A 57,671-nucleotide genomic window follows, 5' to 3' on the forward strand; every position below is an offset into this window, starting at 1 on the left:
AGAGACTACAGGCTCGAACCATACCCCAGGCAAGCATGCACGGTCAAAATCGTAAGATTTTAAATATAAAGAGGACTAACCCATAAAGGATTAGCCCTCTTTTTTTGAGATTGGGTATTTATGTCCCAGCCTCTTTTTTAATTCTTATAGATACAATCTCGTTATTCTTCTAAGAACCTTTTAACTTCTTCTTTGTTTTTCGCTTTATCAATCTCTAAAGCACTACCGTCCATTGGTGTTTGAATATCTTGATACGTACCTTTGACAGGTAATGTCACAGAATCCACGTTCTTATCACCACGGATACCAAAGTTTAATCCTGATTGTATCAATGCAGAATCTGGCATATTCGTATTTAAATAACCTCTTAAAATACCAGCCACTCTAGGTAATTTAGGTAATGTATCAATGCTTGCAAGCTCTTGTTTGAGCGCTTGCATCACTTGCTGCTGTCTCCGTACACGACCGAAATCGCCTTCTTCATCGTGTCTAAATCTTGCATAACCTAATAATTCTTTACCATTCAGCGTATGATGTCCTTTCTTCAACGATACACCAATATTTTTTGACATATCTTTCTCAACATCAATTGGCACACCATTTGGCTCTAACTCATCTATCATTTTTTCAAATCCAGTAAAATCTAAAATCGCATAATATTCAGGATCAATGCCAAGATTTTTCTTCAATGTTTGTCTTAGCAACTCTGGTCCACCGATAGAATAAGCAGAGTTTATTTTGTGCTGGCCATTACCAGGGATATCAGCATAAATATCTCGCATCACAGACATCATTTTCATCTTTTTATGAATATAATCGTATTGTGCAATCATAATAGAATCTGTTCTAGAAATGCCGCCTTGTTCTTTGTCAGCACCTAATACCATAACTGTAATTTTACCATCGTTCTTTACGGCGCCATTAAATTTATGGTGTTTCAGTGTTTTACCATGGTCTTTAGCATATTTTATACCAGAATTATAACCATGAACTGAATAGCCTATGATAATTGCTAAAATAATAATACAAATCAAAATAATAAACGGAAGCTTTCTGAATCGCTTCTTTTTCACCCTACGCATTGGTGCGGGATTGGTATTGCTTTGTGTACTTTCATTGCTTCTTAGTTTGTCTTCATTCATTAGTATCAACCTTATATCTTCAAAATTGCACTTCTATGTACTATAATTAACATATATTAAAGTTATATAAAAAGTGTATAAAAATCAAGTGATATCTTAATATATGGTACTAAGGTCTAATACGGAAAGGATGTTAAGCATGAATATAAACAAAGCCTACTTCGCAGGAGGTTGCTTCTGGTGTATGGTTAAACCATTTGATACATTTGAAGGTATTGAAAAAGTAACCTCTGGCTATATGGGAGGGCATGTAGACAATCCTTCATATGAACAAGTCAAAACAGGTAACACTGGACATTTGGAAACTGTTGAAATCGAATATGACGTAGCACTATTTTCATACAATAAATTATTAGAGATTTTCTTTTCAGTAATAGACCCATCCGACGAAGGCGGCCAATTTCAAGATAGAGGCACGCAATATAAGACTGCTATCTTCTATACAAATGAAGATCAAAAAATCGTTGCCGAAGATTATATTGAAAAACTCAAACAAACTATTGATAAAGATAAAGCAATTGCAACACAAATATTACCCGCTTCAACATTTTATGAAGCAGAGTCAGAACATCAAGATTTTTATAAAAAGAACCCCGAACGTTATGCCAAAGAACAACAAGACCGCCAAAATTATAAGCACACAATAGATTACTAAACATAAAGCCGGAAAACAGTTTTTTAAAACTGAATCCGGCTTTTATTTTTATAACTCACTATTTTTGCTTTTTCATTTCTAAAGGTATCTTATTTTTTGTTTTAACTTTTTTGCCATTATATAAATCCATAACAGTTTTAATACTTGCTTCACCCATTAAATCTGGTTGTTGCGCAACTGTTGCATATAATTTATTATTTTCAACAGACTTCATAGCATCTTCATTACCATCAAAACCAACAACTTTAATATCTTTGTTACCAACCGCTTCTACGGCTCCTAATGCCATTTCATCATTTTGAGCAAATATCGCTTTAATATCAGGGTGTGCTTGAATAATATTTTGTGTCACATTCAAACCTTCTGTCCTATTAAATTTAGCACTTTGTTTCGAAACAACATCTAAATCATCATCAGCAATATGGTGAAATCCTTTGCCCCGTTCACGAGTAGCACTCGCACCTGGTATACCTTCCAGTTCGGCTACTTTTGTACCTTTACCCAATTGATCAACAATAAGTTTACCACCCATTTCGCCACCTTTAATATTATCTGACGCAATAAACGAAGCCACCTTTCCTTTAGCAACTTCTCTATCTAAAGTGATAACAGGTATATTTTGATCGTTCGCAATTTGAACACTACCTGAAATAGCATCCGAGTCGGTTGGATTTACAATAAGATAATCTACATTTTGTTGTATTAAATCATCAATGTCATTTGCTTGTTTCGCTGCATCGTCCTGAGCGTCTGCAAATTTAACTTTAACTCCCTGTTTCTTAGCCTCAGCTTCTATACCATCTTTAATTTTTACAAAGAATGGATTATTCAACGTAGAAATACTGACACCAATAACAACATCTGACTTTTTCTTATCCGATTTGCCACTGTCTTTCTTTTCCAAAGGCGACTCTAAAGAACAGCCGGCCAAAAAGAGTACCATGACCATTACAATTATGACTAATCTTTTCATGACATATTCCTCCTGCTCTATTTATTCTTTCTATCAATAAGTACTGCAATAATAATTACGACACCTTTAACCACTTGTTGATAGAAGGAAGAAACGCCTAATAAATTTAATCCATTATTTAATACACCTATAATCAACACACCTATTAGTGTTCCAAGTATACGTCCCTTACCACCTGTTAGAGATGTACCACCCAAAACAACTGCAGCAATTGCATCCAACTCATATGACATTCCCGCAGTTGGTTGAGCTGAATTTAACCGAGACGTTAAAATCGCCCCAGCCATCGCAGACATTAAACCAGCTAAACTGTATATCATAATTTTCAATTTATTTACTTTAATACCAGAAATAAAGGCTGCCTTTTCGTTACCACCCATCGCATAAGTTTGTCTACCAAATATCGTTTTATGTAAAATAATATATAAAATAATAAATGTAATAAACATCGTCACTGCTGGAACTGGTATGCCTAAAAAGTAACCGCGTCCAAATAATTGAAAGGCATAACTACCATTTAAATTCGTAATTGGATTCCCATCTGTAATAACAAGCGTCAATCCTCTAAAAACCGTCATTGTAGCCAATGTCGCAATAAAGGGTGCCATCTTACCTAGCGTAATTAAAATGCCGTTAACAGCGCCTAAAATAGCTCCAAAAATACATCCAACTAACAACGCAATCATAGAATCCACACCTGAGACCATTAAGATAGCTATGAGTGCACTAGATAATGCCAGAGTAGATCCAACAGATAAATCAATACCACCTGTTAAAATTACGAATGTCATCCCAAATGCAATTAATCCATTTATAGATACTTGTCTCAATAGGTTAAACAGATTTGATGGTTCTAAAAATGCACTATTTAACACACTAATGATAATGACCAGTAATATTAAACCAATAAATGGAATAATTTTTTCTAAATATGAAAATGAGACATTAGATTGCTTCATCAATATTCCCTCCTGTAGCTAAAGTCATAATACGTTCTTCTGTTAAATCTTTATTGTTTAATACACCTACTATATTGCCTTCATGTACGACTGCAACCCTATCACTCATACCAATTACTTCTGGAAGTTCTGATGAAACCATAATGATAGACATGCCACGTTCTGTCAGTTCATTCATTAATTGGTAAATTTCTCGCTTTGCGCCTACATCGATACCTCGAGTTGGTTCATCTAAGATCAATACATGTGGTGCCGTAGCAATCCATTTAGCTAACACCACTTTTTGCTGGTTACCGCCAGATAAATCCATACAGATATCCTCTTTTTTACCTTTGATATTCAAACGTTGAATCATTTGTTCTGCATAGTCATTCATTGATTTATCAGTCAAAAAGCCATGTTTTGAAAAACTTTTTAATGCAGGTAAAGAAATATTTTCAATAATTGAATCTTGGAGCACTAAACCCTCTTCTTTTCTATTTTCAGTGATAAATGCCAGGCCTTGCTTTATAGATGCATGAGGGTTCCTTACATGAATTGACTTACCATTGAGTGTTACTTGTGTATCTCCCTTATCCAGACCAAATAAGACGCGCATAATTTCAGATCTACCGGCACCCATCAAACCGCTAAATCCTAAAATCTCTCCCTTATGTAATTCAAAATGAACATCTTTCAAATGGTGTACAGAAGAATTAAGCTTACTAACCGATAGCACTAATTCATCTTGTTGATAATTTCTCTCTGGATACTGATTATCTAAGTCTCTCCCAATCATAGCTTTTACAATTGCTGTATTCGTTGTATCTTGTGTTTTCGTTGTTAGTATGGATTGGCCATCCCTCATCACAGTAATACGATCGGCAATGTTAAAAATTTCTTCCATTCTGTGTGATATGTAGACAAAAGAGACACCTGCTGATTTCAACTTATTAATTTGTTCAAATAATACCTCAATCTCACTCGTGGTTAAAGCAGCTGTTGGTTCATCCATAATAATCACTTTAGAATCTTGCATTAATGCTTTACTTATTTCTAACATCTGCTGCATACCAACGGATAATGTACCTGCTATTTGGTTAAGGTCAATTTGCACATTGAGTGTTTTAAATATCTCTAATGCTTGCTTTTCCATCGTTTTATTATCAATAATTCCTAAAAATTTAGTTGGTTCTTTACCTAAAAACAAATTCTCTAAGACAGTTAAATTAGGCCAAATATTTAATTCTTGTTGAATAAATGACACACCATTCGTCTCGGCGTCTTTGGTATTATCAAATTGAAGCGGCTTACCATCTTCTGTAACATGCCCACTATTGGCATCGTAAACCCCAGTTAAAATTTTCATTAACGTACTTTTTCCAGCACCATTTTCCCCCATAAGTGCATGAACTTCTGCATCTGCAATTTCAAAATCTACACCTCTGAGTACATCATTTTGTCCAAATGATTTATATATTTGCTTCATTTCAATCATCAGTTATCCCCCCTTAAAATAAAACATCACTTGTTAATATGACATTTGCAAAAGGTTTGTCCTCACCAGTGCGAATTACAGCTTTTACATTGTTACTATGTGACTTTAACGCTTCATGTGACTCTGTACGAAGATTAATTTCTTCTCCTTTTAACATGCTATATAACGGTTCATTTTTAGTTATCATTTCATGCGCAATCGTCATCTGTTCGATTGCCATATGTGCTCTAATCAACTGAAATACTTCCCAAAATGACGGTTTTCCAAATTCCAATGCAAGGTCAATTTTTTTAACACCATTGGGTACCGGAAGCCCACAATCAGCAATCATAATTTCATCTGTATGACCTAAATCACTAAGTAATTTTGAGATATCGCTATTTAATATGCCTGTTTTATACATAAAATCACCCTCCTTATATGTAACCCGTTACACACTATCGTTTATTTACGTATGCTTCCTCTACGTTTGACAGTGAGCGTCAACTGATTATTATCTTTCTTTGTGACATAGTGGCTTAAACCTAATAATTGTGAAACAGCAACTTCGCCTAAATGATATGCGGATTGATCTATCGTCGCAATTTGAGGATAGGTCATTTTTGAAAACGGAATATTGTCATATCCCATAATTTGTATGTCTTCTGGGACTTTAAAATGATATCTCTGAACTAGTCCTAAAACTTGTATAGCTATTAAATCATTACTACAAATAATACTATCGATGTTATGTTCATCCATTGCTTTAATAAATTTTTCCGCATTATCTAATTGTTGTGCTGCTAACATTTTATAATTGATATTGTACTGATTTAATACATCCTTGACACCTTGAACACGCTTATTAAATGCATCAATGAATAAATTTTCATGAATAATCATTACATTTTTAGCCTTTCCTCCTCGTACAATCTCTGCCTGAAGTTGACCACCATTAAAATGGTCGGTGGATATACCACTATGTTCATTATTAATACGATCGACAAATATAAATGGAATATGCTGTGCATTTAAAGTTTTTTCAATATTGTTATCATTAAACGCCGTAGATATTATTCCAGTACAATTATGTGATACAAAAGTTGCCAAATAATCCTGTGCCTTTTGTATATTATTATCACTATTGCCAATAAGTACTTGATACCCATGTGCTAAAGCAACATCCTCGACACCACGTGCAATTAATGTGAAGAACGGATTGCTAATGTCTGGAAGTAATAAACCAATCATTTTGGACTTTCTTTTATATAATGTTCGCGCTGCTTCATTTGGTAGATAATTTAATTCTGAAATCGCTTCCTCAATTTGAAGTCTTGTCTTTGCTTTAACATAACCATTGTTATTAATTGCTCTTGACACGGTTGCTACTGAACAACCAACCAATGTAGCTACGTCTTTAATCGTTGCCAATGTATCCACCTCATTTGTGTAACCGCTTTCATATTACCATAACATGTTTCCATTTAATAGCCTATTTGCATAAATTTATGATTTAATCAAAACAAGATTTGTCAATCATTCTGTCATTCGTTATATTAAAACCATAAAGTATAAATACACTTATATTTCAAAAAGAATATATAGATATAATATGTAAAATATAAAGTGAATAATATGTAACCACACTGTTGAAAGCGTTTTCTATTAATGCTATATTATGATTATACCTTAAAAAAAGAGGTAATAAGCGATTCAAATATAGTTAGAGTCAAAATGATATTTAGAAAGTTATGCAGTTAGTTTATTATGTAATTAATAACTTCTCCAGTATATTAATTACAGAAACCATTAAGCACGATTAACTCCTAAAAACACCCCACATGCTGAGCACATGTGGGGTGTTTCATTATTGCTATTATTTATGTTTTCTAATTACGCGCATCACTTTGATCATACTAACCCATAATGAATGGCGTTTTCTATATACAAGGAATCTGGGTTCCCATTGTGGATTGAATTTCTCTTTATATTTTCTTAAACCTTGAAATCTATATAAGCCATTAAAGTGTTCAAAAATACGTCCAGCTATACGTTCTCCATAAAAAGAATAAGGTATTTGCCCCACATTGGATAAAGTCGCCATTCCCATATTAAAACGTTGATAATTTTGCTTTTGTGACCACAACAACATATTCAAATATAAACCATCCATTAATGGCAATGCGACATCTGTTCTCCAACGTATTAAATCAACAGAAATAGTACCTTTATAATATGTTGGCATCAAAGTACAAAATGCAATAATCGCTTCATTACTGTCTTTTATAATTGCAATTGGTGCTTTAGATAAATACGCTTCATTAAAACTACCTACAGAAAAATGCATTTCATTTTTATCTGCAAGCCATTCATCACTAATTTTCTTTAAATCAAAAATTAATTGTTGTGAAAACGGTGGTTCTTTAACTTCAAATTTATAATTTAAATCGTCAAATTTATTTAAAGTTGCACGCAAACCACGTTTTTTCTTACCTGAAGTCGTAAACGAAGTTAAATCAATAACCGCTTCCTCACCTAATTTGAAGAATTGATTTCCAAAACTATGATAAAGTGACATATTTTTATCCGTTACTTGATAGAAAATAATATCATAACCTAGGTACTCTGCTTCTTGATAAAACGACTCGAGAAGGTTATGGAAAGAGTGTGGATTACCAATAGGATCACCAAGTACAATATATGCACTACGTTGGTAACGATACATTAAAAAGGCATCTTCTTGTTCATCAACAAAAAATTGTTTATCACCACTATACATAAGGTGACTTAAATAATTCCCACCATATTGTTGAATGATAGCTTCACATAGTTCACTATTTTCTCGCGCATTTGAAATTCTATGACGATGTTCAAACCACCAAACGATAGTGCCAACAATAACTGCCACTAACAAAATCGTGAACCAGAAATAATACCTTAAAATAGATGTATCTAACTCAATATGATAAATATCCAATGTATAAAAAGCACTGGCAATAACAATATGATTAATGTATAGTACGATTGCCCCCATGATAAAGCTTAAGCATAATTTTGAATATCTAAACGGGCGCTTTATAACTCGCGCTCTTCTATAAAATATTAATAATAAAATGAGCATTACAATTAGCCAACTCAGTAAAATAAATGAAGCATAGGTATAAGCCGTTGCAATAAATATTAATACAATAGAAATAATAGAGAACAGAATTGCACGCTTAGATAACCGATATACACCTACTACATTTAAAAATAATAATAAACATGCACATGTATGTACCGATACAATAATGTAATAAATATAGTGATTTGGATCATATAAACCATCATAAATGATGGTTAAATTATTTAAGAAAAATAGCAGACTCGTAAACATTAATAATATAGCAATAGAAAACGATGGTGCTCGCGCAATAATATCCTTTTGATACGACGCTAATAAAGAACTCATATCTTTAACTGGAACTAAAATACGCGAATCTTCCCAATAACGTTTGGCAGTTCCTCGAAATTCAAATGTAGATAAAATCAAGGCAATTAACACAGGAAATAGATAATATGCGAAGCGATAAAGTAATAATGCTAATACAATAGATTCTTCAGCGATATTTAAGCTTTTAAGCCCTAATATTATTACTAAATCAAATGTACCAAATCCACCTGGAATAAAACTGATAAGCCCTGATAATGCAGCGATAATAAAAATCCCCATAAATGTAGAAAATGGTATATGGATCCCTACCATAGATAAAGCCATATATAATACGAGTGCTGCTACAATCCATTCAACACTTGATACAAGGGTACAGTATACACCTAGAAATTTTTGCGTTTTTTGTACTGGTTTGATTACCGTAAAAATTACAAAAATTGGTAAAAACAAGGCAACAATATACATTAACCATTTAATCCATGGGTATGGAGAAAAAAGATGCGATATATTAAACACGTGTAACACTACTAAAATAGATAATAAACTTAAGCCAGTTAACATAGAAATTAATACGATAGATATGGTATGCAACAATGCTTTTTTGTCATCTGTAGCATGTTTGTAAAATAAAAAACGTACACTCGCCCCAATAAATCCACCAAAACCTACAACAGCATTAAGTGCATTAACAATATATCCAACGCGAATGGTTTTCACTAAAGAAATCTTTAGATTTAAAGTCTTCGCCAGTATGACATCATACATAGAAAGTACAATAATAGACGCCCCACCGCTTATAAATAATAATACTAACCATACGCGATTAATTTTTCCGAAAGCGTGAATCGTTTCTTTAATATTGATATGCGATAATTCTTTATATAGTGTAAACACTACAATGATAAACAATGCTACCGCAAATACGATTTTCAATATAGAAAGTAATCTACTTCTCATTTTTTTAGACATGTTTTCACTTCTCTTTATAATAATCTAAGTTCAATAAAAAATATAGCACAATAATAATATATAATAAATAAAATGTTAAAAATAACTTCTAACATAATTGTTAGGTGTATGTTGAAAACAAAAAACACCTTATTGAAACGCATTGTTCCATAAGGTGTTTCTTCTCAATTACTAAATAGACACGGCAGTCTTATTATCTAAAAACTAGCGAATCTCTTCATCATTTGTAATTTCATATTCGCCTGCATCATCACCATAATATTTATTATATCTACGTTTATACATAGTATATACGTGGGCAACTAATACTTTTAGTATGGCATATGCTGGAATACCTAAAATAACTCCGACAATACCTAAAAGATTACCTGCGCTCAATAAGATGAAGATGATAGTTAGTGGATGTATTTTTAATGTTTTACCCATAATGTTAGGTGAAATAAAGTGGCCCTCAATAAATTGTACCGCAGTCCATACCACTATCAATTTTAAGAGCATAATCGGCGATGTGATTAAAGCAATAATAATAGCTGGTGAAATAGCTATTGTTGGCCCTAAATAGGGTACTACACTCGTAACAGCAGCAATAGATGCTAAAATCAAACTATAGTCTAAGCCTATAATACTATAACCAATAAATAGTAATACACCAATACAAAATGAAACAATAATTTGGCCTTGGATATAAGAGCCAACTTGTAAACTCATTTTATCTAATAAATCATGAAAATCTTTTCTAAATTTTGGTGGCATTATTTTAGTAGAAAATTCTTTAAAATGATGTCCATCTTTTAACATAAAGAATAATACAAATGGTGTTGTTGCAATAACGACACCAACATTAACAATAGCTTCAGCAACGTTTTTTACTTTTGAGCCGAATCCATTAAAATAATCAGAAACCATTGACGGTACCTTATTAGCCAATGCATCCAATTGTTCTTGTATTTGTCCATAGAAATTAGAAATCAAGGAATTTTTTGTAAGGTTATCAATAAATTGATTTACTTTATCTACATAATAAGGAAAGTTGTTCCCAAAACTTTTAAATTGAGTACCTATCACTGGAATTAATAAGTTAATTGCTAAAGCAATGACACCAATAATAACTAAGAATAATATAATAACACCCCAAAGGCGTGAGATATTATATCGTTCCATCAGGTTAACTAATGGATTGAATAAATAGTATAGAATGATTGAAACAATGATAGGCGCTGCAATCGTATTGAATACAATGATAAATGGTTTGAAGATATATGATACTTGATCAAATATAAATATTGCAATACCTAAAAGTATCAACATAAATAAGCCAAATAATAAGTCTTTGCCTCCCATAAACTTCATGAAGCGGGTCTCTGGAAAACTAAGTCTTAGTTTTTCTTTTTTATTTTTTGTTTCTTGTTTAACGTTGTCCTCGTTCGACATATATTACTCACCATACCTTAACTTAATACTTTGAATTCGTAATTACACTCTCTCTTGATAGAAATACTGTCCGAAATTCTATCATAAACTACTTTAATTGTCCTAATTACTAATTTCCATCATATCATATTCTTATTATTTCACATATCTATTTTATAACAAGAAGAAAAAAGCCAGCAATATTCTGAACATTGTAAACGCAATCTCATTTGATACAAAAAGCCTGAAGTGCTCAGAAAGAGACCTTCAGGCATAAATACTATGTTAAATAATTTGATATGAATACTAATTAGACGTATATTCGTTTTGAGTTATGTTTATCTTGTCTACATCTGTAGTTTTAGTTGCCTTTTTCCTTGGAATTGGGACAATATAATTGCCGTATGGTAGCTTTCCTATAAGATAAACAATCAATACAGATACGGCTACAGTTAATATAAAAACCCCCATAAATTTACTTTGAGGTACAATGTCTTCTATAATTGGCAACCGTTTCACAAATTGAATTGCGACATAATGTACTAAGTAAATCCCCATAGAATAATTCCCTATTAGAGTTAATATTTTTAAAATTGTTTTGTTTTTCTTAATGTGTTCATATAAATAGTTTAAAAAAATTAGGAAAAATGGGATATATACCATATTTGAAATAGTAATTGAACTTTGTAAATGATTCAAATCTATACTTAATAGAAAATCAATAAATAAAATACCGATAACAATTGATAATATCGCTTTATGTTTAAAAATCAATATTCTAATTTCATTATAAAATTTAGCATATACTATGCCTAACATAAAAAATGAAATCCAATTCATAATAAATAATTTATCATTCACAAAGCGTTCTATGCCGTCACTATCCATTGATATAGGGTCCATTCTAATCCAAATAATATTGGCGATAGTCGCTAATATATAAACACCAATAATTGGCCAACCTTTTCTGAATTTATGTAGAATAGGAAATAAAACGTAAAACTGGATGACTGTCAAAATAAAATACAGATGGAAATTCGCTTTTCCATACACAAAGTAATTTAACAGGTTACCGTCATCCTCAAGATTATGTAAATAATAAGCTCTATATAATAAATAAAATATAGTCCAAATGATATAAGGAATAAATATTTTGCTAAACCGTGATTTAACAAAATAGTCCAAATGAAAACCCTTGTTCACTACTGAGATGGTTAATAAAAATGCGCTTATTACAGCAAATATGGGTGTACCTAACCTGGCTATTTGATTTACATAACCTAACCCATCTGATGCAAATGTACCTCCTGACAAGGCTATACTATTAACAGTATGTATCGCCACAACTAACATAGCAGCTACAGATCTTATTATAGGCACCTCATCATAATACTTCATATTTTTATCCTCCTAAATTCAAATCAGACAGAACATTAAGTATAATGTTTTTCATTTTAATAGTAAATGAATTTTATCGTCAAAATATAAAGTTTAAGAATTCTATTACATACAATTTACAATTTTAATAATTATCATTTAGTTTTCGCGCAGCAATAATATGTTTTTTCATGATATGCTTTATTTAATCTACCAATAGACGTATACTATTAACATACATAATAGGCACAATATAAATACAGGAGCATTTCATTGAAAAAAATCATAATATTTTTATTTATTCTTGTAATCAGTGTAGCTGGTTGCAGTTACGCCAAAAATTCTAAAAAACAAATAACCGACCCTATGACGTTTGCAAAAGCTAGTCTAGGTAGTACATTTTATTCTAAAAAGGATGATATAACTTATAAATCAATTCAAAAATTTACAAATAAATATTCAACTACAAATGATATAACGCCTACGAATAATAAAACCTTCAAAACATCATTTAGCTACTTGCTCGTTGAAAATACGAAAACACATGAGCGCTATTTAGGGTACTTTGGTGATGTTATGAATGAAACACCAACCCCAATAACATTCACAGGCGATATAAAGATAACATTAGATGATTCCACTTTCATAAGCATGCCAAAATCGTCTACATTAGTGGATGAATTAGATTCAGGTACTAAAAAGCGTGGGTATGCAATAGCTAAATTAAATTCCAAAAAACAACCAAAACAAATAAAAATTGAATTAAACAAGCCGCTTGATACATATCAACAACAAGGTTATGGCAAAAAAATTGTTTTTTTACTCCATGCAAAAAATAATGCTTAAATGCATTAAAAGTGAATCTTGTTTCATTATGTAATGCAATTTATACTAAGTAAAAAACAAACCAGCCGCCCATAATGACGTCTGGTTTGTTTTCATATATTAAATCCATAAATTAAACTGTCATTTGTATAACAAATCTAGTTGCATTTCTCATAATGAATAATACGCCTAATAACCTCAACTACAAAATCACTTATGCACATGAATTGCTACATAAGTAATAATTCGAATGTTATATATCATACTCAATTTGGACCCTGACATAATAAGATCCATTGACAGTTAGCCACTAACATGAGCTATTAGTATGTGACAAAATGTCATAAGATGTTTCAATACATAGCCTCATTGCTAGCTTTTTAATTATCGTCTCGGGTTTAATGATTTTCCATAAAATGATAAACATGCAACGTTAAATATATAACCTCTGCTTCATATACTTTTACTTTTAATTCTTGTTGTAAAAGCTGCATGATTTTCAAAGCGATATTAAAACATTGTGGATATTGTTGCTTTAATAAAGCTTCAAATGCATTAGTTTTTTGTAATGACTCACCGTTTCGTAATCGTTTAATCAAAAACTGAATATGTCTTATAAAACGTTGATACTGAACAGATTCTTTGTCTATCGTATGTTTCAAATCATTTTCTAAAATGAAAATACTCTTATTAATAAGCTTATTAATTAAATCCATCTCTCGCATAGATAATGATTCAGTATTCGAAGCAATATGTAATGCAATAAATCCAATCTCATCTTCTGGGAAATGAACTGCCAATACATGATTTAAACGTTCAATTACTTTCTCTGCAATACGATATTCCTCGCTATATAATTGTTTTGTTTCTACAACAAAAGGATTGTTAATCAATTGATTCTGCTTTAAACGTTTATAAGCGAAAATAATGTGATCTGTTAATGAAATGACTAGTTTTTGATTATCTACTTTCATTACAGAATTGGTTATAATATTGACTGCATCAATCACTGCTTGAATTATGGTATCATTTGCTAACTCCATTAATGTTTTATAATGATCTTGCTGTGATTTTTGATCCAATATATAAACTTTTTCTATCGTTTGATTTTCTTGTAACACCATACCATGCTTCTTATTAAATCCAATACCTTTTGCAATCAGCACGTATTCCTCTTGTGCCTTTGTACAAATAATAACATTATTATTTAAAACCTTCTTTATTAGGTATGCATTCACATCAATCATCCTTATCTTTAGTCAATCAATATTATATAGTGATTAATTATAAAATGAAAGAATTAATCTATTCTGTTTTATAATTATTTTTCACGCGTTAATTTCCCCAAAATAAAAAAGCGTCTGTCGAGAGGCCCACATTCAAGTGGACTCATAACAAACGCTTTAAGCATTAAAATTTAATTTCGTTATTTTTTCATGCCCCAACTTTCAATACCAAATAAATTAATTTCTAATTCTTCTGGTTTGAACACAGGTTTTTTACCAGCTCTACGCTGACGTTGATAGTCGTTCATAACAGCAAATGCAATATTAGATAGACCTATAATTGCTACTAGGTTGACAATAGCCATTAATCCCATAAAGACATCTGCAGTACTCCAAACAGTTTCTGTTTTAATAACTGCTCCTACAAATACAAGTACGACAACTAAACATCTAAAAATAAATAAAATGGATTTATTTTTAGATAAGAATTCTATATTTGATTGTCCATAATAATAATTACCAACCACAGAAGAAAATGCAAATAATGTGATAGCTATTGTTAAGAATACACCACCTGCACTACCTAAATGTTCATTTAAAGCTGATTGTGTAACTGCAACACCTTGTGCTGCATTCTCACCAAATTCTAAACCAGTATATAGTAAAATCATAATCGCTGTAGCTGTACAAACTAACATTGTATCAAAGAATACACCTAATGATTGGATTAAACCTTGCTTAACTGGGTGCGGCGCTGCAGCTGTAGCAGCTGCGTTTGGTGCAGAACCCATACCAGCCTCATTAGAGAACAATCCACGTTTTACACCTTGAAGAATAGCTGCACCAACCGCGCCACCAGTTGCTTGCTCAAATCCAAATGCACTTTTTATGATTGTAGAAATCATTGGAATAATTTGATCATAGTTTATGACAAGAATCACTACCACTAGTCCAATATATATAATTGCCATGATCGGTACGATGATTGAAGATAATTTAGCAATACTGCGTACACCACCAAATATAATTAAAGCAGTAAGTACTGCTAAAATAATACCTGTTATCATAGGGTCTACATTATATTGTGTTTTCAAAGACTCAGCAATCGTATTGGATTGAACAGTATTAAATACAAAAGCAAATGTAATTGTAATTAATACCGCAAAGACGATACCAAGCCATTTTTGATTTAAACCTTTTGTTATGTAATAAGCTGGTCCACCACGGTAACCACCATCTTCATCCGGCACTTTATATACCTGTGCTAAAGTTGCTTCTATAAAGGCACTCGCTGCACCAATAAATGCAATAACCCACATCCAAAAAACTGCTCCTGGTCCACCAAGTACAATAGCCGTAGCAACACCTGCAATATTTCCAGTTCCTACTCTTGACCCAGCACTGATTGCAAATGCTTGGAAAGGCGAAATTCCTTTTTTACCATTATCCAACGTTTCAGGTTTTTCACCAATTGCACGAAACATCTCTGGTATCCATCTTAATTGAACAAATTTAGAGCCGATTGTAAAGAATATACCCGCCGTAATTAAAAGTCCAATTAGATACTGTGACCAGATTAAATCATTCCCGACTTGAACAAAAGCTTTGAACCAATCTGGAATTAAACTATCAAAATCTTTCAATTTAATCCCTCTCATCTATGTAATTTTAATTTCAAATTAGAGTAAGAGATTTATAGACAGTGTTATAAGTATAGGTAACGCATGATTACATACTACTTATAAAATTAAGAAAAATGTACACTAGGCCATATGCCTAGCACAATGCTTTTCCATTTCTGCTACAAACCTCTTTTTAATAATTTATTGCACCTAACTGGTATTTTATCACTATATAGTTGTATTTACTAATAATTTTTTAAAAATCACCCTATTTAACTTCTAAATCAATTACTTCTCCAAATTCACTTGTATCTACAATAAAGCTGCCATTTGTATACTGTTCCGATAAATGGATATCTTTAATCACACCAGTTTCATACTGTTTATCTGAATAAATGGTATAAGATGTTTGCTCAGGTTGAATGACCTTAGCCGCTACGATACGATGTGGTGACTTTTTCAATTCTTTCAATAAAGTAATGCCACGTTGTGCACGTTTAGCTGTTTGAAGAATTTTATAACCGATACGTTTAAGGGATCCACGTTGTGTTGCCATTAAAATCGTATTATTTGTATTAATAACCTGAGTTAACACAACAAAGTCATCATCTTTTAGATTAATCGATTTAACTCCTGCTGCTCTTAAGCCAGTATCAGAAAGTTCATCACTACTATAGGTTAATGACATACCTTTATTTGTGATAACCGTTAGTAATTGAGCAGAATCTATTCTCATTACATTAATAATCTCATCGTCATCCTTCACTTTCATTGCGACAAGCGGCTTATTGTAACGTGTTGTTTTAAACATAGAAACATTACTACGTTTAATCATTCCGTTTCGCGTAGCTAAAATGTAAAATGATTCTGGTTTAAAGTCACTTTCACAATATGCATCAATGATAAATTCACCTTCATCAAGCGGCACAATCTGAGAAACATGTTGCCCTAATTCTTTCCATTTCAGTTCAGTTAATTTATGTACCGGAATAAATAAATAACGCCCTTTATTGGTGAAAATTAACGCAGTATCAAGTGTATTCACTTCTTGGTGTTTCATAAGCGCATCACCATCTTTCACGCCTATTTCATTTACACCACTCGCATTATAACTACGCAACGATGTACGCTTAATATAACCGTGTTTTGTAACACTCATAATTACTGTTTCACTAGGTATCATAACTTCTTTATCAATTTTGATTTCAGCAATCTCAGCTTCTATTGAAGATAAACGCTTCTGTTTAAATCGATTACGGATTTCTGTTAATTCTTCTTTTATAACATTTAAAAGTGCAGAATGATCATCTAAAATATTTCTTAAGTTTTCTATTATTGTTTGTAATTCATCATGTTCTTCTTGTAATTGCACGATGTCCGTATTTGTTAAACGATATAATTGCAAAGTCACAATTGCTTCTGCTTGAGCCTCTGTAAAATCAAATTCTGCAACTAAATTATCTTTAGCATCCTTTTTATTCTTAGATGCTCTTATTAATTTAATTACTTCATCTAAAATAGATAAGGCTTTCATAAGACCTTCAACAATATGCATTCTACTTTCAGCATGATTTAATTCATAACGTGTCCGTTTAGTCACAACTTCAATTTGATGATTTAAATAGCTATCGATAAACTGACGAATGCCCATTAGCACTGGTCTTCCCTCACTGATAGCAACCATATTGAAATTATATGAAACTTGTAAATCTGTATTTTTATAGAGAAAATTTAGTACAGCTTCACTATTTACATCTTTTTTCAATTCAATTGCAATACGTAAGCCTGTACGATCAGTCTCATCACGCACTTCTACAATACCATCTACTTTTTTATCTGCACGTAACTCATCCATCTTTTTAACGAGTGAACTTTTATTTACTTCATACGGTACTTCAGTGACTATTAATTGCTTTCTACCGTTTCTTAATTCTTCTACTTCAACTTTGGATCTAACAATCACTTTACCTTTTCCTGATTCATACGCTTTTTTAATGCCGTCTATCCCTTGGATAATGCCCCCAGTTGGGAAGTCGGGACCTTTAATATATTTCATTAATTGCGCTACTGTGATATCAGGATTATCGATAAATTTAAGTGTCGCTTGTATGACTTCACCGAGATTATGCGGCGGTATATCTGTTGCATACCCCGCAGAAATACCCGTACTTCCGTTAATTAATAAATTAGGTAACCTTGCTGGTAAGACCATAGGTTCCATTGTCGTATCATCATAGTTTGGCATGAATGGTACGGTTTCTTTATTTATATCTCTTAAAAGTTCTTCAGAAATACGACTTAATTTAGCTTCTGTATAACGCATTGCTGCTGCAGGATCATTATCAATACTACCATTGTTCCCTTGCATTTCTATTAGTACATGTCGTAGTTTCCATCCTTGACTGAGTCGAACCATAGCGTCATATACAGATGAATCACCGTGTGGGTGATACTGTCCAATAACGTCGCCGACTGTTTTAGCACTTTTACGGAAATTTTTATCATATGTGTTACCACTAGAATACATAGCATACAAAATACGTCTTTGAACAGGTTTGAGACCATCACGAACGTCTGGCAATGCACGCTCTTGAATGATGTATTTACTATATCTACCAAAACGATCGCCAATAACATCTTCTAGCGATAAATCTTGTATTATTTCACTCAATTTATTTCCTCCTCATTAGGATGTTCCTGTTCTAAAATTTGGATTTCGCTATTATCTAATATACTTTGTTCTTCTTGTAATCCAAATTCAACATGTTTTTCTATCCATTCACGTCTAGGTGCTACTTTGTCACCCATTAATGTTGTTACACGTTTAGAAGAACGTAATTCATCTTCAACTTGTACTCTTATGAGCGTTCTTGTATCTGGATTCATCGTTGTTTCCCATAACTGATCAGCATTCATTTCACCTAGACCCTTATAACGTTGTAATGAGAAACCTTTGCCTAATTTTTTTTGTAATTTTTCTAATTCTTCATCAGTCCAAGCATATTCGATTTTTTTCGATGCGCCTTTACCTTTTTCTAATTTATAGAGAGGTGGTAATGCGATAAACACTCTACCGGCTTCTACAAGTGGCTTCATGTATTTATAAAAGAACGTTAATAAAAGTACTTGAATATGTGCGCCATCTGTATCAGCATCAGTCATGATAATTATCCTATTATAATTACTATCTTCAATTTTGAATTCATTACCGACACCAGCACCAATGGTATGAATAATTGTATTGATTTCTTCATTTTTAAAGATATCATCCAAACGTGCTTTTTCAGTATTTATCACTTTTCCTCTTAAAGGCAAGATAGCTTGGTATTTACGATCTCTACCTAATTTGGCTGAACCACCTGCTGAGTCTCCCTCAACAAGGTATAATTCTTTCTTCTCCGTATTTTTACTTTGAGCAGGTGTTAACTTACCAGATAATAGAGTATCTTTTCGTTTATTCTTTTTACCTGAACGTGCGTCTTCACGTGCTTTTCGTGCAGCTTCTCTTGCTTGTTGCGCCTTTAGTGCTTTTTTAACAAGCGCTTTTGATAGTTGCCCTTTTTCTTCCAAATAGTATGGGAGTTTATCGGCTACTACAGAATCAACTGCACTTCTAGCTTCAGGTGTCCCTAATTTAGACTTCGTTTGTCCCTCAAATTGGAGTAATTCTTCTGGGATACGAATAGAAATAATTGCTGTTAATCCTTCTCTTATGTCATTTCCATCTAAATTTTTATCTTTTTCTTTTAATTCATTAATACGGCGTGCGTAATCATTAAATACACGCGTCATCGCTGTTTTAAAGCCCACTTCATGAGTACCGCCGTCTTTTGTACGCACATTATTAACAAAACTCAAAATGCCTTCAGAATATTGATCGTTATATTGAAAAGCAACTTCTACTTCAATATTATTAGCTTCACCAGAAAAGTCGGCTACATCATGTAACACTTCTTTACCTTCATTAACATAAGCCACGAATTCTTTGATACCATCTTCGTAATGAAAGACATCTTCTCGTTCTTTGCCAACGCGTAAGTCTTTTAAAGTGATTTTAAGACTTTTCAGTAAAAATGCCGACTCTTGAAGACGTTCACTTAAGACATCATAATTAAAAGAAGTGGCAGATTTAAATATTTCTGAATCTGGTTTAAATGTTACCTTAGTTCCATTTTTTTTAGTTTTTCCATGTTTAACTAAACCAGTTATTGGTTTGCCGCCTTGTGCAAAGCTTTGTGTGTAAATATTTCCATCTCTGTATATTTCAACTTCTAACCACTCACTTAATGCATTAACAACTGATGCACCAACGCCATGTAAGCCACCAGACGTTTTATAGCCACCTTGTCCGAATTTCCCACCCGCATGAAGTATGGTGAAAATGACTTGTACGGTAGTTTTTCCTGATGTATGAATACCTGTTGGCATTCCTCGACCATTATCTTCTATAGTAATACTTTCATCTTTATTAATTGTAACTAGGATTTCACTACCAAAGCCATTTAATACCTCATCGACGGAATTATCGACAACTTCATATACTAGATGATGTAATCCACGTTTATCGGTAGAACCAATATACATCCCAGGTCTTTTTCTTACGGCCTCTAATCCCTCAAGTACCTGAATGGAATCATCCGAATAATTACTTTTCTTATTCATTGCCAATCGTTTCGCCCTCCTACAAACGTACGTTCGTTTTTAAAACTATACATTAGTTATTCTTATATAAATCTTCATAAATTGCAAGTATCAAATCAATTTTCAGTTGAGAAATAATACCCATTTTAAATTTTCATTCGTATTATACTACGCTTATATGGTAAAATAATTTTAATGTCATTAAAGGATGTGGATTATATATGATGATTGTAATCATGTTGATACTGAGTTACCTTATCGGTGCTTTCCCAAGTGGCTATGTAATAGGTAAATTATTTTTTAAAAAAGATATCCGACAATTCGGAAGTGGAAACACTGGGGCAACAAATAGCTTTAGAGTATTAGGGAAGCCAGCTGGTTTTATAGTAACTTTCCTCGATATATTCAAAGGGTTTATTGTCGTGTTCTTTCCACTTTGGTTGCCTGTCCATGCTGAAGGGCCTATAAGTACATTTTTCACAAATGGACTTATTGTAGGCGCTTTCGCAATTTTAGGTCATGTATACCCAGTTTATCTTGGATTCAAAGGTGGAAAAGCCGTTGCTACAAGTGCTGGTGTTATACTTGGTGTTAATCCTGTCTTATTATTAATATTAGCAGCAATTTTCTTTGGAATATTATATTTAACAAAGTATGTATCCCTATCAAGTATTATTGCATCTATTTGCTGTGTTATCGGCGCTCTATTAATTCGAGACTATATCTTATTTATCGTAAGTATATGTGTTGGCGTCTTGCTTATTATTAGACATCGAACTAATATTATAAGAATATTCAAGGGCGAAGAGCCTAAAATAAAATGGATGTAACTATTACTATAGTCGCTCTACAAAAATAAAATTACTTAAATAAAATTAGAGCTGGGGCATAAATGCCGCCAGCTTTTTTATACAATACATGAATAGATAAACATATCAGTACAATATATAAATTGATTCTATAGCTACAATTTCTATTATACTACTTATTCGTACCTTTATCATGCGTTTTCTTAATTTCACCAGATTGTTGATTTATATAACATAACGAATTGAAAAATTATGTTATACTACTTTTAATATTACTGAAAATGGGTAATATATATAAATACTAATTTATTTTAGTTGCCAACAGTCATAAGTTAAGCACTTGTGAACCGAAAGGAGTCTTTTATTATGGAAATAGAACTTTCAAATAAAGCTGTGTCTTGGTTTAAAGAAGAACTTGAGTTACCTGAAGATGACAAAGTCTTACAATTCTTTGTACGTTATGGTGGAGAATTCCAATTAAAGCAGGGATTTAGTCCTGCATTTAGTGTAGACAAAAAGGACGATGTCGAAATTGGTTATGAAAATCACTATGATGGTCTAGATGTTGTAATTGCTGAAAAAGATTTATGGTATTTTGAAGATCATAATTTATTTATTGACGTAAATGATGGCGTAGATGAAATTTCATATGCTACAAAATAATCAAAGATAATATAAAAATAGACAAACCTTAGGTGATTATTTGCCTAAGGTTTATTTATGTATGCATATTGTTTAAAATTTAAAAGATAATTATGCTTTTTATTAGCTATATTGCTGTTTTTTTAAGACTTATGCCAACTTATCCAGGAAAAAGCAACTGCCCTAGCATACTAGATTAAACAGTATTCAAGCAAAACGTACACAAAAACTGCCAATAAAGTCGGAACTTTATCGGCAAATTTAAATAGTTATTCGCATAAACTTAACTTTACTGCTGTTCAATAACAAGTCTCCCATTTAGCTCTTTTTCATTAATTAAAAATTTATAGACCATTCACTACTTCTAGATTTTCTCCTGCTTTATTTCTCTTATCAACCTCACTATAAACTGCATGCCATTCTGGGAAGTACTTATCTAGTCTAATTGGTTTAAAGTCTTCTTTTTTAATACAAGTCAATGCAGTCGCTCCTGTAGTTGCAAGCTCACCAGCTTCATTATAAATTTCATATTTATATATAGAACGTAAACGGGAATATTTTTCAACCCATGTTTTGATTGTTACTTTTTCTGGATAAAATATGGATTTAATATACTTGATGTCTAAATCTATAACAGGCGAAATAATCCCTGTCTCTTCCATATCTTTATAACTAAAGCCAAGTTTAGAAATATAATCCGTTCTTGCGACTTCAAACCAAGTAGGATAATTGCCATGATAAATTACGCCCATTTGATCAGTTTCTGAATAACGTGCTTCAATCTGTGTCATACTGTAAATCATTTTGCATCCTCTTTTCAATATTTCTACTGATACATTTTCACACTATAAATATTAACATAAAAAAGATGGACTAGCATATTGCCAGTCCATCAGTTATAAATTGTATACGCTTAGTATCTATTGTTGTCCAGCTAATTTATTTCTCAATACGAGCTGTAGAATTCCACCATGACGGTAGTAATCCATTTCAACATTTGAATCGAAACGAGCAATCGCATTAAATTCGATCACTTCACCATTATCTTTCTTAGCTTGAACTTTAACTAAATCATGTGGCTTAACATTTTCATCAATGTCTACAGAGATAATTTCAGTACCATCGATACCTAATTTATCAGCTGATTCGCCTTCTTGGAATTGTAATGGTAAGACACCCATCATAACTAGGTTCGAACGGTGAATACGTTCATAACTTTGAGCTATAACTGTTTTAACACCTAATAAGTTTGTACCTTTAGCAGCCCAGTCACGTGAAGAACCCATACCGTAGTCATTACCTGCTAATACAACTAGTCCAGTACCATCTTCTTTATATTTCATCGCTGCATCAAATATAGACATTTGTTCGCCTGTTGGCCAATAAGTAGTAAAGCCACCTTCTGTACCAGGCGCTAATTGGTTTTTAATACGAATATTTGCAAATGTACCACGTACCATTACTTCATGGTTACCACGACGAGAACCATATGAGTTAAATTGGCGAATTGGTACACCGTGTTCGATTAAATATTTACCTGCTGGTGTATCTTTTCCAATTGCACCTGCTGGAGAAATATGGTCTGTTGTTACGGAATCACCAAATTTACCCATCACACGTAAATTATTCAATGAATCAATTGTTCCAGGCTCTTTTGATAAACCTTGGAAGAATGACGGATTTTGAATATAAGTTGATTCTGGATCAAAATCATATAATGGTTGATCCGTAACATCTATTTCATTCCACATTTCATTGTTGTTGTATACTGTTTCATATTCTTCTTTAAATAAATCAGGTGTAACAACTGTGTCAACTGTATCTGAAACTTCCTTGATTGATGGCCAAATGTCTTTTAAATACACATCTTCGCCATCTTTACCTTTGCCGAGTGGTTCATTTTGTAAGTCAATATCAACTGTACCAGCTAAAGCATAAGCAACTACCAATTGTGGTGATGCTAAATAGTTCGCTTTAACTAAAGGATGAATTCGACCTTCAAAGTTACGGTTACCTGATAATACAGAAGTTACAAGCAAATCTTCTTCAGCTATTGCTTTTTCGATTTCTTCTAATAAAGGACCAGAGTTACCAATACAAGTAGTACAACCATAACCTACAAGGTTGAAACCTAAATCATCTAGATACTCATTTAGACCAGAATCTCTTAGATAACCAGTAACGACTTTTGAACCTGGTGCTAATGATGTTTTCACATATTCAGGTACTTTAAGTCCTTTTTCAACTGCTTTTTTAGCAACAAGGCCGGCACCTAACATAACATACGGATTTGATGTATTCGTACATGATGTAATCGCAGCAATTGCTAAATCACCAGTCTTCATAGTAGTTGATGTTCCATCTTTAAATTCGATAGTCGCTTTTTTATCAAATTCACTTTCATCAAAACCATGACCTTGATTGCCTGCTGGTGCAGTAACTGATTTTTCAAATTCTGTCTTCATGTCACTTAAGAAAATTAAGTCTTGCGGACGTTTTGGACCTGATAATGATGCTTCAACCGTAGCTAAATCTAATTCTACAACATCCGTGTATTCAGGGTCCTCTTTTTCTACAGTGAAGAACATGCTATTTTCTTCTAAATATGTTTTAACTAAGTCAATTTGTTCTTCAGAACGACCAGTTAAACGCATATATTTCAATGCTTCTTCGTCTACTGGGAAGAAACCACAAGTCGCACCATATTCAGGAGCCATATTTGCTATCGTTGCACGGTCAGCTAATGGTAAATGTTGTACCCCTGGACCGAAGAACTCAACGAATTTACCTACAACGCCTTTTTTACGTAATTCTTGAGTTACGCGTAACGCTAAGTCTGTTGCAGTAGCACCTTGTGGTAAAGCATTAGATAATCTAACACCAATTACTTCTGGAATTGGGAAGTATGAAGGTTGACCTAACATACCGGCTTCTGCTTCTATACCACCAACACCCCAGCCTAATACTCCAAGACCATTAATCATAGTAGTATGTGAATCTGTACCAACTAATGTATCTGGAAATGCTACTGTTTCACCGTCAACTTCACGAGCATGAACGACATTAGCCAAATACTCTAAGTTTACTTGGTGAACAATACCAGTTGCTGGCGGAACGGCGCTATAATTATTAAATGCTTTAGTTGCCCAGTTTAAGAATTGGTAACGTTCATAGTTTCTTTCAAATTCTAATTTCATATTTCGTTCTAGTGCTTCTGGATTAGCATAGCTATCTACTTGTACCGAGTGGTCAATAACTAAATCTACAGGCACTTCTGGATTGATCTTGTCTAAATCTCCGCCTACATCATTCATTGCTTTACGTAACGAAGCCAAATCTACGACAGCAGGTACACCTGTGAAATCTTGTAAAATAACACGTGATGGTTTGAAAGGCACTTCACCATCAGCACCTTTAGTAAATTCCGATAATGCTTTGATATGTTCATCTTTAATTACAAAACCATCTTCTTGTCTTAAAACAGATTCTAATAATACTCTAATTGAATATGGCAATTTAGATACTTTAGTTAAACCCTGTTCTTCTAAAGTGTTTAAATCATAATACGTGTATGATTTCCCGTTTAAGTCAAACGATTTTTTCGCTTGCTGTTTAATATTAGAAGCCATATAAATCCCCCTTGAATTTTTTAATATATGCCGTTAATTAAATTGTATAATTATATGTACTTTAAAACAACTAGATAACGTCAGAAACATTACTAAGTTAGATTTGATTTTTCAATCAGTATACATAAGCAAAACTTATCATTAGCTCTATGTGTAATAAGTTATTATTATCAATTGAGAATCATTATCAGCTATCTCTCTATTTTTGTATTAATAAAAAAACTGAGAATCCAAATTGGATTCTCAGTTATGGCTAGCAATCAATATTATTTTTCAGTTTTTTCTGCATTTCTTAATGGTGTACGTTTTTCAATAATATCGTCTTCATAATCTTCTTGTTGATGTTGCACATAATCTTGCAATCTATGTTTATTTGGTGTCAATGTCAAACCTAAGAATTTACGTTCTTGGTTAGCATCTTTGTAGAATGAAATCATCATCATAATAACTACAAAGGAGAACGGCAAGGCACTAATAATAGCGGCACTCTGAATCGCATTCAATGCTTCAGCACCATTTCCTCCACCAGCAAATAATAATACGAAAGCAATTAATGATTGTGCAATACCCCATGTCACTTTAATCATATTAGCTGGTTCTAATGAACCATTTGTTGTTTGCATACCTAATACAAATGTTGCTGAGTCAGCAGAGGTAATAAAGAATGATGCTATCAATATTAAGGCTATGATTGATAATATCATACCTAATGGAATTTCATTAAACACACCAAAGAGTTGCGTTTCTGGAGTCATATTAAATAACTCTGGATTTTTCTTACCAGTTTCAATACCTAATACACCAAATACGCTGAACCATACGAAACTGACAAGTGCAGGTACTAAAAGTACCCCACCTATAAATTCACGTATAGAGCGTCCTTTTGATACACGAGCAATGAAAATACCTACGAACGGACTCCAGCTTAACCACCAACCCCAATAGTAAAGTGTCCAACTTGACATCCATTCACGTTTTTGAGGGTTTTGTGCTGCAGTATCAAATGTATTTAACATGAAAGAGTTCAATAAACTACCTGTTGAACTAGTCATCATATTTAAAATTAATACTGTTGGTCCAATGATTAGAACGGCAATCATTAATACAGCACCTAAACTAATGTTTAAGTTACTTAAGTATTGGATACCTTTACTTAATCCTGACCAAGCACTCATGATAAATAAGATTGTTACTATAACAATAATGATGGCTTGAATCCAAACATTATTTGGTATACCGAATAAATAATGAAGCCCACCATTGATTTGTAATGCGCCCATACCTAGTGATACGGCAACACCTACAACTGTAGCAAATACAGCGAGTACATCAATGATTGTCCCAATTGGGCCTTCAACTTTATTTCCTAAGATAGGACGTAACGTTCTAGAAATTAATCCAGGTTCGCCTTTTCTAAATTGAGCATAAGCTAGTGCTAACGCAACTACGCCATAAATTGCCCATGCATGGAATCCCCAATGGAAAAATGTCGAACGTAACGCTTCAGTATAAGCTGCTGATGTTTTTGGATCTGCATTTGGAGGCGCTGCAAAGTCAGCCATTGGTTCTGCTGCACCATAGAATACAAGTCCAATACCCATACCAGCACTGAACAACATAGCGAACCATGAAATTGTATTAAACTCAGGTTTGTCGTTCGGTTTACCTAACTTCAATTTACCAATCGGACTAAAAATTAGGAAAATACAGAAGAATACTATAAACGTTGTAAGAATTAAGTAATACCATCCAAGTTTATCAGTTATCCAAAGCTTAATTGTATTCGTAACGGTATCAAATTGTTCTGGTAAAATTGCACCGATAAGAACAACAATCGCTACGATAATCGCACTATAGATAAAAACCGGAGATATCTTCTTACCATTAGGTTGGTTACTAGAAGAATTCATAATTAATTACTCCCTTTCTTATCATATTAAATTTTTAACTCTAAAATATAATGCTTAGCATTGCTAAACACTATTATTTTATGTAATAGCCATGTATTACAATAACAAAACAATCTACTAATATCAAATTTCGTTAAATAAACTATTTTCTTAAATTTAAAATTAATGTATAATAATCTTTAAATTTAAATAAAAGGAGTTAATTATATGTTAAAGGAATTCAAAGAATTTGCCCTTAAAGGCAATGTTTTAGATTTAGCAGTCGCTGTAGTTATGGGTGCAGCATTTAATAAAATCGTAACTGCTTTAGTTTCATACATTATCATGCCTTTAATCGGTTTGATCTTCGGCACTGTTGACTTTGCTAAAAGCTGGTCATTTATGGGGATCAAATATGGTATGTTTGTTCAATCAATCATCGACTTTATCATAATCGCCTTTGCATTATTCATTTTTGTTAAAATTGCAAATACATTAATGAAGAACGAAGAAGAAGAAGAAATCGAAGAAAATACTGTACTATTAACAGAAATCCGTGATTTATTACGTGAAAAAAATTAAACTTATTTCATTACCAAAAAAGAGGCTGGGACAGAAATGTTCTAGAAAGTAAAAATACAGTGGAAATTCATTTGTAAAATTGAATTTCCACTGTATTTTTGTTTAAAGTCTTTTTGGTAACTCTAAGATTTACCATTCCCCCTATATTTGTTGCAATTAAGGCAACTCAACTTCGCGTTTTACTTTAGATTTTTTCAGTTTCAGGATTTGGAAAAATATCATAAGATAAAACAAACTGTGAATTTGTAGCGATTTGTAAATTAGAACCTGGTTTTAATTTTCCATTCATCATATGATCGTCTTTCATTCTCATGAAGATGTATCACAATCTGTTTAGGAATAGCTATTTTTTCCATCTAATATTTCTAATTGCTTTTTATACTTAACCTGTCTGTCTATATTTCACTCAAGGATTTCTTAGTCTTATTTATCTCGCTTCTTTTAGTACTTAATGGTTTTCGTTATATTACATCTTCTGAGTTACATATCTCATCATTTAAATCTTCGCTTTTTTGTTCTAATCTACCTCTAAATTCTTCAATGTACTGACGGTAAATTCATCATTTATTTCTGGAATCACTTCATTAAAAATAGCATTCAGATATTTTTTAATTGTTCAATGACTTTACTATTATATCTTTCAGTGTTTTTCTCTGTATAAATGTATACTTGTTAGTGCTTGCTTCAATCTTAGTACCATCTATTTATATACTTTCCTCATCAATAAGGTTAATTTCCTCTAATCGTGTTCTAAAATTAATAAACAGCGATTGGATATTAATTCCAAAGCGGTTTATTATTCGATAAGATGGTGTATGATTCTGCGACAACCACATCATACGTCTACTATCTTTAAGAAGGCTTTCAATCATACTTTCAAAAAAAACAGATTACGTCTACGAATAAAGTATAACCTCCAACATTAATTTAGGGTGATAAGTGGAAGCTCCACGTGAGTGTTTAAATACGTAGAATTTTTCGTTAAGTATAGACTCTATAATTTGATTTACATAAAGCGCGATATCATTTTTTGGAATTAATACTTCAATATCTAATGGTAGAGTTATTGAGACATGTTATAATTTTTATACATAAGCCACCTCGTTAATTTGGTTTTGTGATGAGTAATTAAATTATACGGGAGTACTTTATTTTTCTATAAAATGAAAATTTATAACGATTTTGTAAAGTGCTGAGGCCTTAGAGAATGGTATGAGTGAGAGACTACAAGCTCGAATCATCCCCTAGGCAAGCATGCACGAACAAAATTGTAGATAAAAAAAACATCTCAATTTTACTGAATGAATCAGTAGAATGAGATGTTATTTTTTTAAGTTAGGAATTATGTCCAAGACCCTCTCTTTGTTTTGTCTCAAAAAATTAAATTTAACGTACTTGAATTGCTGATATAATCATTATTAACATCGTTTAGGACGAATGAAATAGATGAAGAATGTTTGACAAATAGTATAAATGACACTATAGTTGATTACACAACTAATCAACCAGTCATGTTATAGGATAAGGAGAATGGAAATGAAACCTACTTTAAATGAAGATGCACCTATATTTTTGCAAATTGCAGATATGATTAAAGATGATTTAGTTGAAGGGCTTTTGTCAGAAGGCGAACAAATACCTTCCACAACGGAACTTTCAAACTTTTACAATATTAATAGAGCGACGGCTCAAAAAGGTATTGCACTGTTGATGGATGAAGGGATTGTAGCTAAGAAAAGAGGTATTGGTGTATTTATAGCTGAAGATGCGCGCGACAAGCTCGTAAATACAAGAATGCAAGACTTCTCAAACTCTTATATCCAAAAAATGGTTAAAGAAGCTAAGAGACTTAATATAAGTAAGGAAGAATTAATAAGAAGGGTGGAACAGGACTATGACAATAATTGATATTCAGAATATGTCGTTTAAGTACAAAGATGATTATGTACTTCGTGATTTAACACTTCAAAATGATGAACCCATGATTATTGGGTTATGGGGACGAAATGGGTCTGGTAAGACGACATTAATGAAACTCATATCAGGTCAAGAAAAGCAAAATTCAGGTGACATAGCGATATTAGACTATAAACCTTATAATAATGCAGAAGCTTCAAAACAAATTACGTATTTAAGAGAGAATCACTTCTTCGGAAAGACATGGAATGTAAATGACGCGATGAGATTTGCGGCGATGTTCAATGACAATTGGAATCAAGAAGAAGCAGATTATTTAATAGATTTATTTGAACTACCAAGAAAGAAGAAGATTCGAAACTTTTCTAAAGGTATGAAATCAATGGTTCAAAGTGTGATTGGGCTTGCAAGTCATGCACCAGTGACGATGTTAGACGAACCGACAAATGGTTTAGATGCTTATATGAGAAAGCTGTTTACTCAAGCGTTGAGAGAATCGTTCGAAGCAGATCCAAGATATATCATGATTGCTTCTCATCATATTAAAGAAATTGAGAAGATATGTGAAAAACTCATCATTATATCTAATCATCGTGTGAAGTTACATGAGCCTATTGAATACTTTCAATCTAGAGGAGCGATATTGGTTGGTAAATTAGAAGATATACATCAAATTATTTCGAAGGATGATATCATTGATCAATCAACAATTATGAGTCAGCATAAAGTTATGGCAGATATTCCTTATAATGCAGCGTTACAAGAACAGTGTAAAGCGTTGAATGTAAAAGTTGATAAAGCGAGTATTCAAGATTATTTAGTAAATATGACGATGATAAAGGAGGCTAATCATGGGTGACTTAAAAGGGTCTTTTTCGATTATCTTTAAAGAGCTAAAAGTACAACTATATACGTTTAGTACCGTACTTGTCGTTTTAGCAGCGATATACTTTGTGATTGGCTTTTATATTGAACCATCAGATTCATATAATCCTTTATTATCTGGACCAGTTTACGGTATCTTAGGTTTCTTACCATTCTTCATGTTTGGTGATGCGTTTAAATCATCAATTGAACTTGGTGCGACAAGAAGACAGTATATACTAAGCTTATGGTTAAGTTATATCATATTTATAGTTATCATGCTTATCATTCAAGAAGTTATTAGCTTTATATTAGAGCGTGTTGCAAGTGCTAGAAGTAGTGAAGTCACACTCATGCGAGTAGCTGATATATTGCCTAATGCAAGTGGATTCGATAATATGTGGGTGGATTTCCTAGCTATTATGTTTATCGCAGGTATTTGTTTCTTACTAAGTGCGATTATGTATCGCGCAGGTGTTATTCCAACGCTAATTGGTCTACTCTTTGTAGGAGTGATTATATTTATATGGTTTGTACTAGGTGATTTCACGCCATTCTTCAAATGGGTATATCACCATATTTATGAAATGTTTCATATATTAGGTGCAATTGGATTAATATCATCATTAAGTATATATCCAATTATGATTAAAGCAAGGTTGAAGGTATAGGAGTTAAAGGTTGGGACATAAGATAATATTCTAACCTCATTATTCATATTGGCAGTAGATGACTAGGCTTGAAAATGCACTTATATCAAACTTTTTTCAAGTCTAGTCATCGTTGCCGGAGCGGGGCTATGAAATCTTTTTGTACAAATTAGATTTCTGTCTCGCTCCTTTTTTAATAATTCTTAATTCAAGTCATTGGTTTTTGAAATGTGTTGTACTTTGATATTGTTCTGTAGTTACTTCCAATATTAATGGAATCCTTTGTTTGAGCTCGCTTACGTGAGAAATAATACCAACCATTCTGCCAGTTGATTTTAGACTTAACAAGGTATCTAACGCAGTTTCTAAAGTTTCCTGATCTAACGTACCAAATCCCTCATCAACGAACATAGACTCTAATGCAATCCCCCCCGATTCTTGTTGAACAATTTCACTTAATCCTAATGCCAAAGCCAAAGATGCCTGGAATGTTTCTCCTCCAGATAAAGACGTAATATGTCGTGTTTGATTAGAATGGGTATCAAATACATCTATTTCTAGGCCACTATATCCTTGAGAAATTTGAGCGCGTCTGGTTAACTGAAATCTCTGACCAGTCATAACCGCTAAGCGTTGATTAGCTTGAGTAAGTATACGCTCTAAATAGTATATAAGCACATAGTTTTCTAGCGTTAGTTTTTGGTCATTTTTACCTGCTAGTATTTCTGCCAATTGAAAAACTTCTTGTTGCGCTTGCAATTCACTATTTAAAATATCTATAATCTTATTAATTTCAGCTATTTTTTTATTATTAAATTCTATTTTATAGTCATGTTGACTTAATTCGGTTGAAACAGCTTCATATAATTGTTGTAATTCTTCAAATATTAATATTAATTGTTGTGTGTCTTCTAATTCTTTATTATTTATTTCAGTTTTGAGTTGAGAAATATACAACTCATATGATTGTTTTGACTTATTAAATGCCTCTATATCTCGTTCTAAGTCTTCCTTTTCTGATACCTGAGCTGCCACTTGATTAACCTGGTCTAGAGATGTAAAACCAATACGCTGCATTTCTTCGTTAATTTTTGTCTCAGTTATTTTAATTTCTTCTTCAATTTCAGTAAGATGCTTTTCTAAATAACTTGCACTATTTTTTTCAACAGCTAAATTGCTATTATAACTTTGTATTTTCTGTTCAATTTCATTTAAAACTTGTTCAAAATGACGTATTTTATCACGTGAATTTTCAAAATCTGTAATAAATACTTCAACCTGCTTATATCCTGTTGTATGTTCAAAATCATTAACCAGCGTTTCATTCTCTTTTAAACTATGCTCTTTTTTTTGAATATTCATTTGCAAGTCATGATAATTTTTTTCAGATTGTTGCAACTGTTCTTTCAAATTTACAATTTTATTATTTTCTTCTTCTAAATTTCTCTTTTCTTCATATTTTTTATCAAGATCGAGTTCCAGTGATTTATAATTTGTATCTTTTAATGCATCTAATGAATAATGTGATTGCTGTTCATTAATATAAGCTAATTCGCTTTCACATTTAATTTGATTTTCTTTTAATGTAGCACTTTTTTGTTCAATTTGTGTGAGTTGTTCATGTCTATCTATTATTTCATCAAAATTTATATGGTTGCTCAATGTATGAATTTCATTACCGCAAATTGGACATGTATCACCTGTGTGTAAAGCAGCTTGCACGGTTGCTATGATATCTTTTTTGTTATTTAAATCTAAATTAGACTTATCTATCCTTTTAGATTTCTCTTCTAATTGTTTACGTTCAATATTTAATTCTTTGAGATAAATTTGCTTTTGATTTTTTCTATTTTCTAAAGCTTCAAATGCGAACTTGTCTTTTTCATTTTGTTTCAATTGTTTTATTTTAGTATTAAAATCAAATATTTCATTCGTAATTTGTTCAATCCTTTGATAATCAGGATGACGATCGTTTAATTCAACTTTAATATGGTTTATTTGCTCATTTTTATTAGCTAATTCCTTTTCTAAATGAGTATAAGCGTCATTTAATGATTGACAATTGGTATAAGCAATTTTATATTTACTAGCTTTTTCAAAAAATAATTGCGTTTGTTCTACAAAATGTCTTAATTCACCTATGTCATTTTCTATTTCTTTATGTTTAGCTAATTCGTGATGACATTGCTTTAATTGTTCTTCTATCTCATTAATGTGCTCATTTTTATCTTTAATTTTGTGAGTTAATTCATCTTGTTTAAAATTTATATTATCTTTGGCATCCAATAAATTTGTAATGGGTCTCACTTCGTTAATTTCTTTTACTCGCTTAATTTTTTTATTAATTTCATATTCATTAACTAATAGTTCATTATACTTTTGCTGATTATCCTGTAATTTATTTAAAGATTCTTCCAGTTTAATATTTTCATTTAAGTTTGTTTCAGAAGTGTTTAGTTTTGTTTTTAGTGTGTCTTTTTGACTCTTTAAGTTATCTCGTATAGTTTGACCTTTCGCCTTAAATTCTGGTAATGCCTTGATGATATGATTTGTTTGTCTTGCGTTAGTTAATTTATGTTCATTTAATATCCCATCATCAAATGTTTCTAGTTCTTTCCAATGATTTTCTAATTGATTATATCTTGTTTCTATTTGTTCTCTCACTTCTTTTACATCATCAGATAATTTCTTTTGTATTTCTTCAAACCTTTGACTGTTAAATAATGTTCTTAAAATATCTTGCTTTTCTATACTTTTAGATAATAAAAATCGTTTGAATTCGCCTTGTGGCAATATGAACAGCTGTCGGAATTGTTCTGCATTCACTCCAAGAAGTTCTTTAATAAATAAATTACCGCTATTGATTTTACTTTCCCTAAGCGCAAAATCATCACCCTCATACTGATAAACTGCAAGTTGGCCAAGCGTTTTATTTTTATTTCCTTCTTTTATAAATGCGCCTTGTCGTTGTATTTTAAAGTATTGATCTCTTAATTTAAATTCAAATTCAACAACCATTGGTTTTTTACTTTCAGCAAAATGACTTCTCAAATCACTTTCTTTTCTATCTTTAGTGGAAGCTTCTCCAAATAATGCATAAACAACAGCATCAAATATCATGGTCTTACCAGAACCAGTTTTACCACTGATTAAAAACAATTGGTTATCTTTCACTTCAGTAAAATCAACTGTTTCATTCAAAAAGGGGCCAAAGTTGGTTAAATGCAATTTAATTGGTCTCATTTATTTAGAACTCCCTTCAAGTAATGCTGTCATAATTTTTTCTATTTTTTTACTTTGATTCGTAGTTAAATGTTCATCTGTTATACTATTATAAAAATTATCAATAATTGTTTCGTCATCTAATTTTTGAATTTCAATATTTTCATGATGCATCGGCATATTAAAATCAAAAGTTTGATTTGTTAATGCAAGTGTATTGGGATAAATCTGTTTTAAATGCATCATCGGATCGCTAACATGTGACATATGCTTTAACTTAAAGTGTAGATAATTCTCTTTGCTCTTTACTTCTAATTGTTCTTGAACCGCATCTTCATAATTTCCTTCAATAACTTCCAATTGTCTTAAAGGTGCAATTGGTACAAATTTGTCTTTAATTTCTCGATCTTCGATTTGAACAATTTTATAACCTTTAGGTTGCTTTGTTTCTGAAAATGAATATTGTAGCAGCGAACCACTGTAATTTATATAATTAGAATCAATACTAAAAGGATGATGAAGGTGTCCAAGCATGACTCTATCAAACTGGTTAAACGCACTTGCTTCAACTGCTTCCACTGTGCCTATAGTTAAGGGCCTTTCGGATTCAGAACGAATCCCCCCTTGTACAGTTAAATGTCCAATAAAAATATTTATTTTATTTTTATCTAATACTTCATTCATATATGTTAAAACCTTACTTAAAGCCTGCTGGTGCGTTTCTATCGTATTATCTTCAAAAAAGTATTGCATCTCATTTATGGTTGCAAAAGGCATCGTATAGAAGTCTACTTTGCCAAAGGATATTGGCTTATTCATATCCTCGAGGCTAGTCCGAATATACATTTGTGATTTCTCAAACCATTTTGCTCCGTAATTCAATCGTTCTTTACTATCATGATTACCATTAATCATAATTAAAGGAATATTCATTTCTAAATTTAATGTATCAATTGTCCGTTCTAATAATTGAATTGCATCTTTATTCGGATAACTTGTATCATATAAATCTCCTGCAATTACGATGATGTCAGGTCTTTCAAGCTTCATCGTTTCTATAAATTTATTTAATATGTATACTTGGTCTTCTAATAATGATTTGCCATTTAATATTCGGCCTAAATGCCAATCAGCAGTATGTATTATCTTCATCAAATCGCCCTTTCGGAGAACATTTGTTCGTATTTAATTTTATTATATTTTTCATCGTACTGCAAGTATATTAAAAACGCCGCCTACCTTTACAGATAAACGGCAATAATCTATTGAATTAAAGTACTTTTAACTTTTTTAAATTTATACAACATGGCAAGTCTCCAAGGAACAATCATACAAAATGCTAACAAGAAAAACATGCCAGCAATTTCACCAGGATCAATTTGATTACTTATAAATATTTTGATTACTGTACGTATCAGCAATAATGAAATCAGTATGATCGGAAACGCTTTTGAACGTTTCATATAAATTTCACTACCATGTGTTTCAAATCTAGAAGTCCAAATTAATATACTAGAAAATATTATCCCCATAACAATGCATTCTAAAATTTCAGTTCCTGTTAATCTAAAATACGGAACAACATACATCAATGCACCGGTTGCCATAAAAAATGGAGGTAATATAATTTTCTTTTCATTTACAGGAAATTGTTGTGCTTTCATTCTAATAATTATGACACCAATACCCATTAAAAATGCAAAAACAATAGAAAATACTAAATACAACACGCTTACACCTTCTTTGCGTTTCTACAAGATGATATTTACCATGGATAGTATATCATTTAACAAATGATTAATCAGTAATAAAATCCCAATAATCAATTACTTTTTAAACTTTTACGGAATATTTTTAATCCTTTCACCTTTTAAAACAAAAAATAAAACGTTTAAAGTAATAAAACACTACACTTAAAATAAAATCAGCCTAGTTTTAGGCTGATTTTACTGTACGTATAATTATATAGCATGTGTATGCGTACATGCGGATAATGCATCGTTTAAAGTATATCTAAGATAATTCATATCATGTATTTGCATTGCGTTATGATATTTCTTAAATGCCTCTTCGGTCGGAAAGTTTATATGCATATTCGCTAGTCGATCAAGTACTTCTTTGTCTTCCATGGCATAAGCATCCTTCACTTATTACTACCTCCCTTATATTCATATTATAACAAATTACATTCTATATTCAATTATTTTCTGAATATTCTAAAATAATATAATAACATACGCCCATTTGAACTACTGTTAAATCAATTATTTTTTTAATTCAATATTCATCAAAAAGTTTGTATTACTTTAATATTTAAAAAATTCAAAGCTATTGATCTTGAAAATTATTAGTTTTAATCACCAACTTGCTAATGATATTAGACATGTTTCATTAAATATGATTTGGAAGTTAATCTGTATTAACTTTCCTTATGAATATAAATAATAAGAAAATATGATTTTTAAGTGGCTAAGTCATCAAGAATTGTAAACAACAGCGAACATTTATGGCCACTTATACCCGAACAGCGAAAAGGAAGTTGCCGACTTATTAGAAACGACATACGAAAACAGTTTAAACACAAAATAAAATTCCCTTCCATAGACAAAAACAAGGGCTGACAACTACTTGTTAAAAGTAGCTATCAACCCTTTAATGACGCATTATTTAGACTTTTTCAATTGATCTTGTTGATTTTTGTTCATCATCGTCATCATTTGATTTATTTTCTTTTGAGAAGGTTTTTGACCCATTTGCATCATCATCATTCGTAGCATTTCTTCATTGATTGGTGGGTTCTTTTTAAGATAATCCATCATATATTTTCTTGCAAGGAAAAATCCACCTACTAAACCTAAAATTAATGCTAACACGATTAATAAAATTGCTAACCAAGTTGCCATTGTTTCACCCACTTTCCTATCCTAATGAATTTTACTAAAATTAATGCTCATTTTCAAGAGCAACTCTATTTATATAAACGATTGACCTATGTATTATATCAATTTCAAAATCCATTTGTAAATATAAGTTCTTTTTAATTATAAATAAAAATTGGTATAAGAGCATACGCTCTCATACCAATAAAATCAATATTACTTACATGAATTAAAATGTTTGAATTTGATTTAATATATTTTCTTTAGTGAAACCATATTTTTCAACTACTAAGTCGCCAGGAGCACTAGCACCAAATCCGTCGATACCAATGACTTTACCTTCAGTACCTACATATTTGTGCCAACCAAGTGGTGATGCCATTTCAATAGCAACACGTTTAGTAATTGATGATGGTAATACTGACGCTTTATATTCATCCGTTTGCTTATCAAACGCATTCCAGTTTGGCATTGAAACTACACGAACACCTTTGCCTTGGGCTTCTAAATCTTTTGCAGCTTCAACAGCTAAGTTAACTTCAGAACCAGTCGCTAATAATAAGAATTCTGGTTCTTTATCTGATTCGAATACTACATATGCACCTTTACGTACACCTTCTTCTACAGTTTCTTTTGGTAAATCCATAGTAGTAAGGTTTTGACGTGTCAATACTAATGAAGTAGGTGTACCCTCTGATTCTAATGCAACTTCCCATGCAACGCGAGTTTCGTTACCATCTGCTGGACGAATCACATTCATATTAGGGATTGCACGTAGACCTGCTAATTGCTCAATTGGCTCGTGAGTTGGACCATCTTCACCAACTGCAATAGAGTCATGTGTAAAGATAAATGTTGAATTTAGACCCATGATTGATGATAAGCGCAATGCTGGTTTTAAGTAATCACTAAATACAAAGAATGTTGCGCCATAAGGATGTAATCCACCATGTGCCGCCATACCATTTACGGCAGCGCCCATTGCGAATTCACGTACACCGAACCAAATATTTTTACCTTCTGGTGTTGTTTTGTCGAAATCTGGTGCCTCTTTAACATTTGATTTATTTGAACCAGCTAAGTCTGCTGAACCGCCAAAGAATGATGGTACTGTTTTACTTAATGCTTGTATAACTTCCCCTGAGTCAGCACGGGATGCACCGCTATGACCAGCTTCAAACTGAGGCAATGCTTCACTATAATCCACTGGTAATTTACCACTGATAGCTTGTTTAAATTCTTCTGCAAGCTCAGGATATTCTTTACTATATGTTTCAACAAGCTTGTTCCAAGATGCTTCTTTTTCATTTGCACGTTTTAACATACTTTGTTGGAAGATTTCGTAAACTTCATCTGGCACGTTAAAACGTTTTTCTGGATCTAGACCATAGTTTTCTAATGCTAGTTTTCTTTCGTCTTCTCCTAGTGGCGCACCATGCACACCATGAGAACCTTCTTTGTTTGGAGCTCCAAAACCAATAATTGTTTTCACTTCAATAATTGTTGGTACATCTTGAGATTTAGCTTCTTCAATCGCTTTATCAATTGCATCTAAATCGTTACCATCTTTTACTAAAATGTGTTTCCAACCATAGGCTTCAAAACGACCTTTAACATCTTCAGAGAAAGCTTTATCCAAATCTCCGTCTAATGAAATATCATTTGAATCGTATAATACAATTAATTTATCCAATTGATTATGACCAGCTAAAGAAGCTGCTTCATGTGAGATACCTTCCATTAAGTCACCGTCAGAAGCAAGTACATATGTGTAATGATCAACAACATTGGCGTTTTCTTTATTAAATTTACCCGCTAAGTGTTTTTCAGCCATCGCCATACCAACAGACATCGCAAAACCTTGTCCAAGTGGACCAGTAGTGACTTCTATACCATCAGTATGCTTGAATTCAGGGTGTCCAGGTGTTTTAGAACCCCATTGTCTAAATTGTTTTAACTCTTCTAATTCTAAACTACCAGATACATGTAATAAGCTATATAATAAAGCAGAACCATGACCGGCAGATAATACAAAACGATCTCTATCAAAGAAATTTTTTGATTGGGGGTTAAAATTTAAATGGCGAGTCCATAATGTATATGCCATTGGAGCAGCACCCATTGGTAATCCAGGGTGTCCTGAATTGGCTTGTTCAACAGCATCGATACTCAATGCTCTTATCGTATCAACGGCTAATTGATCTTTTTCTTTATTCATCTAAATGACTTCCTTTCTTCTAACAAGATTCTATTCCATTATACCTTATTTCTTATCTATTTAACAAAATATTGAATTTCTATTTATCTTCTTTATTTTTTGCATCTAAAATATTTTTTACTTTATCTGGAGTTACATCATTACCTTCAGGATCGATTACTCTTGTGTTCTCGATTTGTTGTTTAAAGTTCTTTCTGAACGATTCTAAATATGCTTTTCTAAGCTTTGATTGTTCCTTTGCTTCTTTTTCAGTTAGACCTTGTTCTTTTTTCTTCTTTGCTAATTCGTTTATTCTTTCTATATCTACACCATCTTTTTGAGACATGTTGAACCTCCGTAATTATTAATATAAAAAATATAACAAAAAAATGAACGAAACTAAATTGTTTCGCTCACCTTATCCCAGTCCCTATTAACATGTTTACTAATTTTTCTATTTAGCATTTTAAATTCTTAATGCACTGATGCTATAACAGGTTGAGCATCTTGTTCGCTTGTTCTATCCAGTTTAGTACTATTTTGTTTACTATCTGAAACGTGTTGCGTCATTTGGTGATCAGTCATTTCGTACGTTTGTTCTGAATTCGCATTATTATATGCACTTAAAATAAACAGTGCACACAGAATCATTGTCGCAATCAATACGACTGTATAAGCTTTTATTTGAGATTTATATATTTTCATCATTATTGTCACTCCTAGAACGTTTGTTTGTATCTACACTTTATCAGAACACTTGTTCTAAGTCAAGGCCGAAACGAACAAACGTTTGTAAAACGAATAAACACATGCTATAATTAGATTAAATTAAATTAGGGAGTGCCTATTATGAGAGAGTTAACAAAACGACAAAATGAAATTTTTGAATATATAAAACAGACAGTCCATTCAAAAGGATATCCTCCAAGTGTAAGGGAAATCGGCGAAGCTGTTGGTCTTGCATCTAGTTCAACAGTTCATGGCCACTTATCTAGATTAGAAGAAAAAGGTTATATAAGAAGAGATCCTACTAAACCACGTGCAATCGAAATCGTAACCGAACAGTTAGGCGAACCTGTTAATATGGAAGAAACAATTCATGTTCCAGTCATTGGTAAAGTTACAGCTGGTATACCCATTACTGCTGTTGAAAATGTTGAAGAATATTTTCCTTTACCAGAACATTTCACGTCTACGCATAACAGTGATATTTTTATTCTGAATGTAGTTGGGGATAGTATGATTGAAGCCGGTATTTTAGATGGAGACAAAGTGATAGTCAGAAGCCAAACAATTGCTGAAAATGGCGATATCATTGTTGCTATGACAGAAGAAAATGAAGCTACTGTCAAACGGTTCTTTAAAGAAAAAACTCAATACCGTTTACAACCAGAAAATAGTACAATGGATCCTATTTACTTAGATCAAGTTACGGTATTAGGTAAAGTTGTTGGATTATTTAGAGAAATGTAACTTATTATGTAATACCATTAATGACACTCTCAAAGAAATAAGCGGGTGCGCTATTGCGCATCCGCTTATTTCTTACTCTTTTTCTCTAATACTTCTTTTACTTTTTCAAGTATATCTTCTGTATGTTCTTTTTTATTTGTTGTCATAACTTAGTCATCCTCACAAATTAAGCATACCCGTAAACAACAATTATCAAACATTATCCTGTATAGTTTTCAGTCCAATAAGGTTGCCTATTGTCATTAAAATCGACACCTACACCAAGTGTACTAAATGCTTCTTTAAGTATATTCTTTCTATGACCCAAAGAATTCATCAAACCTTGATGCGCGTATATACTACTAGGTTGACCATATGCCAAGTTCTCACCAGCTGCATTAAAATCATGGCCATCTGCCTCTAACCTGTCAAAAGGAGATTCTCCAGATAAATTGTTATGATCAAAATAGTTATGATCTGCCATATCTTTGCTGTGCTTTCTAGCAGTATCTGAAATACTAGATGAATACGTCAATGGACTCAAATCGTGTTGAACTCTTTCAGCATTAACTAAATCATAGTTTTGTAATTCAAAGCTTTGTGCTAAACCTTCAGATGGCGCTCCATACTGTTGTTGTAGTTGGCTTTCCATTTTATCGCTAACTTGTAAAAGAGCAGTTAAATTATTGTTCTCATGTTTATCATAAAATGCTGTTGTATAAATACGGTCTTTATGAAAATTATCATATTCATCATCTTGCACATCAAATTTCACATTACCTTTTTGCTTTTCTTTAATAGGTTCACCTAATCTATCTCGTACAATTTGCTTAGGCGTACCATATTTTATTTTAGATTTTGCAGAAATTACATTTTGATTACTATATAACGCATTTACTTTATCATCAATGTAACTTACCATTACAAATGCTCTATAATTATCAGAATGGTACGTATACCATTGCGTTCCATATTCGTTTGATGTGACACGTTTGGCTTTACCAAGTTTATGTTCAACGTCTTGCTTTGCCATATTCATTTGAATATTATTTACAGCAAAGTCCTGTTTGTTAGGTACTTTCAACGCATCATTAGTTGCTGTTTTATTTGAAGACCAACCATCTACACTTGATTGTAATTGTTTTTGTAATGAAGTCATAGGTGCAGTTTCTTTGATTGGAACTACTAATACAATAATCAGGAAAATAACTATATATAATAAAAATCTTCTGATACTTAACACCCACTATAACTTTTAGTCTCTGTCACCATTGAAAATTGAATTTCTAACAATTACATAATCTACTTTTCTTAATGATTTTAAATCATTACCACCGGCATAAGAAATCGAACTTTGTAAATCTTGTTGCATTTCAATTAGTGTGTCAAATAGTGATCCTTTATGTTCTACAAACATTTTTTTACCTTCAACATTTTTGTGTTCACCTTTTTGGAATTCAGATGCGCTACCAAAATATTCTTTATACATTTTGCCATCTAATTCAACCGTTTCTCCTGGTGATTCTTCATGAGCTGCAAATAATGATCCGACCATTACCATAGAAGCTCCAAAACGAATTGATTTCGCTATATCACCATGCGTTCTAATACCACCATCAGCAATAATAGGTTTACGAGCTGCTTTACTGCAATGGTTTAAAGCAGATAGTTGCCATCCACCCGTACCAAATCCTGTTTTTATTTTAGTGATACATACTCTTCCTGGTCCAATACCAACTTTGGTTGCATCCGCGCCAGCATTTTCTAATTCACGCACCCCTTCAGGCGTACCTACATTACCTGCGATAACAAATACTTCTGGAATGTGTTTTTTAATATGTTTAATCATATTAATTACTGAATCAGAATGGCCATGAGCTATATCAATTGTAATATAATCTGGGATTACACTTTCAGCAGCCAACTTTTCAACAAAACCAAATTCACGTTCCTTAACACCAACTGAAATTGAAGCAAACAGACCTTTTTCTTGCATCTTTTTAGTAAAAGGAATACGACCTTCTTCATCAAATCTATGCATAATATAGAAATAATCATTTTCTGCGAACCATTCTGCTAATTCTTCATTCATTACTGTTTGCATATTAGCTGGCACGACTGGTAGTTTAAAACTTCTCGGTCCAAACTGAACTGTTGTATCACACTCTGAGCGGCTATTAACAATACATTTATTCGGTATAAGTTGTATATCTTCGTAATCAAAAATTTTCATAGTTTAACAAACTCCTAACATTTTTAATAAAACATTTATATAATGGTAAGATTTTCATGATGTTTATAATCATTATTAATAGAAATAATAGATAGTTTTATCAATTTTCCGAACAATAACTTTTTACATATCTTTACCAATAGATAATATACATTGTTTTATATCAAATGTAAACTGACTTTAGTCGTAAATTACCAACTTGATTTTTTCACGCCAGGAATTTGACCTTTATGCGCATATTCTCTAAATGCAATACGTGACATTTCAAATTTACGATAAACACCTCTTGGTCTACCTGTCACTTTACATCTACGTGTTAATCTTGTAGGAGAAGCATCTCTAGGTAATTTTCTTAACGCTTCATAATCTCCTTTTGCTTTTAATTCTTTTCTTAATTCATAATAATGTGCAACAAGCTGCTCTCTTTTTTGCTCTTTTGCTATTTTAGATTTTTTTGCCATTTATATTTTAGCTCCTTTTCATAAATCGTAATGTTTACGTTTTATATAATAACATAATTTTCTAGCGATTCAATGCTTAAAAGTATTACTTTTATAAATAAAGTTTCAAATTTCTTTTCAAACAACCTATTTAAGTTTGCTCTTCAGCAAAACAAAATATAATTGAAAAATCATTATTTATATGCTAAAATTTTAAAACGTAATCATTACTATTAAGAAAGAGGTGTTAACTTTGCGCATAAATATTACATTAGCATGTACGGAATGTGGCGATCGTAACTATATTTCTACGAAAAATAAGCGTAATCATCCTGAACGAATTGAACTTAAAAAGTTTTGTCCAAGATTAAATAAATATACTTTACATCGAGAAACAAAATAATTAAATTCAATGCTTACCTTTTAAATACGACATTTAAAATTTATAATGCCATTATTTGTAACATGTATATCATGATAGTTTTAAAGGTATTGCTCACACTGCCAACAAAGTCACGAACTCTGCTGGCAGTGTTTTTTATTCATGTTTTACATAAGTATCACCTTATATAGTAATTATGCTTCATGCTTTCCCCTTGAGCATTATCAGACATTCCCCCCTATTTTATAACAATAAAAATATTGGCCTATGATTTATAAACATATAAATCATGCAAATATCTATGTAAAAAAGGTCCATGTTAAACATATTGACAATGCATCTAACTAAATAGATATTTTACCACTATGCCTTTCACAAATATTTTTAATCAGCTTATTCTCATAATTTATTTAACGTTAAAATCATCTAACAATATATAACATTTTTGTTCGTTGTTTTAATAATTTAAATCTATTTATAATATAAGTAATTAATAAAGGAGAGGAAATTATTTGAAAAAATTTATAATTACATTAATCTGTTTCTGTCTTACTGTCATTTTGGGTTTGATTGCATTATCCATATATACTACAAAAAGTTCACATAGTGACAATGAAGCACTTCAATTAATGGACCAACTAAATCCATTAACTAAAGAAAAAGATGCTTATATTATTACAAAACGAAAACCTGACCAATTATTAGAGCATAATAGAGTCGAATATACACAAGATGCCGTTGATGAAAATGGAAATGTTATCAAGTTAACTATCACCGCAGTAGAAAAACTACAACCAAACCGTTACTTAAGAGTCCCCCACAAAGGAAAGCATGTTGAAACCTTTGAAGAAGTTAGCGAAAAACAAGTGCCCTCTGAAACATTAAAAAAATTACATACTCTGGATTAATGTTGAAATATTAAAAAGGCTAGGACATCATTGATTCATCCTAACCTCCTTAAAGTCCCACTAACTCAATAAATTGAGAAGTGGGACTTATGCATGAGCCAAAGCTCAAGTAATCGTTTTTAATTTTTTAGCACTATTCATCTTTACAGGGGCGGACGACGAAATCATTTTAATAAAATCAGATTTCTGTCCCCCTCCTTTAACAATTAGCTTCATTAAAATAATAATAATACGCTCTATCTTGAATCACGATTGATTAATCTTTCACTTCGAGATCCACATCATTAATATCAATACCTAATGCTTTAGCTACGCCTTTTCCGTATTCACTATCAGCTTTATAACAATGACGAATATGACGATGTTGTACTTCTAATGTTGTGCCTTGCATTTCATTAGCAGTATTTTCAAAAATACGTTCTTGTTGTTCTTTAGATTGCAATCTAAATAATCGACCTGGTTGTTCAAAGTAATTATCGTCGTCTTCTCTGAAGTCATATTCATATGCTTCGCCTTCAACTTTTAACCCTGGTTTTTTGAATTCAGGTTGATCTTCAAATGCACCAGTACTATTTGGATAATAATGTGTACTACCACCTTGGTTGTTATCTAAAATTCTCATTTGACCATCTCTACTAAACGGACAAATATTTTCTATACCTACACCTTTAGGTTGGTTTACTGGAATTTGCCAATGATTGACGCCTAATCTATAGCGTTGTGCATCACCATACGAGAATAAACGACCTTGTAACATTCTATCCGGTGAAAAATCAATACCAGGTACAATATTTGTTGGCGCGAAAGCAGCTTGTTCTACATCTTGGAAATAATTATCAGGGTTACGATTAAGTTCCCATTCCCCAACTTCTATTAATGGATAATCACCTTTATACCAAACTTTTGTTAAGTCAAAAGGATTATCTTTATGATTTCTAGCTTGTTCTTCAGTCATAACTTGAATATATAGCTTCCATTTTGGATAATCTTTGTTTTCTATTGCTTCAAATAAATCACGTTGTGAGGATTCTCTATCATTTGCAATAATATTAGCCGCTTCATCCGGTTGTAAATTCTCAATACCTTGTTGTGTTCTGTGATGGAATTTTACCCATACACGTTCACCTTTATCATTGTACATTGAATACGTATGCGAACCGAATCCGTGCATATTTCTAAAACCTTTTGGAATACCACGATCTGACATTAATATTGTAACTTGGTGTAAAGCTTCTGGTAACGATGTCCAAAAGTCCCAGTTGTTTTGTGCACTACGCATATTTGTTCTTGGATCACGTTTAACTGCATGGTTTAAACTTGCAAAAAGTTTTGGATCTCTAAAGAAGAATACTGGCGTATTATTACCAACTAGATCCCAATTACCTTCATCTGTATAGAATTTCAACGCAAAACCACGGATATCACGTTCTGCATCTGCTGCACCACGTTCACCAGCTACTGTTGAGAAACGTGCAAACATTTCAGTTTGTTTACCTACTTCTGAAAAAATACTTGCTGACGTATACTGTGTAATATCATTCGTTACCGTAAAAGTACCAAATGCGCCTGAACCTTTAGCGTGCATACGGCGTTCTGGAATCACTTCTCTATCGAAGTGAGCCATTTGTTCTAAAAAGTACCAATCTTGCATTACTAATGGGCCTCTAGGACCTGCTGTCATACTATTTTCTCTATCGGAGACTGGCGCACCAAATAGGCTTGTCAATTTTTTATTATTGCTCATTATTTTTCCCCCTTACATCATCTAGATAATAATTATTATTATCTAGTATTTATTTTAATGTATCCTGCAAGCAAAAGCAAATGTTGGAATACTATTTTATAGACAATTTTCGAAATATTTAAACATTTTGTGACTATTAGCAATAAAAAGCATTGCTTGTACTACATAAAAGCATTAAAATGGAATATATAAATTTTAATCGAATATAGGAGACTTTTTATGGCACAAAACAATATGAATCGCGGTTTAAATTCTCGTCATATTTCAATGATTGCAATTGGTGGTGCCATTGGTACTGGACTTTTTGTTGCAACTGGGAATGTCATTTCCCAAGCAGGACCTGGTGGCGCTATATTAGCTTATTTGATTATTGGAATTATGTTGTATTTCCTAATGTCATCGATTGGTGAGTTAGCAACTTTTTATCCTGTTTCAGGATCGTTTAGTTCCTATTCTACACGGTTTGTAGATAAATCATTAGGCTTTACTATGGGGTGGCTGTACTGGGCAATATGGTTGCTTGTAACGAGTGTTGATATTATTATTTCTTCCAGCGTACTTTATTACTGGGATGCCTTTCAATTTTTTAGCCCAGTAACATGGAGCATTATTTTCTTATGTTTACTGTTTTTATTAAATATATTTTCTGTGAAAGCATTTGGAGAAACAGAATTTTGGTTGTCACTCATTAAAGTTATAACGATAATTGCTTTTATTGTTATCGGTGTATTGACCATCGTTGGTATATTGGGTGGCAAGACTTACGGATTAAGTAATTACACAACGGGTGAAGCACCTTTCGTTGGTGGCGTTTCAGGTTTTCTTGGCGTACTCCTAGTAGCAGGATTTTCAGTTGGTGGCACTGAAGTAGTTGCTGTTACTGCAGGTGAATCATCTAACCCTGATCGCTCAATGCCAAAAGCGATTAAACAAGTATTTTGGAGAATCCTACTCTTTTACGTATTATCAATCGCCGTAATATCAGCTATTATACCTTATACAGATCCAATGTTATTGAATAAAAATGAGTCTGTGTCTCAAAGCCCGTTCACTATCGTTTTTGATCGCGTTGGCATTGCGTTTGCTGCTTCAGTTATTAATGCTGTGATATTGACTTCGTTGTTATCAGCCGCAAATTCTGGAATCTATACTACAAGCAGGATGCTGTACTCTATGGCAGAAGATAGACAAGCACCAAAATTCTTATCTAAGTTAAATAAGACAACTAAATTGCCTATGACTGCACTAATCGCTACATTTGTAATTGTTTTATTTATCATCATACTTGCGCAATTCAAGTCAGACATTGTATTTACCTTATTAAATATTATTGGGTCTCTTGTAATTGTAGTTTGGGGATCTAGTATTTTAGCTCAAATCAGATTACGCTCTGCTATAAAAAAACAAAACAAGGATCCAAATGAAGTCCTTCCTTATAAAGCACCATTTTATCCATTTGGACCCATCATTGTAATTATAGCCCTATTGTTTTTATTTGTAGGTAATTCATTGGGAGCAGCACTTTCAGGTGATATTAGTGCATTATTCCGCAATATCTCGCCAATGATTATTTTAGCTTTAATCTATCTTGGGCATAAATTCATTAGAAAAACTAAGATTGTTAAATTAAAGGATATAGATTTAGCAAAACACGATTTCAAATAATAAAATCCCACGATTAATAATTATTTTTCATCATGGGTTACACTCAAAACAAACACAGAGGCTAGGACAATATTAATTCGTCCTAGCCTCTTCAATATTGTTAGTAGATGATTATGTGAGGTTTCAATCCTATTCATTTCCTTACTTGATTTATATAAATTGTATCACTGCAGTTATTGAATAGGATTCTATTATTTTCAGTTAACTTAAATTATAGTATAATGAGTTTAACAATTATGTAATTTAGAGGTGGAAACTATGGTTGGACAAACAAACCTATTTGACGATATTTTAGAAACAGAAGAACGGTTCGTAATAGTTGTACAATCACTTGAAGACAAAAATGGTCGCTTACTTAAACGTACATTAAGAGAGTATAGTAGTTTAAAGCATGATCAAATGGAAAGTCTTTTCGACCATCTTAAAAGTTTATTTGCAGAAGAAGCATTTGAGGAAGGTCAATCTGCATTTTCTATTACTGTTTATACCAACTTAGATTATGCTGCTGATCACGTTTATGCACATGTTAAACGACACCGTGGCAAAAAAGACTGGACGCATACATCAAAATAAACAAAATTGTAGGTTGTTACGTACATCGACCTATCACAAAAGCCGGAAACTATTGTTTTCCGGCTTTTATAATACTTTATAACCGCTTAGTGATACAATACAATCTTGTATCACTAAAGTTTAATACAGCTGTTTATTTTATAAAACAATAGGGATTCATATAAATAACATACACTAAGGAGCACAAACATTATGAAAATACTAAAACAAAGTAAGCATGTAGACTTAAATTTTGAAAATTCACCTTCTAGCGAGATGGTTACCATGATATATAAAGCTTTATATCAACTCAATGATGTAGTAATAGGTATTATTTTTTTAATTGGAAGTTTTTTGTTTTTTAATAATGATACTATGTTTACTGGCACAGTATTTTTCGTAGTTGGAAGTATCCAAATGACTGCTAGACCTTTAATAGCATTTGCACATGATTTACATTTAGCATATAAAAATAAGCAAAGACGCAAATAAATTATTGTGTTTCTTCCCTCTGTAATCATTATCTACCCTAAAGCATATCCTACATACGTTTACCATATACGATATGTTATAATTGCATATCAAAAAGACTGGTTCACTGGCCAGTCTTTTTGATATATAAATATTATAAAATTGTATAGTCATTTAACAGCTTTATCCTTCTATTAATCATCAAATTACTTAAATTGCTTATCGATTAGCCACGCATAGATAACATCATACTTCTATATGATTATTTCAATAATGATTTCAATGTATAAGGTATACCATTTTCAGCATTGCTTAACGTGATTTCATCAGCTACTGCTTTTACATTATCATTGCCATTACCCATAGCTACAGCATGACCTACCACTTGTAACATAGAAATATCATTTGAGCTATCTCCAAATGCAACCACTTCTGATAATGCTATGCTTAATTTTTTGCATAACGCTGTAACTGCATTTCCTTTTGACACGCCTCGTGCCATGAATTCTAAGAAATAAGGTTTACTCGTAGTAACATCGATCTCTTCATTAAAATGACCAGCTAATTGTGAATTTAATTCTGTAATCGTTGATACATAATCTACGCCCATTACTTTAGGGACACTGTCTTGAATGAATTCTTTTAAATCATTTACACGCTTCATAGGTAATCCAGTTAATTCTGATTCTATATCCATGTACTCGTGCTCGCCTTCATAAACTATATAACCATCTTTATAAGTTAATACAAAGAGATTATGTTTGCGACAATAGTCTACAATCAAATTAAAATTCTCCTTAGAAACTGTACGACTTTCTTCTACAGTTTCTGAGTTTACATTAATTGTTTTTCCACCATTGTAGCTTATTACGTAACTATGATAGCTGTCGAGTTGTAATTTTTTAGCTGTTGGCAACATACCTTCAGTTGGTCTACCCGATGCTAAAACAACTTTATAGCCTTGTTGTTGTATATCTATTAAATAAGATGCTGTTTCAGAACTCACTTGATTTTCATTATTCATCAATGTGTCGTCCATATCCATTACAATCATTTTAAACTTACTCATGTTGTGAATCTCCCTTCAACGTCTTCACTCTATATTACAACAGATTATTAACGTTGATACAATACTTTAGATCTCACACCCGTTTCATTGATCGTGACGAGTTCCGATCTACAATGTTTAAACTCACGTTTGAGTGTACGCACTAACTCACCGCTTCTTTCTTGTGCTATTAACGTCAATACAGTTGGACCCGCACCACTGATTACTGTTGCATATGCTAGATGTTGTTTTGCAATGCCTTTAATCGTTTGAAATTCTGGGATCAAATGTTGTCTATAGGGTTCGTGAAACCCATCTTGTTCCATCATCTTTCCTGCCAACTCATAATTATGTTGTATTAATGCACTAATCATCGTGTTACTAATCGCACTATTTTGAACTGCTTTTTCATGTGAAAATGTGTCAGGTAAAGCATTTCTAGAGTCACTAGTTTTTAATTCATAAGAAGGTATCGTAATGATTATATCGACCCTTGGTGTATCGATATATGAAACATCTGTTACTTTAGTATCAGAATTATAATAGCCGAGTACTAGTCCGCCATATATTGTAGGTGCTACATTATCAGGATGACCTTCAAATTCTGTTGCAAGCTGTAACAACTCATATTTAGATAATTCAATATCTCCAAAATAATTCGCGATGTAGAGCGCACCAACTAAAGCAGACGCTGAAGATCCAAGACCCCTAGCCAATGGAATTTCACTTCTCATAGAAATCTCTAATGGAGGTAAGTTTACATCATACTTCAACGCAACTTTTTGAGCTATTTGATAAATATAATGATTGTTATCCGTAGGCAAACCATCAACGTTAGGTCCTATATGATTAAATGACCATTTTGCCTCTTCATTCACAGTGACATCTAAATATAGAAATTTATTTAATGCCATACCGATAGAATCAAATCCGACACCTAAATTAGCTGTAGATGCCGGAATTTTTAAATGTAACACTTCTTTCATTCTATAGTGCCCCTTTGATGTAATCTAAAATACTCTGTCTATCATTTGGTAATGGTTTAATTGGATTATCTAATAGTGAAATAGCAGTATCAGGATCTTTAAGTCCATTACCTGTTAGTACTGCAACGACTTTTTTTCCTTGTGGTAATTGACCAGCGCGATGTAATTTAATCAAACCAGCAATCGAAGCATTACTTGCCGGCTCACTAAACACGCCTTCATTACGTGCCATTAACTGATATGCTTCCAAAATTTCTTCATCTGTTACGCTATCGATATGACCATTAGACGCTTCAAGAGCATTTGTAGCCTTATCCCAACTTGCCGGATTACCGATTCTGATTGCTGTTGCCACTGTATCAGGGTGCTTCACAATTTTATTTTGAACAATTGGTGCTGCACCTTCAGCTTGAAAGCCATACATATTTGGTAATTGCGTACCATTTTTTTCACTATATTCTTTAAAGCCTTTCCAATATGCAGAAATGTTACCGGCATTACCAACCGGTATAGAGAGGATGTCTGGTGCAGAACCACCTAGTTGTTGAATAACTTCAAATGCAGCTGTTTTTTGCCCTTCTAGTCGATAAGGGTTGACTGAATTTACTAATGCAATTTCTCCATTTTTCGCTACCTCTTGCACGATTTCTAATGCCTCGTCAAAATTGCCTTCAATTGATACAATTTCTGCACCGTACATAACAGCTTGTGATAATTTACCTAAGGCAATCTTACCTTCAGGAATAACCACGATTGCCTTCAGACCAGCCCTAGCAGCATAGGCAGCTGCAGATGCCGAAGTGTTCCCGGTTGACGCACAAATCACTATTTTCTTTCCTTCTTCTTTGGCTTTAGCCATTGCCATAACCATACCTCTGTCTTTGAAAGAACCTGTTGGATTTGCACCTTCATATTTAACATGTAATTCAATACCTAATTTCTCAGACATATTTGCACAATAAATCAAAGGTGTATGTCCTTCATTTAATGTAAGTGCAGGTGTTGCTTTATTTACAGGTAAATATGTCTTAAATTCTTCAACTAACCCTTGCCAATTTTTCATAGTGATTAAACTCCTTCTACTGGATAAATTTTCTTAACAATGTATCCAGATTCTGTGATAGACGATTCTGGATTTTCATCTATACCTATAATTACGGCACCTATCGTATGTGCATCTCGTTCAGTTACAGCTAATGATTTATGAAATGGTAACTGACCTTTAAGCGAAGTCTCAACTTTATTTACTTCTTCACCGTCAGTTTGAATAACTACATAGTAACTTTCTTTGTTTTTTAATGAAATTGTTTCTGATTCATCCATCATTTCTTTTGTTTTTTCAGTTTTTAATTCGAAATGAGGTGGTAATGTGTGCAAGTTCGTCTCGAAATTTAATGTAACATTTAATAAATCACTTACTACTGCACTACCAGTAGCTAAACTCCCGGCACCTTTACCATAAAACATTGTTTCTCCAACTGCGTCACCAATGACATAAATGGCGTTATATTCATCTTCCACAGAAGCAAGTTGATGCGCATTATTAACAAGCGTAGGAGCTACGGAAGCCTGTACTTGTCCGTTTTCGTATGTGCCTTTACCTATCAACTTAATTTTATAACCTAGCTTATCTGCAACTTGAATATCTTCAGACGCTACATCACTGATACCATGTCTATCTACATCATTCAAATTTATAACTCGGTTAAATGATAAATAAGAGGTAATGACTACTTTTCTAGCTGCATCTATACCTTCAACATCATCTGTAGGATCAGCTTCAGCAAAACCTAATTTTTGCGCTTCATCTAAAGCATCTTCAAAAGTAGACCCTTCTTTCGTCATTTTACTTAAAATAAAATTAGACGTACCATTCAATATGCCCATAAATTTACTAATATTGTTTGCATTTAATCCATTATTAATTGCATTAACAATAGGTATACCACCAGCAACACTCGCTTCATATTTCAGTGCTACATCATTTTCTTGAGCTAAATCTTCTAAAACATTTAAATGAACCGCTAATAAATCTTTATTTGCCGTTACGACATGTTTTTTTTGACTTAATGCACGTTTCAACCAATCTACTGTTGGTTCAATACCGCCCATGACCTCAACAATAATATCAATTGAATCATCGTTTAAAATGTCATCTATATTTTCAGTTAAATGATAACTCGACACATTTATTGGTCTAGGTCTTGATGTATCTCTAACTAAAATGTGTCGAATATTAATATCTTTATTCATAGTTTCTTTTATTTGTTCTCTATTTTCTTCAATAATTTTAACTACACCAGAACCTACAGTTCCTAAGCCAAGCAAGGCTACATTTAATTCTCTCATAAATTCATTCCTCCGATTGTTCTTCTTAAAAATACAATTGTACAGTTGAAAAATACTTGAATATGGTATAGTATAAATTCATTCATTATTTTTGTAAAGGTTCAATATTTAATCGTATATCTATACTATCACTCCCGTGATAAAAACTAAACAAAATTTTCTGATTTTTTAGAAAGGTTGGTTTTCATAATGAAAGTAGCGAAATTTGGAGGAAGTTCTGTATCCAATGCAGAACAGATCAAAAAAGTATTAAATATTGTAAATTCAGATGCTAATCGGAAAATTATCATCGTATCCGCACCGGGTAAACGTCACAGTGAAGATGTAAAAACTACAGACCTACTGATTCGTTTATATGAAAAAGTTATTGATGGATTAGATTACATTGCCAAAAAAGAAGAGATCATTCAAAGATATGCAGATATCATTGTCGAATTAAACATGAATCGTCATTTATTGTCTTTAATTGACGAAACACTTGAATCGTATATCGCTAAATTAAAGAATAAACCTTCCCGTTTATTAGATGCATTACTTTCTTGTGGCGAAAATTTTAATGCCCAATTAATTGCTGAATATAATAATAGTCAAGGTATTCCAACACGCTATCTCTCTCCTGGAGAAGCAGGTATCCTGGTCACTGATTTACCTCAAAATGCACAAATTTTAGAACAATCTTATGAAAATTTGTATAAATTACGTGAATATGAGGAAAAACTGATTATCCCGGGTTTCTTCGGCGTTTCACGTCAAAATTATGTAGTAACCTTCCCCAGAGGTGGCTCTGATATCACTGGTGCCATTGTGGCTAGAGGAATACGTGCTGATTTATATGAAAATTTCACAGATGTTTCTGGTATATTTAGAGCAAACCCTACTATAGTAAAAAAACCAGAAGTTATTGATGAAATCACATATCGAGAAATGCGTGAGCTATCCTATGCGGGATTTGGCGTATTTCATGATGAAGCCCTGCAACCATTGCACAAAGATAGAATCCCTGTCGTAATTAAAAATACAAATAGACCAAATGATATTGGTACTTATATTCGTCATGATAGAGAAATAAATTCTAATAATATTGTTAGTGGTATTAGCTGTGATAAAGGGTTTACAGTTTTAAATATTAAAAAATATTTAATGAATAGACAAGTTGGTTTTACGAGGAAAATTTTAGCAGTCCTAGAAGATTATCACATTTCTTTTGACCATATGCCATCAGGTATTGATAGCATCAGCCTCATTATGCGTTCAAAAGAAATTCAAAATATAGAAGAACATGTACTCAATGATATTCGTAATCACTGTGATGTTGATGAATTAAGTGTCGAACATGACTTAGCAATTTTAATGGTCGTTGGTGAAGGTATGCATAGAATTACTGGAACAGCTAATACTATTACACATGCCTTAGCTGAATCTAAAATTAATTTAAAAATGATGAACCAAGGTGCTTCTGAAATCTCTATGATGTTTGGTATCCACGTTTCTGATGCCGAACAAGCAGTTAAATCAACTTATGAATATTGTTATAATGGTAAGTGTATAAAATTATAGTGAACTATTACGTAGGCCAATCATAATAATCGTTAAAGCTATTTTATAGGTTTATTGATTAATTCATAAATCTTAAATCCTCTACACTAAACATTATGAAACCTTACGCTTTCCTTAAAATAGACTAAATAAAAATCCTTCAAAGTCATAGCTTCAGCTTTTTAAACTTTCCAATGATTTGAAGGACTTTATATAGCTTTTTTCTCTGATATAAGAGCTTGATTAATTCTTTCATCGCCTACCACTAATCGTAGAATTACAAATTGATAATAACTTAATGAATCTATAACACTTCTATAATTTGGTAATTGATGATAATCTATAGGATCCAATAATTCATACATTAATACAATTTCTGGCTTAATATAATCGACATCCCACTTAATAGAATGAAAATAAATATTCTTTTCTGGCAAGCGAATATTGTGATTCCATCTAAACATCCATTCTTCATCTTCAACATCATACACGATGATAGTCATAATCAATTTTTCATCATCAAATATTTCTACATGGCTAATATTTTCAAAATTTAATTCACTATACTCTGATGATGCTTGGACAGTGTCATGTAGTACAGTACGATTTTCTTTGGGTATATACTTTAAGACTTCACCCAAAAATTTTCTTTCAACACTAATATCAACTTTATCATTTAGATTAAATTCATCATGCAAAAATAATTGTTTGGCAACCTCGCCATTAAATTTAAATAAATTAGGTACTTTTTCATTTAAAGTTTTTACAATATTTTTCACTTTTTTATTATCCAAAAGTGCACCCCCTTTTAAAGTAAGCGTTTCCAATAATACATATTATATAATTTGTAGGTTCATTTTTCAATGCATTAAACACAAAAATGTGAAATAAAGCACAAATACTTTTAAAATTCGCCAATTTCTATGTATTGCTCATCATCTTCAATAATAGGATCTGGTCTATTCATAAGTAACACATTATGCGCACAATCCTTGAGTGTATTTTGTATTTCTGCAACGGCAGGTGCAGTTTGATATAATGTATCTTTATTCATAAAAGGTGCAGAGACAAAGTAAAAGCGAATTTGATATTTAGAAAATGTTTCTACAACACCATTACCCAGTAGCATGTGACTTGCACTATCAACCAAAGCATTAGGGATGATAATATTAAAGTCTGTAGATTTTGATACATATCTAATAATATCAGTAGAATAACTGATGACTGAAACCTTAGTATTTGACTTATAAAGTTCATCTATAATTTTATAGGCAAATGGGTGATTGTCAAAAGCAATAATATCATCCCATTGGATTGATTTTGTAACTTGTTCAAAGTATTTTTTTATAGAGCTCAAATCACGTTTCACCGTCTTCCTTAAGTTATATTGTGCATTATCCATTATAACGATTTACAGATTCGAATCATACTCATTTCATTATACTTTTTAAGTATTTATAATATTGTATGATTTGATATCAAATAAGCACGCCATCATTATTAAACACTGTGTTTAAATAATTTGGTTCAGCTAAATATTTTAGAATTATAGAATTTGTGCTAAGTTAAATAAAAGCGTAAAATAAGATTAAATAAAAAATTAAATAAGATTAGGATGATACACATGTTTTTCCCGTTAATATTAATTGTAATTATAATACTATTAATTGTCATTATAATTATTGATCATCGAGTGATGCAAAATAAACTTGATACTGAAATATATTCGAAAGATCAATTAGTTACAAAAATTAGCACAGTAACCCGTGAGAATACACATTTAAAAAATCAAATGTTGGATATTGATTCAAACAATGATACACATCACCATGGTTTACGAAAAGCTAAGCAAGATTTAACTGGCATCTTAAACCATTATCAAAATGAAGGTGTCCTTCAATATTTTGATATTATCGCTACTGGCAACTTAGCAGTAA

The 57,671-nt window shown here is 32.2% G+C and carries 50 protein-coding genes and 1 pseudogene (1 of these 51 running past the window's edge); 16 read left to right on the forward strand and 35 right to left on the reverse strand.

The window, feature by feature from the left end:
- Positions 1 to 161: 161 nt before the first annotated feature.
- Positions 162 to 1,142 (reverse strand): LCP family protein, encoded by a 981-nt coding sequence (locus BTJ66_RS09580; RefSeq protein ID WP_099090742.1) that lies wholly within the window; start codon positions 1,140 to 1,142, stop codon positions 162 to 164.
- Positions 1,143 to 1,281: 139 nt separating this feature from the next.
- Here BTJ66_RS09580 and msrA point away from each other — a divergent pair, with 139 nt between their 5' ends.
- Entirely contained in the window at positions 1,282 to 1,797 is a 516-nt protein-coding gene (gene msrA, locus BTJ66_RS09585; protein WP_099090743.1) for a peptide-methionine (S)-S-oxide reductase MsrA, read from the forward strand.
- A gap of 58 nt (positions 1,798 to 1,855) precedes the next feature.
- On the opposite strand, the gene BTJ66_RS09590 is transcribed toward msrA, so the two are convergent.
- The 8 genes from BTJ66_RS09590 to BTJ66_RS09625 all read right to left on the reverse strand — a co-directional run bounded on the left by BTJ66_RS09590 (position 1,856) and on the right by BTJ66_RS09625 (position 12,395).
- Positions 1,856 to 2,770, reverse strand: a complete 915-nt coding sequence (locus tag BTJ66_RS09590; RefSeq protein ID WP_099090744.1) for a D-ribose ABC transporter substrate-binding protein — start codon at positions 2,768 to 2,770, stop codon at positions 1,856 to 1,858.
- Positions 2,771 to 2,787: 17 nt separating this feature from the next.
- Positions 2,788 to 3,729 carry an ABC transporter permease gene (locus BTJ66_RS09595; RefSeq protein ID WP_099090745.1) on the reverse strand — a complete coding sequence of 314 codons (942 nt, stop codon included), beginning with the start codon at positions 3,727 to 3,729 and terminating at the stop codon, positions 2,788 to 2,790.
- Positions 3,716 to 5,206 carry a sugar ABC transporter ATP-binding protein gene (locus tag BTJ66_RS09600; RefSeq protein ID WP_099090746.1) on the reverse strand — a complete coding sequence of 497 codons (1,491 nt, stop codon included), beginning with the start codon at positions 5,204 to 5,206 and terminating at the stop codon, positions 3,716 to 3,718. Before BTJ66_RS09600 ends, BTJ66_RS09595 begins: the two co-directional genes overlap by 14 nt.
- Positions 5,207 to 5,219: 13 nt before the next feature.
- Positions 5,220 to 5,609 (reverse strand): D-ribose pyranase, encoded by a 390-nt coding sequence (rbsD, locus tag BTJ66_RS09605; RefSeq protein ID WP_099090747.1) that lies wholly within the window; start codon positions 5,607 to 5,609, stop codon positions 5,220 to 5,222.
- A gap of 41 nt (positions 5,610 to 5,650) precedes the next feature.
- Positions 5,651 to 6,616: a LacI family DNA-binding transcriptional regulator gene (locus tag BTJ66_RS09610; protein ID WP_099090748.1), complete on the reverse strand. Its 966-nt coding sequence runs from the start codon at positions 6,614 to 6,616 to the stop codon at positions 5,651 to 5,653.
- A gap of 445 nt (positions 6,617 to 7,061) precedes the next feature.
- A complete protein-coding gene (mprF, locus tag BTJ66_RS09615) occupies positions 7,062 to 9,587 on the reverse strand; it encodes a bifunctional lysylphosphatidylglycerol flippase/synthetase MprF (RefSeq protein ID WP_099090749.1) in 2,526 nt (841 codons plus the stop codon).
- 204 nt (positions 9,588 to 9,791) lie between these two features.
- A complete protein-coding gene (locus tag BTJ66_RS09620; RefSeq protein WP_099090750.1) occupies positions 9,792 to 11,018 on the reverse strand; it encodes an AI-2E family transporter in 1,227 nt (408 codons plus the stop codon).
- A 285-nt stretch (positions 11,019 to 11,303) separates the two neighbouring features.
- Entirely contained in the window at positions 11,304 to 12,395 is a 1,092-nt protein-coding gene (locus tag BTJ66_RS09625) for an acyltransferase (RefSeq protein WP_099090751.1), read from the reverse strand.
- A gap of 252 nt (positions 12,396 to 12,647) precedes the next feature.
- Here BTJ66_RS09625 and BTJ66_RS09630 point away from each other — a divergent pair, with 252 nt between their 5' ends.
- Positions 12,648 to 13,220, forward strand: a complete 573-nt coding sequence (locus tag BTJ66_RS09630) for a hypothetical protein (protein ID WP_099090752.1) — start codon at positions 12,648 to 12,650, stop codon at positions 13,218 to 13,220.
- 377 nt (positions 13,221 to 13,597) lie between these two features.
- On the opposite strand, the gene glcT is transcribed toward BTJ66_RS09630, so the two are convergent.
- From glcT to parE, 4 genes are all read right to left on the reverse strand, one after another.
- Entirely contained in the window at positions 13,598 to 14,437 is an 840-nt protein-coding gene (gene glcT, locus BTJ66_RS09635; protein WP_099090753.1) for a glucose PTS transporter transcription antiterminator GlcT, read from the reverse strand.
- Positions 14,438 to 14,625: 188 nt separating this feature from the next.
- Positions 14,626 to 16,068 carry a glutamine transporter AlsT gene (gene alsT, locus BTJ66_RS09640; protein WP_099090754.1) on the reverse strand — a complete coding sequence of 481 codons (1,443 nt, stop codon included), beginning with the start codon at positions 16,066 to 16,068 and terminating at the stop codon, positions 14,626 to 14,628.
- Between the two features lie 247 nt (positions 16,069 to 16,315).
- Positions 16,316 to 18,718 (reverse strand): DNA topoisomerase IV subunit A, encoded by a 2,403-nt coding sequence (parC, locus tag BTJ66_RS09645; protein ID WP_099090755.1) that lies wholly within the window; start codon positions 18,716 to 18,718, stop codon positions 16,316 to 16,318.
- Complete coding sequence (gene parE / locus BTJ66_RS09650) at positions 18,715 to 20,709, reverse strand: DNA topoisomerase IV subunit B (RefSeq protein ID WP_099090801.1); 1,995 nt, start codon at positions 20,707 to 20,709, stop codon at positions 18,715 to 18,717. The genes parC and parE overlap by 4 nt, the downstream gene beginning before the upstream one ends.
- A 200-nt stretch (positions 20,710 to 20,909) precedes the next feature.
- On the opposite strand from parE, the gene plsY reads away from it, so the two are divergent.
- Positions 20,910 to 21,518 (forward strand): glycerol-3-phosphate 1-O-acyltransferase PlsY, encoded by a 609-nt coding sequence (gene plsY / locus BTJ66_RS09655; protein ID WP_099090756.1) that lies wholly within the window; start codon positions 20,910 to 20,912, stop codon positions 21,516 to 21,518.
- A gap of 345 nt (positions 21,519 to 21,863) precedes the next feature.
- Positions 21,864 to 22,160, forward strand: coding sequence for a HesB/YadR/YfhF family protein (locus BTJ66_RS09660; protein ID WP_099090757.1), 297 nt, complete (start codon positions 21,864 to 21,866; stop codon positions 22,158 to 22,160).
- A 323-nt stretch (positions 22,161 to 22,483) separates the two neighbouring features.
- On the opposite strand, the gene menI is transcribed toward BTJ66_RS09660, so the two are convergent.
- The 3 genes from menI to BTJ66_RS09675 form a co-directional block, all read right to left on the reverse strand.
- Complete coding sequence (gene menI, locus BTJ66_RS09665; protein ID WP_099090758.1) at positions 22,484 to 22,942, reverse strand: 1,4-dihydroxy-2-naphthoyl-CoA hydrolase MenI; 459 nt, start codon at positions 22,940 to 22,942, stop codon at positions 22,484 to 22,486.
- Positions 22,943 to 23,059: 117 nt separating this feature from the next.
- Positions 23,060 to 25,768, reverse strand: coding sequence for an aconitate hydratase AcnA (gene acnA, locus BTJ66_RS09670; RefSeq protein WP_099090759.1), 2,709 nt, complete (start codon positions 25,766 to 25,768; stop codon positions 23,060 to 23,062).
- Between the two features lie 266 nt (positions 25,769 to 26,034).
- Entirely contained in the window at positions 26,035 to 27,678 is a 1,644-nt protein-coding gene (locus BTJ66_RS09675; protein ID WP_099090760.1) for a glycine betaine uptake BCCT transporter, read from the reverse strand.
- Between the two features lie 207 nt (positions 27,679 to 27,885).
- Between BTJ66_RS09675 and mscL the strand changes: the two genes are divergently transcribed.
- The gene (gene mscL / locus BTJ66_RS09680) at positions 27,886 to 28,239 is read left to right on the forward strand and encodes a large conductance mechanosensitive channel protein MscL (protein ID WP_099090761.1); all 354 of its coding nucleotides are present in this window, start codon (positions 27,886 to 27,888) and stop codon (positions 28,237 to 28,239) included.
- A gap of 202 nt (positions 28,240 to 28,441) precedes the next feature.
- Here the strand turns inward: mscL and BTJ66_RS13875 are convergent.
- Positions 28,442 to 28,602, reverse strand: a pseudogene (locus BTJ66_RS13875) (IS5/IS1182 family transposase); the annotation flags it as partial.
- A 1,173-nt stretch (positions 28,603 to 29,775) separates the two neighbouring features.
- On the opposite strand from BTJ66_RS13875, the gene BTJ66_RS09685 reads away from it, so the two are divergent.
- From BTJ66_RS09685 to BTJ66_RS09695, 3 genes are read left to right on the forward strand one after another with little or no spacing between them, the layout of a single operon-like run.
- Positions 29,776 to 30,147 carry a GntR family transcriptional regulator gene (locus tag BTJ66_RS09685; protein WP_099090762.1) on the forward strand — a complete coding sequence of 124 codons (372 nt, stop codon included), beginning with the start codon at positions 29,776 to 29,778 and terminating at the stop codon, positions 30,145 to 30,147.
- Positions 30,134 to 31,015: an ATP-binding cassette domain-containing protein gene (locus tag BTJ66_RS09690; protein ID WP_099090763.1), complete on the forward strand. Its 882-nt coding sequence runs from the start codon at positions 30,134 to 30,136 to the stop codon at positions 31,013 to 31,015. Before BTJ66_RS09685 ends, BTJ66_RS09690 begins: the two co-directional genes overlap by 14 nt.
- Complete coding sequence (locus BTJ66_RS09695; RefSeq protein WP_099090764.1) at positions 31,008 to 31,691, forward strand: hypothetical protein; 684 nt, start codon at positions 31,008 to 31,010, stop codon at positions 31,689 to 31,691. The genes BTJ66_RS09690 and BTJ66_RS09695 overlap by 8 nt, the downstream gene beginning before the upstream one ends.
- A 192-nt stretch (positions 31,692 to 31,883) precedes the next feature.
- Here BTJ66_RS09695 and sbcC read toward each other — a convergent pair whose 3' ends face one another.
- The 8 genes from sbcC to sosA all read right to left on the reverse strand — a co-directional run bounded on the left by sbcC (position 31,884) and on the right by sosA (position 40,676).
- Complete coding sequence (gene sbcC, locus BTJ66_RS09700) at positions 31,884 to 34,913, reverse strand: exonuclease subunit SbcC (RefSeq protein ID WP_099090765.1); 3,030 nt, start codon at positions 34,911 to 34,913, stop codon at positions 31,884 to 31,886.
- A complete protein-coding gene (gene sbcD / locus BTJ66_RS09705) occupies positions 34,914 to 36,044 on the reverse strand; it encodes an exonuclease subunit SbcD (protein ID WP_099090766.1) in 1,131 nt (376 codons plus the stop codon). It lies immediately after the preceding gene.
- Between the two features lie 110 nt (positions 36,045 to 36,154).
- On the reverse strand, positions 36,155 to 36,622 hold the full coding sequence (locus BTJ66_RS09710; RefSeq protein ID WP_099090767.1) for a CcdC family protein: 468 nt from the start codon (positions 36,620 to 36,622) through the stop codon (positions 36,155 to 36,157).
- A 231-nt stretch (positions 36,623 to 36,853) separates the two neighbouring features.
- A complete protein-coding gene (locus BTJ66_RS09715) occupies positions 36,854 to 37,039 on the reverse strand; it encodes a hypothetical protein (protein WP_099090768.1) in 186 nt (61 codons plus the stop codon).
- A gap of 516 nt (positions 37,040 to 37,555) precedes the next feature.
- The gene (locus BTJ66_RS09720) at positions 37,556 to 37,795 is read right to left on the reverse strand and encodes a YneF family protein (protein ID WP_002507765.1); all 240 of its coding nucleotides are present in this window, start codon (positions 37,793 to 37,795) and stop codon (positions 37,556 to 37,558) included.
- A gap of 205 nt (positions 37,796 to 38,000) precedes the next feature.
- Entirely contained in the window at positions 38,001 to 39,989 is a 1,989-nt protein-coding gene (tkt, locus tag BTJ66_RS09725; protein WP_099090769.1) for a transketolase, read from the reverse strand.
- A 79-nt stretch (positions 39,990 to 40,068) separates the two neighbouring features.
- Positions 40,069 to 40,314, reverse strand: coding sequence for a DUF896 domain-containing protein (locus BTJ66_RS09730; protein ID WP_099090770.1), 246 nt, complete (start codon positions 40,312 to 40,314; stop codon positions 40,069 to 40,071).
- Between the two features lie 128 nt (positions 40,315 to 40,442).
- Positions 40,443 to 40,676 carry a DNA damage-induced cell division inhibitor SosA gene (gene sosA, locus BTJ66_RS09735; RefSeq protein WP_099090771.1) on the reverse strand — a complete coding sequence of 78 codons (234 nt, stop codon included), beginning with the start codon at positions 40,674 to 40,676 and terminating at the stop codon, positions 40,443 to 40,445.
- 141 nt (positions 40,677 to 40,817) lie between these two features.
- Here sosA and lexA point away from each other — a divergent pair, with 141 nt between their 5' ends.
- Complete coding sequence (gene lexA, locus BTJ66_RS09740) at positions 40,818 to 41,441, forward strand: transcriptional repressor LexA (RefSeq protein ID WP_099090772.1); 624 nt, start codon at positions 40,818 to 40,820, stop codon at positions 41,439 to 41,441.
- Positions 41,442 to 41,640: 199 nt separating this feature from the next.
- Here the strand turns inward: lexA and BTJ66_RS09745 are convergent, their stop codons facing one another.
- From BTJ66_RS09745 to rpsN, 3 genes are all read right to left on the reverse strand, one after another.
- On the reverse strand, positions 41,641 to 42,663 hold the full coding sequence (locus BTJ66_RS09745) for a CAP domain-containing protein (RefSeq protein WP_099090773.1): 1,023 nt from the start codon (positions 42,661 to 42,663) through the stop codon (positions 41,641 to 41,643).
- A 12-nt stretch (positions 42,664 to 42,675) separates the two neighbouring features.
- Positions 42,676 to 43,653: a GMP reductase gene (gene guaC / locus BTJ66_RS09750; protein WP_099090774.1), complete on the reverse strand. Its 978-nt coding sequence runs from the start codon at positions 43,651 to 43,653 to the stop codon at positions 42,676 to 42,678.
- Positions 43,654 to 43,844: 191 nt separating this feature from the next.
- Positions 43,845 to 44,114, reverse strand: coding sequence for a 30S ribosomal protein S14 (rpsN, locus tag BTJ66_RS09755; RefSeq protein ID WP_099090775.1), 270 nt, complete (start codon positions 44,112 to 44,114; stop codon positions 43,845 to 43,847).
- Positions 44,115 to 44,346: 232 nt separating this feature from the next.
- Between rpsN and rpmG the strand changes: the two genes are divergently transcribed.
- Both rpmG and BTJ66_RS09765 read left to right on the forward strand, forming a co-directional pair.
- Positions 44,347 to 44,496 (forward strand): 50S ribosomal protein L33, encoded by a 150-nt coding sequence (rpmG, locus tag BTJ66_RS09760; protein ID WP_099090776.1) that lies wholly within the window; start codon positions 44,347 to 44,349, stop codon positions 44,494 to 44,496.
- A 545-nt stretch (positions 44,497 to 45,041) separates the two neighbouring features.
- Positions 45,042 to 45,383, forward strand: coding sequence for a YxeA family protein (locus BTJ66_RS09765; protein WP_238597627.1), 342 nt, complete (start codon positions 45,042 to 45,044; stop codon positions 45,381 to 45,383).
- Positions 45,384 to 45,639: 256 nt separating this feature from the next.
- Here the strand turns inward: BTJ66_RS09765 and BTJ66_RS09770 are convergent, their stop codons facing one another.
- On the reverse strand, positions 45,640 to 47,127 hold the full coding sequence (locus BTJ66_RS09770) for a catalase (protein WP_099090778.1): 1,488 nt from the start codon (positions 47,125 to 47,127) through the stop codon (positions 45,640 to 45,642).
- 219 nt (positions 47,128 to 47,346) lie between these two features.
- Here BTJ66_RS09770 and BTJ66_RS09775 point away from each other — a divergent pair, with 219 nt between their 5' ends.
- The 3 genes from BTJ66_RS09775 to BTJ66_RS09785 all read left to right on the forward strand — a co-directional run bounded on the left by BTJ66_RS09775 (position 47,347) and on the right by BTJ66_RS09785 (position 49,836).
- A complete protein-coding gene (locus BTJ66_RS09775; protein WP_099090779.1) occupies positions 47,347 to 48,792 on the forward strand; it encodes an amino acid permease in 1,446 nt (481 codons plus the stop codon).
- Positions 48,793 to 49,050: 258 nt separating this feature from the next.
- The gene (locus BTJ66_RS09780) at positions 49,051 to 49,365 is read left to right on the forward strand and encodes a hypothetical protein (RefSeq protein ID WP_099090780.1); all 315 of its coding nucleotides are present in this window, start codon (positions 49,051 to 49,053) and stop codon (positions 49,363 to 49,365) included.
- Positions 49,366 to 49,557: 192 nt separating this feature from the next.
- The gene (locus tag BTJ66_RS09785; protein ID WP_099090781.1) at positions 49,558 to 49,836 is read left to right on the forward strand and encodes a YrhK family protein; all 279 of its coding nucleotides are present in this window, start codon (positions 49,558 to 49,560) and stop codon (positions 49,834 to 49,836) included.
- Between the two features lie 241 nt (positions 49,837 to 50,077).
- Here the strand turns inward: BTJ66_RS09785 and BTJ66_RS09790 are convergent, their stop codons facing one another.
- From BTJ66_RS09790 to BTJ66_RS09805, 4 genes are read right to left on the reverse strand one after another with little or no spacing between them, the layout of a single operon-like run.
- Positions 50,078 to 50,884 (reverse strand): Cof-type HAD-IIB family hydrolase, encoded by an 807-nt coding sequence (locus BTJ66_RS09790; RefSeq protein WP_099090782.1) that lies wholly within the window; start codon positions 50,882 to 50,884, stop codon positions 50,078 to 50,080.
- A gap of 47 nt (positions 50,885 to 50,931) precedes the next feature.
- The gene (gene thrB, locus BTJ66_RS09795) at positions 50,932 to 51,849 is read right to left on the reverse strand and encodes a homoserine kinase (protein ID WP_099090783.1); all 918 of its coding nucleotides are present in this window, start codon (positions 51,847 to 51,849) and stop codon (positions 50,932 to 50,934) included.
- Position 51,850: 1 nt separating this feature from the next.
- The gene (gene thrC / locus BTJ66_RS09800; RefSeq protein WP_099090784.1) at positions 51,851 to 52,912 is read right to left on the reverse strand and encodes a threonine synthase; all 1,062 of its coding nucleotides are present in this window, start codon (positions 52,910 to 52,912) and stop codon (positions 51,851 to 51,853) included.
- 5 nt (positions 52,913 to 52,917) lie between these two features.
- Complete coding sequence (locus tag BTJ66_RS09805; RefSeq protein ID WP_099090785.1) at positions 52,918 to 54,198, reverse strand: homoserine dehydrogenase; 1,281 nt, start codon at positions 54,196 to 54,198, stop codon at positions 52,918 to 52,920.
- A gap of 189 nt (positions 54,199 to 54,387) precedes the next feature.
- On the opposite strand from BTJ66_RS09805, the gene BTJ66_RS09810 reads away from it, so the two are divergent.
- The gene (locus BTJ66_RS09810; RefSeq protein ID WP_099090786.1) at positions 54,388 to 55,755 is read left to right on the forward strand and encodes an aspartate kinase; all 1,368 of its coding nucleotides are present in this window, start codon (positions 54,388 to 54,390) and stop codon (positions 55,753 to 55,755) included.
- A 188-nt stretch (positions 55,756 to 55,943) separates the two neighbouring features.
- Here the strand turns inward: BTJ66_RS09810 and BTJ66_RS09815 are convergent, their stop codons facing one another.
- Together BTJ66_RS09815 and BTJ66_RS09820 are read right to left on the reverse strand one after the other, a co-directional pair.
- Positions 55,944 to 56,528 (reverse strand): hypothetical protein, encoded by a 585-nt coding sequence (locus BTJ66_RS09815; protein WP_099090787.1) that lies wholly within the window; start codon positions 56,526 to 56,528, stop codon positions 55,944 to 55,946.
- 110 nt (positions 56,529 to 56,638) lie between these two features.
- Complete coding sequence (locus BTJ66_RS09820; RefSeq protein WP_238597626.1) at positions 56,639 to 57,136, reverse strand: hypothetical protein; 498 nt, start codon at positions 57,134 to 57,136, stop codon at positions 56,639 to 56,641.
- 222 nt (positions 57,137 to 57,358) lie between these two features.
- Here BTJ66_RS09820 and BTJ66_RS09825 point away from each other — a divergent pair, with 222 nt between their 5' ends.
- A protein-coding gene (locus tag BTJ66_RS09825) for an NERD domain-containing protein (RefSeq protein ID WP_099090788.1) crosses the window boundary here: on the forward strand, positions 57,359 to 57,671 show its 5' portion. 551 nt of this gene lie beyond the right edge of the window; 313 of the gene's 864 nt are visible here — the first part of the coding sequence; the start codon lies at positions 57,359 to 57,361; its stop codon lies beyond the right edge, outside the window.

It is taken from the genome of Staphylococcus edaphicus, assembly GCF_002614725.1.
GTDB lineage: Bacteria > Bacillota > Bacilli > Staphylococcales > Staphylococcaceae > Staphylococcus > Staphylococcus edaphicus.

What these genes read in the sequence shown, in the direction of transcription:
- BTJ66_RS09770 (WP_099090778.1), bottom strand. Translation starts at nt 47,127, where the DNA reads ATGAGCAATAATAAAAAATTGACAAGCCTATTTGGTGCGCCAGTCTCC.
- mprF (WP_099090749.1), bottom strand. Translation starts at nt 9,587, where the DNA reads ATGTCTAAAAAAATGAGAAGTAGATTACTTTCTATATTGAAAATCGTA.
- BTJ66_RS09790 (WP_099090782.1), bottom strand. Translation starts at nt 50,884, where the DNA reads ATGAGTAAGTTTAAAATGATTGTAATGGATATGGACGACACATTGATG.
- sbcD (WP_099090766.1), bottom strand. Translation starts at nt 36,044, where the DNA reads ATGAAGATAATACATACTGCTGATTGGCATTTAGGCCGAATATTAAAT.
- guaC (WP_099090774.1), bottom strand. Translation starts at nt 43,653, where the DNA reads ATGAAAATTTTTGATTACGAAGATATACAACTTATACCGAATAAATGT.
- BTJ66_RS09595 (WP_099090745.1), bottom strand. Translation starts at nt 3,729, where the DNA reads ATGAAGCAATCTAATGTCTCATTTTCATATTTAGAAAAAATTATTCCA.
- BTJ66_RS09780 (WP_099090780.1), top strand. Translation starts at nt 49,051, where the DNA reads ATGGTTGGACAAACAAACCTATTTGACGATATTTTAGAAACAGAAGAA.
- BTJ66_RS09775 (WP_099090779.1), top strand. Translation starts at nt 47,347, where the DNA reads ATGGCACAAAACAATATGAATCGCGGTTTAAATTCTCGTCATATTTCA.
- tkt (WP_099090769.1), bottom strand. Translation starts at nt 39,989, where the DNA reads ATGAATAAAGAAAAAGATCAATTAGCCGTTGATACGATAAGAGCATTG.
- menI (WP_099090758.1), bottom strand. Translation starts at nt 22,942, where the DNA reads ATGATTTACAGTATGACACAGATTGAAGCACGTTATTCAGAAACTGAT.
- BTJ66_RS09720 (WP_002507765.1), bottom strand. Translation starts at nt 37,795, where the DNA reads ATGGCAACTTGGTTAGCAATTTTATTAATCGTGTTAGCATTAATTTTA.
- BTJ66_RS09660 (WP_099090757.1), top strand. Translation starts at nt 21,864, where the DNA reads ATGGAAATAGAACTTTCAAATAAAGCTGTGTCTTGGTTTAAAGAAGAA.
- BTJ66_RS09580 (WP_099090742.1), bottom strand. Translation starts at nt 1,142, where the DNA reads ATGAATGAAGACAAACTAAGAAGCAATGAAAGTACACAAAGCAATACC.
- sosA (WP_099090771.1), bottom strand. Translation starts at nt 40,676, where the DNA reads ATGATGAAAATATATAAATCTCAAATAAAAGCTTATACAGTCGTATTG.
- BTJ66_RS09620 (WP_099090750.1), bottom strand. Translation starts at nt 11,018, where the DNA reads ATGTCGAACGAGGACAACGTTAAACAAGAAACAAAAAATAAAAAAGAA.
- BTJ66_RS09695 (WP_099090764.1), top strand. Translation starts at nt 31,008, where the DNA reads ATGGGTGACTTAAAAGGGTCTTTTTCGATTATCTTTAAAGAGCTAAAA.
- BTJ66_RS09675 (WP_099090760.1), bottom strand. Translation starts at nt 27,678, where the DNA reads ATGAATTCTTCTAGTAACCAACCTAATGGTAAGAAGATATCTCCGGTT.
- BTJ66_RS09685 (WP_099090762.1), top strand. Translation starts at nt 29,776, where the DNA reads ATGAAACCTACTTTAAATGAAGATGCACCTATATTTTTGCAAATTGCA.
- BTJ66_RS09785 (WP_099090781.1), top strand. Translation starts at nt 49,558, where the DNA reads ATGAAAATACTAAAACAAAGTAAGCATGTAGACTTAAATTTTGAAAAT.
- BTJ66_RS09625 (WP_099090751.1), bottom strand. Translation starts at nt 12,395, where the DNA reads ATGAAGTATTATGATGAGGTGCCTATAATAAGATCTGTAGCTGCTATG.
- BTJ66_RS09690 (WP_099090763.1), top strand. Translation starts at nt 30,134, where the DNA reads ATGACAATAATTGATATTCAGAATATGTCGTTTAAGTACAAAGATGAT.
- rpsN (WP_099090775.1), bottom strand. Translation starts at nt 44,114, where the DNA reads ATGGCAAAAAAATCTAAAATAGCAAAAGAGCAAAAAAGAGAGCAGCTT.
- parE (WP_099090801.1), bottom strand. Translation starts at nt 20,709, where the DNA reads ATGAATAAGAAAAGTAATTATTCGGATGATTCCATTCAGGTACTTGAG.
- plsY (WP_099090756.1), top strand. Translation starts at nt 20,910, where the DNA reads ATGATGATTGTAATCATGTTGATACTGAGTTACCTTATCGGTGCTTTC.
- BTJ66_RS09600 (WP_099090746.1), bottom strand. Translation starts at nt 5,206, where the DNA reads ATGATTGAAATGAAGCAAATATATAAATCATTTGGACAAAATGATGTA.
- msrA (WP_099090743.1), top strand. Translation starts at nt 1,282, where the DNA reads ATGAATATAAACAAAGCCTACTTCGCAGGAGGTTGCTTCTGGTGTATG.
- BTJ66_RS09590 (WP_099090744.1), bottom strand. Translation starts at nt 2,770, where the DNA reads ATGAAAAGATTAGTCATAATTGTAATGGTCATGGTACTCTTTTTGGCC.
- thrC (WP_099090784.1), bottom strand. Translation starts at nt 52,912, where the DNA reads ATGAAAAATTGGCAAGGGTTAGTTGAAGAATTTAAGACATATTTACCT.
- sbcC (WP_099090765.1), bottom strand. Translation starts at nt 34,913, where the DNA reads ATGAGACCAATTAAATTGCATTTAACCAACTTTGGCCCCTTTTTGAAT.
- thrB (WP_099090783.1), bottom strand. Translation starts at nt 51,849, where the DNA reads ATGAAAGAAGTGTTACATTTAAAAATTCCGGCATCTACAGCTAATTTA.
- rbsD (WP_099090747.1), bottom strand. Translation starts at nt 5,609, where the DNA reads ATGTATAAAACAGGCATATTAAATAGCGATATCTCAAAATTACTTAGT.
- BTJ66_RS09805 (WP_099090785.1), bottom strand. Translation starts at nt 54,198, where the DNA reads ATGAGAGAATTAAATGTAGCCTTGCTTGGCTTAGGAACTGTAGGTTCT.
- mscL (WP_099090761.1), top strand. Translation starts at nt 27,886, where the DNA reads ATGTTAAAGGAATTCAAAGAATTTGCCCTTAAAGGCAATGTTTTAGAT.
- BTJ66_RS09820 (WP_238597626.1), bottom strand. Translation starts at nt 57,136, where the DNA reads ATGGATAATGCACAATATAACTTAAGGAAGACGGTGAAACGTGATTTG.
- acnA (WP_099090759.1), bottom strand. Translation starts at nt 25,768, where the DNA reads ATGGCTTCTAATATTAAACAGCAAGCGAAAAAATCGTTTGACTTAAAC.
- lexA (WP_099090772.1), top strand. Translation starts at nt 40,818, where the DNA reads ATGAGAGAGTTAACAAAACGACAAAATGAAATTTTTGAATATATAAAA.
- BTJ66_RS09810 (WP_099090786.1), top strand. Translation starts at nt 54,388, where the DNA reads ATGAAAGTAGCGAAATTTGGAGGAAGTTCTGTATCCAATGCAGAACAG.
- BTJ66_RS09730 (WP_099090770.1), bottom strand. Translation starts at nt 40,314, where the DNA reads ATGTCTCAAAAAGATGGTGTAGATATAGAAAGAATAAACGAATTAGCA.